50 protein-coding genes (1 of these 50 running past the window's edge) are annotated in these 49,471 nt (G+C 70.0%); 38 read left to right on the plus strand and 12 right to left on the minus strand.

All coding sequences use genetic code 11. The features are described from left to right. Nucleotides 1–288, plus strand: the 3' end of a protein-coding gene (gene dapF / locus ASG71_RS14870) for a diaminopimelate epimerase (protein ID WP_056740644.1). Its footprint begins 669 nt before the window's first position; 288 of the gene's 957 nt are visible here — the last part of the coding sequence; its start codon lies off the left edge, out of view; its stop codon occupies nucleotides 286–288. On the opposite strand, the gene ASG71_RS14875 is transcribed toward dapF, so the two are convergent. Further along, complete coding sequence (locus tag ASG71_RS14875; protein ID WP_056740646.1) at nucleotides 269–883, minus strand: class I SAM-dependent methyltransferase; 615 nt, start codon at nucleotides 881–883, stop codon at nucleotides 269–271. The two genes, dapF and ASG71_RS14875, sit on opposite strands and share 20 nt — an antisense overlap. A 562-nt stretch (nucleotides 884–1,445) precedes the next feature. Between ASG71_RS14875 and hflX the strand changes: the two genes are divergently transcribed. Then, complete coding sequence (hflX, locus tag ASG71_RS14880) at nucleotides 1,446–3,029, plus strand: GTPase HflX (RefSeq protein ID WP_056740648.1); 1,584 nt, start codon at nucleotides 1,446–1,448, stop codon at nucleotides 3,027–3,029. After that, nucleotides 3,022–5,112 carry an ATP-dependent DNA helicase gene (locus ASG71_RS14885; RefSeq protein WP_056740649.1) on the plus strand — a complete coding sequence of 697 codons (2,091 nt, stop codon included), beginning with the start codon at nucleotides 3,022–3,024 and terminating at the stop codon, nucleotides 5,110–5,112. The genes hflX and ASG71_RS14885 overlap by 8 nt, the downstream gene beginning before the upstream one ends. Nucleotides 5,113–5,210: 98 nt before the next feature. Here ASG71_RS14885 and lexA read toward each other — a convergent pair whose 3' ends face one another. Beyond that, the gene (lexA, locus tag ASG71_RS14890) at nucleotides 5,211–5,960 is read right to left on the minus strand and encodes a transcriptional repressor LexA (RefSeq protein ID WP_056740650.1); all 750 of its coding nucleotides are present in this window, start codon (nucleotides 5,958–5,960) and stop codon (nucleotides 5,211–5,213) included. A 429-nt stretch (nucleotides 5,961–6,389) separates the two neighbouring features. On the opposite strand from lexA, the gene ASG71_RS14895 reads away from it, so the two are divergent. From ASG71_RS14895 to ASG71_RS14925, 8 genes are all read left to right on the plus strand, one after another. Further along, nucleotides 6,390–6,779: a LysM peptidoglycan-binding domain-containing protein gene (locus ASG71_RS14895; protein WP_082575226.1), complete on the plus strand. Its 390-nt coding sequence runs from the start codon at nucleotides 6,390–6,392 to the stop codon at nucleotides 6,777–6,779. A 96-nt stretch (nucleotides 6,780–6,875) separates the two neighbouring features. Further along, entirely contained in the window at nucleotides 6,876–7,994 is a 1,119-nt protein-coding gene (locus tag ASG71_RS14900) for a histidinol-phosphate transaminase (RefSeq protein WP_056740651.1), read from the plus strand. Nucleotides 7,995–8,061: 67 nt separating this feature from the next. Further along, on the plus strand, nucleotides 8,062–8,700 hold the full coding sequence (gene hisB / locus ASG71_RS14905) for an imidazoleglycerol-phosphate dehydratase HisB (protein ID WP_056740652.1): 639 nt from the start codon (nucleotides 8,062–8,064) through the stop codon (nucleotides 8,698–8,700). Then, nucleotides 8,697–9,446, plus strand: a complete 750-nt coding sequence (gene hisH, locus ASG71_RS14910; protein ID WP_056740654.1) for an imidazole glycerol phosphate synthase subunit HisH — start codon at nucleotides 8,697–8,699, stop codon at nucleotides 9,444–9,446. Before hisB ends, hisH begins: the two co-directional genes overlap by 4 nt. Next, entirely contained in the window at nucleotides 9,447–9,605 is a 159-nt protein-coding gene (locus tag ASG71_RS16845; protein WP_200948008.1) for a hypothetical protein, read from the plus strand. Between the two features lie 49 nt (nucleotides 9,606–9,654). Then, entirely contained in the window at nucleotides 9,655–10,401 is a 747-nt protein-coding gene (priA, locus tag ASG71_RS14915) for a bifunctional 1-(5-phosphoribosyl)-5-((5-phosphoribosylamino)methylideneamino)imidazole-4-carboxamide isomerase/phosphoribosylanthranilate isomerase PriA (protein ID WP_056740656.1), read from the plus strand. 13 nt (nucleotides 10,402–10,414) lie between these two features. Beyond that, nucleotides 10,415–11,290, plus strand: coding sequence for an SseB family protein (locus ASG71_RS14920; protein ID WP_056740658.1), 876 nt, complete (start codon nucleotides 10,415–10,417; stop codon nucleotides 11,288–11,290). Nucleotides 11,291–11,352: 62 nt separating this feature from the next. Next, the gene (locus ASG71_RS14925) at nucleotides 11,353–12,675 is read left to right on the plus strand and encodes an MFS transporter (protein ID WP_056740660.1); all 1,323 of its coding nucleotides are present in this window, start codon (nucleotides 11,353–11,355) and stop codon (nucleotides 12,673–12,675) included. 149 nt (nucleotides 12,676–12,824) lie between these two features. Here the strand turns inward: ASG71_RS14925 and ASG71_RS14930 are convergent, their stop codons facing one another. Next, the gene (locus ASG71_RS14930; protein WP_056740663.1) at nucleotides 12,825–13,211 is read right to left on the minus strand and encodes a DUF1844 domain-containing protein; all 387 of its coding nucleotides are present in this window, start codon (nucleotides 13,209–13,211) and stop codon (nucleotides 12,825–12,827) included. Between the two features lie 393 nt (nucleotides 13,212–13,604). Here ASG71_RS14930 and infC point away from each other — a divergent pair, with 393 nt between their 5' ends. From infC to ASG71_RS14950, 4 genes are all read left to right on the plus strand, one after another. After that, complete coding sequence (gene infC / locus ASG71_RS14935; RefSeq protein WP_056740665.1) at nucleotides 13,605–14,663, plus strand: translation initiation factor IF-3; 1,059 nt, start codon at nucleotides 13,605–13,607, stop codon at nucleotides 14,661–14,663. Nucleotides 14,664–14,777: 114 nt separating this feature from the next. Then, nucleotides 14,778–14,972, plus strand: a complete 195-nt coding sequence (gene rpmI / locus ASG71_RS14940) for a 50S ribosomal protein L35 (protein WP_009358635.1) — start codon at nucleotides 14,778–14,780, stop codon at nucleotides 14,970–14,972. A gap of 119 nt (nucleotides 14,973–15,091) precedes the next feature. After that, entirely contained in the window at nucleotides 15,092–15,550 is a 459-nt protein-coding gene (gene rplT / locus ASG71_RS14945) for a 50S ribosomal protein L20 (protein WP_056740667.1), read from the plus strand. Between the two features lie 56 nt (nucleotides 15,551–15,606). Next, entirely contained in the window at nucleotides 15,607–16,506 is a 900-nt protein-coding gene (locus ASG71_RS14950; protein WP_056740669.1) for a TrmH family RNA methyltransferase, read from the plus strand. 136 nt (nucleotides 16,507–16,642) lie between these two features. Here ASG71_RS14950 and ASG71_RS14955 read toward each other — a convergent pair whose 3' ends face one another. Beyond that, nucleotides 16,643–16,909 carry a GlsB/YeaQ/YmgE family stress response membrane protein gene (locus tag ASG71_RS14955; protein WP_056740672.1) on the minus strand — a complete coding sequence of 89 codons (267 nt, stop codon included), beginning with the start codon at nucleotides 16,907–16,909 and terminating at the stop codon, nucleotides 16,643–16,645. A gap of 229 nt (nucleotides 16,910–17,138) precedes the next feature. On the opposite strand from ASG71_RS14955, the gene ASG71_RS14960 reads away from it, so the two are divergent. Beyond that, entirely contained in the window at nucleotides 17,139–18,059 is a 921-nt protein-coding gene (locus ASG71_RS14960; RefSeq protein ID WP_056740674.1) for a cation diffusion facilitator family transporter, read from the plus strand. Between the two features lie 47 nt (nucleotides 18,060–18,106). On the opposite strand, the gene ASG71_RS14965 is transcribed toward ASG71_RS14960, so the two are convergent. Continuing rightward, a complete protein-coding gene (locus ASG71_RS14965) occupies nucleotides 18,107–19,315 on the minus strand; it encodes an MFS transporter (RefSeq protein WP_056740676.1) in 1,209 nt (402 codons plus the stop codon). Between the two features lie 176 nt (nucleotides 19,316–19,491). Between ASG71_RS14965 and ASG71_RS14970 the strand changes: the two genes are divergently transcribed. From ASG71_RS14970 to ASG71_RS14985, 4 genes are read left to right on the plus strand one after another with little or no spacing between them, the layout of a single operon-like run. Next, entirely contained in the window at nucleotides 19,492–19,935 is a 444-nt protein-coding gene (locus ASG71_RS14970) for a (deoxy)nucleoside triphosphate pyrophosphohydrolase (RefSeq protein WP_056740817.1), read from the plus strand. Between the two features lie 42 nt (nucleotides 19,936–19,977). Further along, on the plus strand, nucleotides 19,978–21,120 hold the full coding sequence (locus ASG71_RS14975) for a Re/Si-specific NAD(P)(+) transhydrogenase subunit alpha (protein ID WP_056740678.1): 1,143 nt from the start codon (nucleotides 19,978–19,980) through the stop codon (nucleotides 21,118–21,120). After that, on the plus strand, nucleotides 21,120–21,497 hold the full coding sequence (locus ASG71_RS14980) for an NAD(P) transhydrogenase subunit alpha (RefSeq protein WP_056740680.1): 378 nt from the start codon (nucleotides 21,120–21,122) through the stop codon (nucleotides 21,495–21,497). The genes ASG71_RS14975 and ASG71_RS14980 overlap by 1 nt, the downstream gene beginning before the upstream one ends. Then, nucleotides 21,494–22,867 carry an NAD(P)(+) transhydrogenase (Re/Si-specific) subunit beta gene (locus tag ASG71_RS14985; RefSeq protein ID WP_056740682.1) on the plus strand — a complete coding sequence of 458 codons (1,374 nt, stop codon included), beginning with the start codon at nucleotides 21,494–21,496 and terminating at the stop codon, nucleotides 22,865–22,867. Before ASG71_RS14980 ends, ASG71_RS14985 begins: the two co-directional genes overlap by 4 nt. 48 nt (nucleotides 22,868–22,915) lie before the next feature. On the opposite strand, the gene ASG71_RS14990 is transcribed toward ASG71_RS14985, so the two are convergent. Next, nucleotides 22,916–24,085: an Rv2578c family radical SAM protein gene (locus tag ASG71_RS14990; protein ID WP_056740684.1), complete on the minus strand. Its 1,170-nt coding sequence runs from the start codon at nucleotides 24,083–24,085 to the stop codon at nucleotides 22,916–22,918. Between the two features lie 89 nt (nucleotides 24,086–24,174). Between ASG71_RS14990 and pcp the strand changes: the two genes are divergently transcribed. Beyond that, on the plus strand, nucleotides 24,175–24,816 hold the full coding sequence (gene pcp, locus ASG71_RS14995; protein ID WP_056740686.1) for a pyroglutamyl-peptidase I: 642 nt from the start codon (nucleotides 24,175–24,177) through the stop codon (nucleotides 24,814–24,816). A gap of 47 nt (nucleotides 24,817–24,863) precedes the next feature. On the opposite strand, the gene ASG71_RS15000 is transcribed toward pcp, so the two are convergent. Then, on the minus strand, nucleotides 24,864–25,502 hold the full coding sequence (locus ASG71_RS15000; RefSeq protein WP_056740688.1) for an SIMPL domain-containing protein: 639 nt from the start codon (nucleotides 25,500–25,502) through the stop codon (nucleotides 24,864–24,866). A gap of 1 nt (nucleotide 25,503) precedes the next feature. Further along, nucleotides 25,504–25,968 carry a hypothetical protein gene (locus tag ASG71_RS15005; protein WP_235564126.1) on the minus strand — a complete coding sequence of 155 codons (465 nt, stop codon included), beginning with the start codon at nucleotides 25,966–25,968 and terminating at the stop codon, nucleotides 25,504–25,506. Nucleotides 25,969–26,195: 227 nt separating this feature from the next. Here ASG71_RS15005 and pheS point away from each other — a divergent pair, with 227 nt between their 5' ends. Together pheS and pheT are read left to right on the plus strand one after the other, a co-directional pair. Beyond that, nucleotides 26,196–27,254, plus strand: a complete 1,059-nt coding sequence (pheS, locus tag ASG71_RS15010) for a phenylalanine--tRNA ligase subunit alpha (protein WP_056740690.1) — start codon at nucleotides 26,196–26,198, stop codon at nucleotides 27,252–27,254. A gap of 2 nt (nucleotides 27,255–27,256) precedes the next feature. Next, nucleotides 27,257–29,800 (plus strand): phenylalanine--tRNA ligase subunit beta, encoded by a 2,544-nt coding sequence (pheT, locus tag ASG71_RS15015; protein WP_056740693.1) that lies wholly within the window; start codon nucleotides 27,257–27,259, stop codon nucleotides 29,798–29,800. A gap of 95 nt (nucleotides 29,801–29,895) precedes the next feature. Here the strand turns inward: pheT and ASG71_RS15020 are convergent, their stop codons facing one another. Next, entirely contained in the window at nucleotides 29,896–30,861 is a 966-nt protein-coding gene (locus ASG71_RS15020) for a quinone oxidoreductase family protein (protein WP_056740698.1), read from the minus strand. A 180-nt stretch (nucleotides 30,862–31,041) separates the two neighbouring features. Between ASG71_RS15020 and argC the strand changes: the two genes are divergently transcribed. The 10 genes from argC (at nucleotide 31,042) to ASG71_RS15070 (ending at nucleotide 41,113) form a co-directional block, all read left to right on the plus strand. Beyond that, nucleotides 31,042–32,073, plus strand: coding sequence for an N-acetyl-gamma-glutamyl-phosphate reductase (argC, locus tag ASG71_RS15025; RefSeq protein WP_056740700.1), 1,032 nt, complete (start codon nucleotides 31,042–31,044; stop codon nucleotides 32,071–32,073). Beyond that, complete coding sequence (gene argJ / locus ASG71_RS15030; protein WP_056740702.1) at nucleotides 32,070–33,236, plus strand: bifunctional glutamate N-acetyltransferase/amino-acid acetyltransferase ArgJ; 1,167 nt, start codon at nucleotides 32,070–32,072, stop codon at nucleotides 33,234–33,236. The genes argC and argJ overlap by 4 nt, the downstream gene beginning before the upstream one ends. 21 nt (nucleotides 33,237–33,257) lie before the next feature. Next, nucleotides 33,258–34,187: an acetylglutamate kinase gene (gene argB, locus ASG71_RS15035; RefSeq protein WP_056740704.1), complete on the plus strand. Its 930-nt coding sequence runs from the start codon at nucleotides 33,258–33,260 to the stop codon at nucleotides 34,185–34,187. Next, complete coding sequence (locus tag ASG71_RS15040) at nucleotides 34,184–35,470, plus strand: acetylornithine transaminase (protein ID WP_056740706.1); 1,287 nt, start codon at nucleotides 34,184–34,186, stop codon at nucleotides 35,468–35,470. The genes argB and ASG71_RS15040 overlap by 4 nt, the downstream gene beginning before the upstream one ends. Then, nucleotides 35,467–36,456 (plus strand): ornithine carbamoyltransferase, encoded by a 990-nt coding sequence (gene argF, locus ASG71_RS15045; RefSeq protein WP_414826679.1) that lies wholly within the window; start codon nucleotides 35,467–35,469, stop codon nucleotides 36,454–36,456. Before ASG71_RS15040 ends, argF begins: the two co-directional genes overlap by 4 nt. Further along, nucleotides 36,456–36,986 (plus strand): arginine repressor, encoded by a 531-nt coding sequence (locus ASG71_RS15050; RefSeq protein WP_056740713.1) that lies wholly within the window; start codon nucleotides 36,456–36,458, stop codon nucleotides 36,984–36,986. Before argF ends, ASG71_RS15050 begins: the two co-directional genes overlap by 1 nt. A gap of 45 nt (nucleotides 36,987–37,031) precedes the next feature. Further along, nucleotides 37,032–38,237, plus strand: coding sequence for an argininosuccinate synthase (locus ASG71_RS15055; protein ID WP_056740715.1), 1,206 nt, complete (start codon nucleotides 37,032–37,034; stop codon nucleotides 38,235–38,237). A gap of 5 nt (nucleotides 38,238–38,242) precedes the next feature. Beyond that, nucleotides 38,243–39,679, plus strand: a complete 1,437-nt coding sequence (gene argH / locus ASG71_RS15060; RefSeq protein ID WP_056740717.1) for an argininosuccinate lyase — start codon at nucleotides 38,243–38,245, stop codon at nucleotides 39,677–39,679. Nucleotides 39,680–39,783: 104 nt separating this feature from the next. Continuing rightward, nucleotides 39,784–40,335: a pyridoxal 5'-phosphate synthase gene (locus tag ASG71_RS15065; protein ID WP_056740719.1), complete on the plus strand. Its 552-nt coding sequence runs from the start codon at nucleotides 39,784–39,786 to the stop codon at nucleotides 40,333–40,335. A 37-nt stretch (nucleotides 40,336–40,372) separates the two neighbouring features. Beyond that, nucleotides 40,373–41,113, plus strand: coding sequence for a maleylpyruvate isomerase family mycothiol-dependent enzyme (locus ASG71_RS15070; RefSeq protein WP_056740721.1), 741 nt, complete (start codon nucleotides 40,373–40,375; stop codon nucleotides 41,111–41,113). Nucleotides 41,114–41,167: 54 nt separating this feature from the next. Here the strand turns inward: ASG71_RS15070 and ASG71_RS15075 are convergent, their stop codons facing one another. Next, the gene (locus tag ASG71_RS15075; RefSeq protein ID WP_056740722.1) at nucleotides 41,168–41,683 is read right to left on the minus strand and encodes a methylated-DNA--[protein]-cysteine S-methyltransferase; all 516 of its coding nucleotides are present in this window, start codon (nucleotides 41,681–41,683) and stop codon (nucleotides 41,168–41,170) included. After that, on the minus strand, nucleotides 41,680–43,278 hold the full coding sequence (locus ASG71_RS15080) for a DNA-3-methyladenine glycosylase 2 family protein (protein WP_056740727.1): 1,599 nt from the start codon (nucleotides 43,276–43,278) through the stop codon (nucleotides 41,680–41,682). The genes ASG71_RS15075 and ASG71_RS15080 overlap by 4 nt, the downstream gene beginning before the upstream one ends. 101 nt (nucleotides 43,279–43,379) lie before the next feature. On the opposite strand from ASG71_RS15080, the gene ASG71_RS15085 reads away from it, so the two are divergent. From ASG71_RS15085 to tyrS, 5 genes are all read left to right on the plus strand, one after another. Beyond that, the gene (locus ASG71_RS15085; protein ID WP_056740729.1) at nucleotides 43,380–44,024 is read left to right on the plus strand and encodes a DNA-3-methyladenine glycosylase; all 645 of its coding nucleotides are present in this window, start codon (nucleotides 43,380–43,382) and stop codon (nucleotides 44,022–44,024) included. 26 nt (nucleotides 44,025–44,050) lie between these two features. Then, complete coding sequence (locus ASG71_RS15090; protein ID WP_056740732.1) at nucleotides 44,051–44,617, plus strand: hypothetical protein; 567 nt, start codon at nucleotides 44,051–44,053, stop codon at nucleotides 44,615–44,617. A 66-nt stretch (nucleotides 44,618–44,683) separates the two neighbouring features. Beyond that, nucleotides 44,684–45,247, plus strand: a complete 564-nt coding sequence (locus ASG71_RS15095) for an adenine phosphoribosyltransferase (protein ID WP_056740734.1) — start codon at nucleotides 44,684–44,686, stop codon at nucleotides 45,245–45,247. A 131-nt stretch (nucleotides 45,248–45,378) separates the two neighbouring features. Beyond that, entirely contained in the window at nucleotides 45,379–47,607 is a 2,229-nt protein-coding gene (locus tag ASG71_RS15100) for a HelD family protein (protein WP_056740736.1), read from the plus strand. A 93-nt stretch (nucleotides 47,608–47,700) separates the two neighbouring features. Then, complete coding sequence (gene tyrS / locus ASG71_RS15105; protein ID WP_056740738.1) at nucleotides 47,701–49,014, plus strand: tyrosine--tRNA ligase; 1,314 nt, start codon at nucleotides 47,701–47,703, stop codon at nucleotides 49,012–49,014. A gap of 222 nt (nucleotides 49,015–49,236) precedes the next feature. On the opposite strand, the gene ASG71_RS17035 is transcribed toward tyrS, so the two are convergent. Continuing rightward, nucleotides 49,237–49,471 (minus strand): hypothetical protein (locus ASG71_RS17035; protein WP_235564128.1); only part of this gene is annotated, 235 nt, incomplete at its 5' end.

A 49,471-nucleotide genomic window follows, 5' to 3' on the forward strand; every position in this document is an offset into this window, starting at 1 on the left:
AACGTCGAATTCGTCGTCCCTGCCGAACCGCTCGTCCACGACGGCGTCGGCGCCATCACCATGCGCGTGCACGAACGCGGCGTGGGGGAGACCCAGTCCTGCGGCACCGGTGCCTGCGCAGCCGCCGTCGCCATCCGGCACTGGGCCGGCCAAGGCTCCCCCGACAGCTGGAACGTCACGGTGCCCGGCGGCGTCGTCGGCGTGAAATTCTTTGTGGCTGCGGACGGCCACGAACACGTCGAGCTCAGCGGCCCCGCCGTCATCGTCGCTAGCGGGACGCTTTCCTGACCCGCAGAATCCGGAAGGACTTCGAGGTGCTCTCGCGGGTCACGGTGAAGCTGCCGTCCAGCTCGGCCGCCAGCCAGCGCTGAAGCGAGTCCGAGCCGAGATTCTTCTGCACGACGAGCCAGGCCGACCCGCCCGGCGACAGCCGCGGCAGCCAGTGCAGCAGCAGGGCATGGAGCTCATCCTTGCCGATTCGAATCGGCGGATTGGACCAGATCGTGTCAAAGCGCAGCTCCGGGTCAACCTCCCCCGGAGTGCTGGCCGTGACGTTCTCCAGCCCCAGCAGCGCCGCGTTCTCATTGGTCAGGGTCACGCAGCGCTCGTTGACGTCGACGGCGTACACCCGCGCGTGCGGTGCCTTCAGGGCCATGGTCAGGGCGATCGGTCCCCACCCGCAGCCGATATCCAGCAGGTTCCCCCGCGGCGCGGGGGACGGGACGTCGGCAAGCAGGACGGCGGTGCCCTTATCGATGCCCTCCGGGCTGAAGATCCCCGAGGAGGTCTGCAACTGCCGCTGGGCGCCGACCAGCTCCACGGTCAGGGGCTTGCGGGTGAACGGCCCGGCGGGCTGGGCGCTGAAATAATGTGCAGACTCCATAACTGGCCAGATTAGTTCGACGTCGGCGGCTAAGGGAAACCGGCCAGGACACGGGCCCGGCGCAGGGCCGCGGCGCCGGGCACGGGCCGCCCTCTGCTACGCTTAAAGGCATGATCTTGAACTTCAAGTAGCCGGCACGGGCCCCCCTCTATCAGGCCCGTCCCCGCAGCGACGCAGGTACCTACCTTCCGCTCAGTGCGCCCCCAACCGTGAACCGGACCGATGTGTCCGGACGTGAAGCGGCGCCCGATCCACTTGGAGACCATCCTTTGGAGCCCCGCCTCTTCGAATCCCGCCATGCCGGCTCCCTCCGGCCGGCCGGACCCGCGGCGGCATGGCCGGCACAGGCTGAACGGAACCACTTCTCCCGCCCCGGCGCACCCGACGCCGCCGGCGGACCCATTCACCGCTCCGCCACGGAGCGCCCGCCCTGCCCGCGGACACAACACCGCAGGCACGCCAGGAGGCACGGATGACCCCAAACCGTCAGCCCAGCGCGAATACCGCGCCACAGAACACCGAACAGCACTATCCTGAAAATGCCAACCCTTCAAAGGAGAACATGACCAGCCAGCCCAACACCGGATCCGACTCAGCCGCCCAGGACATGAGCCCTGCGGAAATCCAGGCAGTGATCGACCGGATCCTCTCCAAGGACGCCCCCGCCGCGCAGCCGGGGCCCCGTGACGGTGCCGGGGCCGCCGGCGAATCCAAGGCCGTGCTCGGCCGGGCCCAGGCCATTTCCCGGCTGGACGAGGAACACGGCAGCTACGACGGCGACCAGCAGGACCTCGCCGAACGCCACGCACTGCGGCGCACCGCGGGCTTGTCCACCGAACTCGAAGACGTCACCGAGGTCGAATACCGGCAGTTGCGGCTTGAACGGGTCGTCCTCGCCGGGCTCTGGACCGAAGGCACCCTGGCCGACGCCGAGAACTCGCTCCGCGAGCTCGCCGCCCTCGCCGAGACCGCCGGTTCCGAGGTCCTGGACGGCCTCGTCCAGCGCCGCGCCAAGCCGGACCCGGGAACCTTCCTGGGCTCGGGCAAGGCCCAGGAGCTCAAGGACATCGTGATGTCCACGGGCGCGGACACCGTGGTGGTCGACGCCGAACTGGCCCCGTCCCAGCGGCGCGCCCTGGAAGACATCGTCAAGGTCAAGGTGATCGACCGGACCGCCCTGATCCTGGACATTTTCGCCCAGCACGCCAAGAGCCGCGAGGGCAAGGCCCAGGTCGAACTGGCCCAGCTCGAATACCTCCTGCCGCGCCTGCGCGGCTGGGGCGAGTCGATGTCCCGCCAGGCCGGCGGCCAGGTCGGCGGAGCCGGCGCGGGCATGGGTTCGCGCGGCCCCGGTGAGACGAAGATCGAACTGGACCGCCGCCGCATCCGCACCCGGATGGCCAAGCTGCGGCGCGAAATCGCCGCCATGAAGCCCGCCCGCGAAACGAAGCGCGCCAACCGCCGCCGCAATGCGGTGCCGTCGGTAGCCATCGCCGGTTACACCAACGCCGGCAAGTCCTCCCTGCTGAACCGCCTGACCGACGCCGGTGTGCTGGTGGAGAACGCCCTGTTCGCCACCCTGGACCCGACGGTCCGCAAGGCCGAGACGCAGGATGGGCTGGGCTACACGCTCGCCGACACGGTCGGGTTTGTACGCTCACTGCCCACCCAGCTGGTCGAAGCCTTCCGCTCCACCCTGGAGGAGGTCGCGGACGCGGACCTGATCCTGCACGTCGTCGACGTCTCCCACCCCGACCCGGAAGGCCAGATCGCGGCCGTCCGGTCGGTGTTCAGCGAGGTCGACGCCCGAAAGGTGCCGGAGATCATCGTCCTGAACAAGGCGGACGCCGCGGATCCCTACGTGGTGGAACGGCTCAAGCAACGCGAACCCCGCCACGTCGTGGTCTCGGCCCGGACCGGGGAGGGCATCCCCGAGCTCCTGAAGGCCATCAGCGAGGGCATCCCGCGGCCCAGCGTCAAGCTCGAACTGATGATCCCGTACCAGCGCGGGGACCTGCTCAGCAAGCTCCACGAGACGGATGCGGAAATCATCAGCCTCGACCACGAGGAAGGCGGCACCCGCGCCGTCGTCATGGTCCGCGAAGGGCTCGCGGCCGAACTGGATTCCTTCGTCAGCAATGACTGATCCGGCTTCAACCGACGGGGACCCGGGCGAGCCCGGCAACGCACCGTCCGGCGAGCAGTTCGTTATCGACCTGCTCGACCGGGCGGTCGCCGGCATGGGCGGGCAAAGCCGTGAAGGCCAGCATGAGATGGCCCGGCAGGTGGCGCGCGCGATCGAATCCGGCGACCACCTGCTGGTCCAGGCCGGCACCGGAACGGGCAAGTCCCTGGCCTACCTGGTGCCGCTGATTGCCCACGCGCTGGGCAGCGACAAGCCCACCCTGGTCTCGACCGCGACCCTGGCCCTGCAGACCCAGATCGTTGGCCGGGACCTGCCGCGGCTGCTCAAGACCATCACCCCCGCCCTGGACCGCCCGGTCAAGGTTGCCCTGGTCAAGGGACGGTCAAACTACGTCTGCCGGCACAAACTCGAAGGCGGGTTCCCGTCCGAGGAGCCGTCCGAAGGACAGTTGTTCTCGCTCGGCGAGGACACCTCGGTGCCGCACTTCGCCGCCGCCATGGGCGGACCCTCCTCGCAGCTGGGCAAGGAAGTGGTCCGGCTCCGCGAGTGGGCCGAGGACACCGCCACGGGGGACCGCGACGAACTCCTGCCCGGGGTGACCGACCGGGCCTGGCGCCAGGTTTCGGTGACCTCCATGGAGTGCCTCGGCGCCCAGAAGTGTCCGCTCGCCGCCGAGTGCTTCAGCGAGCTCGCCCGGCAGAACGCCGCCGACGCTGACGTGGTGGTCACCAACCACGCCATGCTGGCGGTCAGCGCGTTCGAAGGCCTGGCCGTGCTGCCCGAGTACGACGTCGTCGTCGTGGACGAGGCGCACGAACTGCAGGACCGGGTCACCGGCGCCGTCTCCGGGCAGCTCTCCGTGGCCATGGTGCACGCCGCCGCCTCCGGGGCCCGCAAACACACCGGAATCACCGTCGATGCGCTCAACACCGCCGCGGCCAACCTCGAACTGGCCATCGCCGGCGTGCCCAGCGGGCTGATGCCCAACGGGCTGAACAGCGAACAGCTTGACTGCGTGGACCAGCTCCGGGACGCCTGCCGCGCAGCGCTCTCGGACTCCAAGGGGGACAGCTCCGCCACCGCCGACGGCGGACGGCAGCTCGCGCGCTCACGCCTGATGGTGATCCTCGAACTGTGCGAGCGGCTGCTCGCCGCCAAGGAAAACCGGGAAGTCGTCTGGTTCTCCCGCGCCAGCAGCTTCGACCCGCAGCAGGGCTACTCCCAGCCGGACGACTCCGCGCCGGCGCTGATCAACATCGCCCCGCTCAGCGTGGCGGGACGGCTGCGCGAGGGGCTTTTCGCCGACCACACCGTCGTGCTGACCTCGGCGACGCTGGCCATCGGTTCGGCGTTCGAGCCGGCGGCCGGGGGACTGGGCCTGGTCGGCCCGGGCGCTCCCAGCTGGACCGGCGTCGACGTCGGTTCCCCCTTCGCCTACCCGCAGCAGGGCATCCTCTATGTGGCCGGGCACCTGCCCAAACCGGGCCGGGGCACCTCCCCGGAAGCCCTGGACGAGCTGGAAAAGCTGATCCGGGCCTCCAATGGCGGGGCGCTGTGCCTGTTCTCCTCCCGGCGGGCCGCCGAGGAGGCCGCCGACGCCATGCGTTTGCGGCTGGACCTGAGCATCCTGTGCCAGGGCGAATCGACCATGACGGCGCTGGTCAAGCAGTTCGCCGACGAACCGGATACCTGCCTCTTCGGAACCATGTCGCTCTGGCAGGGCGTGGACGTGCCCGGGAACTCCTGCCGGCTGGTGGTCATCGACCGGATCCCGTTCCCGCGGCCGGACGACCCGCTGATGACCGCCCGTTCCCGCGCCGTGGCGCAGTCCGGCGGCAACGGCTTCATGAGCGTCTCGGCCACCCACGCGGCCATCCGCCTCGCCCAGGGCGCCGGGCGGCTGATCCGCTCGACGTCGGACAAGGGCGTAGTGGCGGTGCTGGACTCACGCCTGTCCACCGAACGCTACGGCGCCTTCCTGCGCGCGGCGCTGCCGCCGTTCTGGCCCACCACGGACCCGGCAGTGGCCCGGGCGGCCCTCGAACGCCTGGCCCGCACGCCGGCCGGGCAGGCCGCCGGCTAGGCCCCAGGCATCGGGCCCGAACACAGCAGGCCCCGTCCGATTCGATCGGACGGGGCCTGCTGGCTGTCTGGGGTGGGCGGGGAGGGGCCGGGTGCGGACTACAGGGAACGCAGCACGGACACGACCTTGCCCATGATGACGGCGTGGTCGCCGAGGATCGGCTCGTACTGCGTGTTCTGCGGCAACAGCCAGGTGTGGCCGTCGCGCTGCCGGAACGTCTTCACCGTCGCCTCGTCGTCGAGCAGGGCGGCCACGATGTCGCCGTTGGCGGCGTCATTCTGGCGCCGGACCACCACCCAGTCCCCGTCGCAGATGGCGGCGTCGATCATGGAATCACCGGCCACCTTGAGCATGAACAATTCGCCATGGCCCACCAGCTGGCGCGGCAGCGGCATGACGTCCTCGACCACCTGGTCCGCAAGGATCGGACCGCCGGCGGCGATCCGACCGACGAAGGGCACCATGGCGGTATCGGTAGCGCTGGCCAGCTCAGCCACCGCGAGGCCGCCGACCGCCCGCAGACCGCTGGACTTCTCCACGCCGGAAATCCGGTTGGCGCCTTCATCCAGAGTCAGCGGCATGAGCACCTCCATGGCGCGCGGACGCTTGGGGTCCCGGCGGAGGTAGCCCAGTTTTTCCAGCTGGGAGAGCTGGTGGGTGACGCTGGAGAGGCTGGCGAGCCCCACCGTGTCACCGATCTCGCGCATGGACGGCGGGTAGCCGTTATCCGTGACGGACCGCTGGATGGTCTCCAGGATCTTCTTTTGCCGGACGGTGAGGCTCTTCGGCGCCCGGACGGTCTGCGAACCGCGCGGTGCGGCCCTCCCGCCGGCGGCTTGTGCTGCCATGTTCGCCTTGCCTTTCCGTTGCGCCCGGCGTTTCTGACCGCCCGGACCGTGAGAGCTAAAAATGTCGGACCCCGCTGATGAACTGAACGCGTTCGAAAAGCCGGTGCTCCTGTGCTTCAAAAGTAGGGCAGCCACAGGGTTTTTTCAAACATTTGTTCTAGCGAGTCTCGACAAGGTTCGTTCATAGGTGCTAAAACAGAGAAAGCGGAGTTCGAAGATGTGTTCGAATAATCGCCAAAGAGGGTGGGAAGTACCTTCGGCTTTATGTTCGAGCGGCAGCGTCGGACGGTTTGGCTGGAACAAGGGCCCGGGCGTCAGTCCCGGTCCGGAGCAGTTGGTTCCAGAGTTTTGCGTAAGTAGGTTCGGCCGGTTGGCGGCGGGTAGTGGAGTACGCCGGGCGGCACAGACAAGTCCAGGAGGGCTCAGTTCATGTCAGCAGTAAGCGTTAGTGCAGAATCGCTGGTTTCCATCACCGCCGCCGGGGCGCCGGCCGCTGCCGGGCGTCCGGCCCCGCTCCGGCTGACCCGCCGGGGTCGGTTCGTCTTCCTCGGGCTGCCGCTGATCCTGCTGGCCGCCCTGCTGATGTCACTGGCGGGCTTCCTCAACGCTCCGGCCAAGGCGGCGGACTCCGCCGCGGACATCTCCCTCACCCCGGCGGTCACCGTCACGGTCCAGCCCGGCCAGTCACTATGGGCCATTGCCGGGGCAGTAGCCCCGGAGCGCGATCCCCGCGACGTGGTCGCCGACATCGTCCAGCTCAACAACCTCGACGCCGCCCGGGTGCTCCCCGGCCAGCAGCTCTTCGTGCCAACCAAGTAGCTGCCCCGTGCCGGCCGGCCGTCCTGCCAGGGCGCGGCGGGCCCCGCCAACGGTCACAGTTTCGGGGCCGGACGGTCCCTCACTTAAACTGGAGGGGTGACTGACCAGCTAGAGCGACTCGACCGACTGCCCCTCCGAACGAACCTGCGGGGGCTGCGGCCCTACGGCGCACCGCAGCTGGACGTCCCCATCCTGCTCAATGTCAACGAAAACACCCATGGCGTTCCGGCCGATGTCCGGGCGGCCATCGCCGAGGCAGTGACGGAAGCCGCCGCCGGACTGAACCGCTACCCGGACCGCGAGTTCACCGAACTGCGGACGGCGCTGGCCGAGTACCTGGGCCACGGCCTCAGCGCGGACAACATCTGGGCGGCCAACGGCTCCAACGAGGTGTTGCAGCAGATCCTCCAAGCCTTCGGCGGCCCGGGCCGCACGGCACTCGGCTTCCCTCCCACGTACTCCATGTACCCGCTTCTCGCCGCCGGCACCGACACCGGGTACATCACCGGAGAGCGGGCCTCAGACTACGGGCTCAGCGCCGCCTCGGCCGCCCGCCAGGTCCGTGACCTCGCGCCCAACATCGTCTTCCTGTGCTCGCCGAACAACCCCACCGGAACCGGACTGGGACTGGACGTGGTGGAGGCCGTCTACGAGGCCGGCGAGGCGAGCCAGACCGTGGTGATCGTCGATGAGGCCTACCACGAGTTCGCCCACGACGGCACGCCCAGCGCACTGACCCTGCTCCCGGGGCGGGAACGGCTGATCGTGTCCCGGACCATGAGCAAGGCCTTCGCCCTGGCCGGCGCCCGGGTGGGCTACATGGCCGCGGCGCCGGAGGTCACGGACGCGCTGCGGCTGGTCCGGCTGCCGTACCACCTCTCGGCCATCACCCAGGCGACCGCGCTGGCGGCCCTGCACCACCGCGTTGCCCTGATGGCCGACGTCGAGGACATCAAACGCCAGCGGGACCGCATCGTGACGGAACTGACGAGGATGGGCCTCAAGCCCGCGGCCTCGGACTCGAACTACGTCTTCTTCGGCGGCCTCGAAAACCCCCACCAGGTGTGGCAGGGACTGCTGGACGCCGGCGTCCTCATCCGCGACGTCGGGATCCCCGGCCACCTCCGCGTGACCGCCGGCACTGAGACGGAAACCACAGCCTTCCTCGAGGCCCTGGAACGGATCCTGACCGGCCCCGGGACCGCATCCGCCTAGACTTAACCCCAGGACCCATGCGCGGCGCCCGCCAGCCGGGCGCCCGCCCCATCCAAAGGACATCCCCATGAGCAACACCGCAACAGCCGCCGCCGCGAACCGGACCGTGGCCCGGACCGCCCGCCTGGAGCGGACCACCAGCGAATCTTCCGTCCTGGTCGAGATCGACCTCGACGGCACCGGCGTCTCGGACATCAGCACCTCGGTCCCGTTCTATGACCACATGCTGACGGCCCTGAGCAAGCACTCGCTGATCGACATGACCGTCAAGGCCACCGGCGACACCCACATCGACGTGCACCACACAGTGGAGGACGTCGCCATCACTTTCGGCGAGGTCCTGCGCACGGCCCTGGGCAACAAGGCCGGCATCCGCCGCTTCGGCGAAGCAACCGTCCCGCTTGACGAAGCCCTCGCGCACGCGGTCGTCGACGTCTCCGGCCGGCCCTACCTGGTGCACGCCGGCGAACCGGCCGGCCAGGAATACCACCTGATCGGCGGCCACTTCACCGGATCGCTGACCCGGCACGTCTTCGAGGCCATTACGCTCCACGCCGGCATCTGCCTGCACATGAACGTCACCGCCGGCCGCGACCCGCACCACATCGTGGAAGCGCAGTTCAAGGCCTTCGCCCGGGCGCTTCGCGCCGCCGTCGAACCCGACCCGCGGGTCGAGGGGATCCCGTCCACCAAGGGCGCACTGTGACCGGGAAAGTGCTGCGCGACGGCGCGATCATCGACCCCGACGCGCACCGGAAACCGGCATCGCCGGAGGGCAAACCCACGGTCACGGTCCTGGACTACGGTTCCGGAAACGTCCGCTCGGCCGTCCGGGCACTTGAACGTGCCGGCGCCGAGGTGATCCTCAGCTCCAAGCCCGAGGATGTGCTCAACGCCGACGGCCTCGTCGTACCCGGGGTCGGAGCCTTCGAGACGGTCATGAACGAACTGAAAGCCGTGGACGCGGTCCGCATGATCGGACGCCGCGTCGCCGGCGGCCGTCCCGTCCTCGCCATCTGCGTCGGGCTCCAGGTCCTCTTCGAGGCCGGCGTGGAACACGGCACCGTAGCCGAAGGCATGGGGGAGTGGCCGGGCAAGGTCGAACTCCTCCCCGCCGACGTCGTCCCGCACATGGGCTGGAACACCGTCACCGTCCCGGAGGGCTCCGCGCTCTTCGCCGGGGTCGAAAACGAGCGGTTCTACTTCGTGCACTCCTACGGCGTGCAGCGTTGGGACTTCGACGTGATCCAGCCGCGCATGGCCGCCCCGCTCGTAACCTGGTCGGAGCACGGCGCCCCCTTCGTCGCCGCAGTGGAGAACGGGCCGCTGTGCGCCACCCAGTTCCACCCGGAAAAGTCCGGCGACGCCGGCGCCCGCCTGCTCCGCAACTGGGTCGACGGCCTGCGCCGGGACGCCCCGGCCGCTACCACCGGCCCGGAAACGACCGCCTAGATGTGGTCCATCGTGCTGATGGGCCTCGCCGGCCTGCTCGTCGGCGGCGCACTGTCCTTCCGGCAGCAGAAAAGCCCGCTCTGGATCCAGGTCGTCTTCTACCTCCTGGCCGCCATGGCATTGCTGGCCGCCTATCTTTTGACCCTGCCGGGCAAGTAAGCGCCTCCGCGCCCGCCCCGGTCCGTCCCAACCCGTGAGGATCCCAACGATGACCACCGAAACCCCGCTGCCGGTCCTGGAACTGCTCCCCGCCGTCGACGTCGTCAACGGCCAGGCCGTGCGCCTGGTCCAGGGCGAAGCCGGAAGCGAGACCAGCTACGGCACGCCGCTGGAAGCGGCGCTCAACTGGCAGCAGCAGGGCGCGGAATGGGTCCACCTCGTGGACCTCGACGCCGCCTTCGGCCGGGGCTCCAACGCCGAACTGCTCCGCGAGGTCGTCGGCCGGCTGGACATCAAGGTCGAGCTCTCCGGCGGGCTGCGCGATGACGAGTCCCTGGAGCAGGCACTGGACCTCGGCGTCGCCCGCGTGAACCTGGGCACCGCCGCGCTGGAAAACCCCGAGTGGACGCAGCGGGTCATCGAGCGCTTCGGCGACAAGATCGCCGTCGGCCTCGACGTCCGCGGCACCACCCTCGCCGGCCGCGGCTGGACCAAGGAAGGCGGCGACCTCTGGGAGGTCCTCGGCCGCCTTGAGGAAGCCGGCTGCGCCCGCTACGTCGTTACCGACGTGACCAAGGACGGCACCCTGCAGGGACCGAACGTGGAACTGCTGCGCCAGATGGTGGAGAAGACCGGCAAGCCCGTCGTGGCCTCCGGCGGCATCTCCAGCCTCGAGGACCTCCGGGTCCTGCGCTCCCTGGTGCCGCTCGGCGTCGAGGGTGCGATCATCGGCAAGGCCCTCTACAACGGCAACTTCACGCTGCCCGAAGCCCTCGACGCCGCCGGCCGCCGCTAACCCGGCCGCGGTCATGGAGCACAGCACCCCGCCGGGCGGACGCGCGCTGCCCGGGCACATCGCCGCAGCCCTGGCCGGAGCCGGCGGGCCCGCGGACTCCGCCGGCCGGCCCTGGGCGGGACGCAGCCTGGCTGGTGACGACGCCAAGATCCACAACTTTGAGGACGACGACGGCGCCGCCGACGCCGGCTACCTCACCGCCCTGGCCCGGCTGGCCGAGGGGAGCGGGGATGAAGCCGACGTCGTCGCGGCGCTGGCCACCGCCCGGGTCTTCGTGCCGATCCTTGCCCAGCTCGCGGAGGAAGGCGAGGGCGCAGGCGGCCTGCACGCCGATAAGCAGGCCGACATGGCCCTCGTGACGCTGAAGGCGCCCGACGGCCGGACGGCCATGCCGGTGTTCACCTCGGCGGCGGCCCTGGAGGCATGGCATCCGGAGGCCCGCCCGGTGGCGGTCTACGCCGCACGGGCCGCCCTCTCCGCCGTGGCCGAAGGCGCCGAACTGCTCGTGCTCGACCCCGGCTCGGCGGCCACCTTCGTCGTGCGGCGCCCGGCCGTCTGGGCCCTGGCCCGGCAGCACGGGTGGACCCCGAGCTACCTTGACCCGGCGGTGGCCGAGGCGGTCGGCGAGGGTGCGGCCGGTGAGCCGGCGCTCCGCCGCGTCGAGGTCGGTCCCGGCGGCGGGGTCGCCTCGGCGCAGACCGACGGCGGGCAACTCCCCGGCGGGGGCGCCGGGCCGGAGCTCCGGCTGGTGCTGTACCTTGAAGACGGGCTCGACGCCGGCGCAGTGCAGGCCCTCGTGGCCCGGCTCAACAACACCTGGGCCCGGAACGAAACGTTTGCCGAACGGGTCGACTCGATCGAAATCAAGTTGCAGCGCGCAGCACCATAGCCGACGGCCGGCGCGGAGACGTCCCGGTGCTGCCAAGGCAGTACACAAAGGAATGCAGTCTCGTGAATTTTGCGCTCTACCGGGACCTGCTGGCCGTGAGGCCCATCAGGAACCTCCTGCTCGTCGGCATGGTCGCCCGCATCCCGCACTCCGCCGCCGGCGTTCTGCTGACCCTGCACATCGTGCTCACCCTGGGGCAGGGCTACGCCGCCGCCGGCGCCGCGGCCGCGGTGATGACCATCGGAATCGCCGTGGGTGCGCCCTGGCGCGGCCGCCGGGTGGACACGGTGGGCCTGCGCCGGGCGCTGATCCCGTCCGTCGTCTCCGAGACCGTCATCTGGTCGATCGTGCCGCACGCCAGCTACGAGCTGCTGCTGCCGCTGGTCTTCATCGGCGGCCTGCTGACCCTGCCGATCTTCAGCGTGGTGCGCCAGTCCCTGGGCATCCTCGCCGGCGGGGAGCAACGCAGGACCGCCTTCGCCCTGGACGCGATCAGCACCGAACTGGTCTTCATGATCGGCCCGGCCGCCGGCGCCCTTGTCGCGACGGCAGGGTATTCGGCGCTCGGCCTGACCGTCGTCGGGGTGGCAACCTCCCTGGCCGGCGCCTTCCTGATGTGGATCAACCCGCCCACCCGCAGCGCAGTGCTCGGTTCGGAGCCGGACGCAGCGTTCGACGCCGGCCAACAGGAGGGTGCCGAAGCGGCGCTCGTGGCCACGGCGCCGGCCCACGTCCAGGAGGCGGCGGCGGAGCTCGCCCCGCTGGCCGCCGCGGAACAGCGCCGGCGGGAGCGCTTCGGCCTCCGGCGCAGGGTCGTCCACAACTTCGCCTGGTTCACCGCCGCCGTCGCGGCCGTCTTTGCCGTCGCGGCGGGCGCGGGCATGGTGCTCAGCGGCACCGACGTCGGCATTGTCGCAGCCCTGGAAAGCGGCGGCCACGAGGCCGAGATCGGCATCGTTTTCCTGTTCTGGTGCGCCGCCTCGGTGCTGGGCGGGCTCGTCTACGGGGCCATGCACCGGCCCATCCCGCCGGTCGTGCTGCTGCTGGGCATGTCCGCCCTCACCCTGCCCATGGCGTTCGCCCGGGACACCTGGACACTCGCGCTGCTGTCCCTGCTGCCGGGTTTGCTCTGCGCGCCTGTGCTGTCCGCGGCCTCCGAAAAGGTCGCGGAGCTGGTCAGCGAAGACCGCCGCGGGGAGGCCATGGGCTGGTACGGCTCGGCCCTGACCGGCGGCGTGGCCCTCGGCGCCCCGCTGGCCGGCCTGTTCATCGACGGTGTCGGCGCGGGCGCGGGATTCATCTCCGTCGGCGCGGCCGGCGTGGCCCTCTGCCTGCTCGGGCTGGTGCTGCAGCACCGCCGCCGGCGGCGGTTCGCCACCGCCTGACCGGCGGCCCGTCCCGCACCCCCCGGTGGCGGCGCCCTCCGGCAGCGCCCGCAACGACGAAGGCGGCCCGGGTTGGCGGCGCCGGTTAACGACGACGGCGCGCGGACCGAGGTGGTCCGCCCGCCGTGCTGTGTGGAGTCGGCCGGGGCCTAGTTGACCGGGCCGGTGTACTTCTCGCCCGGACCCTTGCCCGGCGCGTCCTGGATGGTGGATTCCTCACGGAAGGCCAGCTGCAGGGAGCGCAGGCCGTCGCGCAACGGACCGGCGTGCTGGGAGCCGATTTCCGGGGCGGCAGCGGTCACCAGGCCGGCGAGGGCGGTGATCAGCTTACGGGCCTCGTCGAGGTCCTTGAGTTCCTCGGCGTTCTCCTCCGCCGCCAGGCCGAGCTTTACGGCCGCGGCGCTCATGAGGTGCACGGCGGCGGTAGTGATGACTTCGATCGCCGGGACCTCGGAGATGTCGCGGATCTGCTGGGAAACATCCTCGGCGGCGCCGGCCGGCTGGTAAACGTGGGAATTACTGTCTGCAGTGCTCATGCTGGTAAGCTTGTCACAGACCGACTGAATCCCGTTATTTTGCCGGCCAACGAAACCCAATGCTTGACGTTGCATGGACATGTGCGTAAGCGGGGGATCGTTCGGTAGAATCGGTTTTCAGTTTGCAAGCGGAGATCTCTCCCACCCGCGTCAGCCGCGAGAATTCCTTTTGGAATCAAGGTTGCCGGGTACCTGGTCGGGCATTCTCCCCGGGCTCCACGCCTGGCGGGAACGCATGCCGCCTCTCCGGAGGCCGGCAGTTCCGATCTTCGAGGCCTTCGATTGCTCCCGGCAATTGGAGGCCTTCTTCATTTGCCGGCGGAGTACCCCCACGAACACAGGAGCTTTAACATTAGCGAGCCAAGAATCAATGAGCGTATCCGCGTCCCCGAGGTGCGGCTGGTCGGCCCTGCAGGCGAACAGGTAGGAATTGTCCGTATTGAGGATGCCCTGCGTTTGGCTGCCGAGTCCGACCTTGATCTCGTTGAAGTTGCACCGCAGGCCAAGCCTCCGGTGTGCAAGCTGATGGACTTCGGCAAGTACAAGTACGAAGCCGCGGTCAAGGCACGCGAGGCCCGGAAGAACCAGACCAACACGGTCCTGAAGGAAATCCGCTTCCGGCTCAAGATCGACACCCACGACTACGAGACCAAGCGCGGCCACGCCCTGCGCTTCCTCGGCGCCGGGGACAAGGTCAAGGCCATGATCCAGTTCCGCGGCCGCGAGCAGCAGCGCCCCGAGATGGGTATCCGCCTGCTCCAGCGGTTCGCCGACGACGTCGCCGAAGTTGGTGTGGTGGAGTCCAGCCCGCGCATCGACGGCCGCAACATGGTCATGGTCGTGGGTCCGCTGAAGAACAAGGCAGAGGCCAAGGCTGAAGCCCGGCGGGCGACGCAGCGCGCCGAGGCCAAGGCGGAGAACGAAGCTAAGGCCGCGGGCCGCGTCGATACCTCCGGTGGCAACGCCCCGCTGACGCAGTCGCTCGCAGGCCTCCTGCCCGAGGGCTTCGGCACTCAGGCAGAGGCTCCGGCAACGGAAGCACCTGCTGCGGCGGAAGCCCCGGCAACCGAGGCGCCTGCCGCCGAAGCGCAGCCGAAGGAAGCCGCCAAGGCGCCCGAGGCCGAAGCTCCCAAGGCAGAGGCCCCGAAGACCGAAGCCCCCAAGGCAGAGGCTCCCAAGGCTGCGGCTCCGAAGGCAGAGGCTCCCAAAGCCGAAGCCCCCAAGGCAGAGGCTCCCAAGGCTCCGGCTGCGAAGGCAGCGGCGCCCAAGGCGGCTCCGAAGGCTGCGGCTCCGAAGGCCCCTGCTGCTCCGGCTGCCCCGGCGGCCGACAAGCCTGCACCGAAGCCGGCGGCGGCACCGAAGCCGGTAGCCCGGCCCGCGGCGCCGAAGCCTGCGGCACGGCCGGCGGCCCCCAAGGCCGCTCCGAAGCCTGGCAGCAAGAAGACCAACTAGTTCACGGCTGCGGGACAGCAATGTCCGGCAGCATGCAACCAGCACGCCGCCCGCAGGGGCGGCTGCACGAAAGACTGCAGACCCGTCTGCGGATACGTTAGGAGATCGGTTCCCATGCCGAAGATGAAGACCCACAGCGGTGCTAAGAAGCGCTTCAAGCTGACCGGCAGCGGCAAGCTGCGCCGCCAGCAGGCCAACCGCCGCCACTACCTCGAGCACAAGTCGAGCCGCCTGACCCGCCGCCTCGCCGGCGACAAGATCGTCTTCAAGGGCGACGCCAAGGTCATCCGGAAGATGCTCGGCATCTAAGTTCCAAGTTTCCGGACCGAACGCCGCCTGGTGTCGGTCCACTACCACAAAGGCTTCTCAGGCCAGCCGGACCTTCCGGCAGTAGATGCTTGGGATCAGATTTTCGAAGGAGTACGCACGTGGCACGTGTGAAGAGGGCGGTCAACGCCCACAAGAAGCGCCGGGTTGTTCTTGAACGCGCAAAGGGTTACCGGGGACAGCGTTCGCGCCTGTACCGCAAGGCCAAGGAACAGCTGCTGCACTCGTTTGTGTACAGCTACGGCGACCGCAAGAAGAAGAAGGGCGACTTCCGCCGCCTGTGGATCCAGCGCATCAACGCTGCATCCCGCGCCAACGGCCTGACCTACAACCGCCTGATCCAGGGCCTGAAGGCCGCTGAGGTCGAGGTTGACCGCCGCATGCTCGCCGAGCTGGCCGTTTCCGACGCCAACGCCTTCGCCGCGCTGGTCAAGGTCGCCAAGGACTCGCTGCCCGCCGACACGTCCGCTCCGGCCGTCCAGGCTGAGGCTGCCGCCGCCCCCAAGGCTGCGAAGAAGCCTGCTGCCAAGAAGCCGGCCGCCGAGGCTGCTGCCGAGTAACAGCGCACCAGCTGCTTCGTTCCGGAACCGCTCACCAGAGCAACTAAGGTTCTTATATGAACGAAACCGGGCGCCCGCAAGACTTTCCACTCTCCAACCCCCGAGCCGATCGGGTGAGGGAAGTGGCAAGGCTTGCCGGGCGCCCGGCGCGTTTAAAGCGCCGGCAGTTCCTGGCCGAGGGGCCGCAGGCGGTGCGAGAAGCACTGGCGCTGCACCAGCGCCGGCTGGCAGCGGGGGAGCCCGGCGTCGTGGACGAGGTGTACGCCAGCGAAGAGTGCCTGGACCGCTACCCGGAGTTCGAGGAGCTCGCCGAGGGAACCAGCGCGCGGCTGGCCAGTGACGAAGTCCTCGCCGCGATGGCGGACACGGTGAACCCCCAGGGCATCATCGCCGTCTGCCGCTTCCTCGATATCAGCCTCGACCAGGTCCTCGCCGCCGGTCCCCGGCTGGTCGCTGTCCTGTGCCAGGTCCGGGACCCCGGCAACGCCGGCACGGTGCTGCGGGCCGCGGACGCTGCCGGCGCCGATGCCGTCGTGCTCACCGCCTCCAGTGTCGACATCTACAACCCCAAGGCGGTCCGGTCCACCGCCGGTTCGCTGTTCCACCTGCCGGTCGTCCTGGGCGCCGACGCCGCAGAGTTCGCCGCCCGCTGCCGGGACCAGGGCATCGGTGTCCTGGCCGCCGACGGCTATGGCCAGCTGAACCTGGACCGGCTGCAGGACGAGAACGCCGCCCGACGCCTCGGCGCTTCCGCCGCGCCTTCCGCCTACCCGCTGGAGCAGCCGACGGCCTGGCTGTTCGGGAACGAAGCCCAGGGACTCTCCGCCGAGGAGCTGGCCCTGGCCGACCACCGGGTCGCGGTTCCGGTCTACGGCGCCGCCGAAAGCCTCAACCTCGGCACCGCGGCGACCGTCTGCCTGTACGCCAGCGCCCGCTCGCAGCAGCCTGCAAGCTGACCCGGACGCGGCCCGGACGTACGTCCTGCACAAACATTCAAACTTCAGCACAAACGACGGCGGGGGCCCACCGGTGTGGTGGGCCCCCGCCGTCGTTCTTCCACCGCGGCCGTGTGACGGGCGGTGGCCTGGAGAATTATGTGGTCCGGTTGCGTCCGGTGATGGCGCCGTAAATGCCGGCAACTACCAGGCCGCCGACGATGGCCAGGATCCAGGAGCCGAGGTTCCAGAATTCCATTTTGCCGCCGCCGAAGAGCAGGTCACCGATCCAGCCGCCGACGATGGCCCCCACCACGCCGAGCACGAGGCTGGTGACCCAGCCGCCGCCCACCCGGCCGGGCATGATGGCCTTAACGATGGCACCTACAATGAGTCCGAGAATGATCCAGCCTAGAAAGCCCATGTCTCCTCCTACATTTCGTCGGTGTTCGCCTTAGGAACGCCGATTATGGCTTCAAGCTAACACACGGCTAAACCCATGTCAGCAACATCACCCCCAATCGTTACCTGCCCTGCGGAGGGCCCTGCGCGGTGCGGCGGCGGGCGGTGAACGGGTACGGTGTTCCTTGCGGGCGCGGGCCCTGGCCCGGCGTCCGCCATTGCCCCGACCACCTTCCGAAGGAGACGCCCTCGTGGCTGCAAACGGCGGTACCAAGGCGATCATCGCGGCGCTGGCCGCCAACCTGACGATCGCCGTCCTGAAGTTCGTAGCGTTCCTCCTGACGTCGTCCTCGTCGATGCTCGCCGAAGCCATCCACTCGGTTGCGGACTCCGGGAACCAGCTGCTCCTGCTCATCGGCGGAAAGCGCGCCAAGAAGGCCGCCAGCCCCGAGCACCCCTTCGGCTACGGCCGGGAACGCTACATCTATGCGTTCATCGTCTCGATCGTGCTCTTCTCCCTTGGCGGGCTGTTTGCCCTCTACGAGGCGTGGGGGAAGCTGCAGGACCCGCACGGCATCGAGGGCGGCTACTGGTGGGTCCCGCTGTCGGTGCTGGTCGGCGCGATCATGGCCGAGTCGTACTCCTTCCGGACCGCCATCCGGGAATCCAACCAGCTGCGCGGCCAGCAGAGCTGGCCGCGCTTCATCCGCAACGCGAAGCAGCCCGAGCTGCCCGTCATCCTGCTGGAGGACTTCGGCGCCCTGCTGGGCCTGGTCTTCGCGCTTTTCGGCGTCGGCCTGACCCTGATTACCGGCAACGGCGTCTGGGACGCCCTCGGCACGGCCATGATCGGCCTGCTGCTGGTGGCCATTGCGGCGGTTCTTGCGGTGGAGACGAAATCCCTGCTGCTGGGCGAGTCCGCCACCAAAGCCGACGCCGCCAAGATCCGCGGCGCCATCGAGTCCGACGGCACCACCATCATCCACATCAAGACCATGCACCTCGGTCCGGAGGAACTGCTGGTCGCGGCGAAGATCAGCATCGGCGCGGCAGACACCGGCCGGGACATCGCGGATGCCATCGACGCCGCCGAGGCCAGGATCCGCGAGGCCGTGCCCACGGCCCGGGTCATCTATCTGGAACCGGACGTGCAGCGCGCCACCGCGGGCTAGCCCACGTGTTCCACCCGGGGCCGCCGGTCCGGTGCCGCACCATGCGGCTACCGGACCAGCGGCCTCCGGCGTTCCACAGCGCCGCTGAGGGCGGCGACTCCAAGACCCAGGATGGCCAGCAGCGCCCCGACCAGAGCCGGGGCCACATAGCCCCAGCCCCAGGCGATGACCAGCCCGCCGAGGAACGCGCCGAGGGCGTTCGCGACATTGAGGGCCGCATGGTTCAGCGAGGACGCCAGCGACGGCGCGTCGGGGGAGGCGTCGAGGAGCCGGGTCTGCAGGGCCGGGACGAGCATCGACCCGGCTCCGCCCACCACGAAGACCATCACGAAGGCGGACCAGGGCCAGTGCACCGCCACCGCATAGACGACCAGGGCGACGGCGACGCCGGGAAGCACCCAGTAAATCGTCCCCATCACCGACTTGTCCGCGATGCGGCCGCCGACGATGTTGCCGGCCACCATCCCCACGCCGTACAGCGCAACCACCAGCGGCAGCCACTCCGCGGCAATCCCGGCGACCGACGTCATGGTGTGCGCAATGTAGGTGTACGTGGCGAAGAACCCGCCAAAGCCGACGACGCCGATCAGCACGGCCAGCCAGACCTGCAGGCGCTTAAGCGCCGCGAGTTCGCGCCGGATGCTGGCGTCCGCGTGCGGCTTCTGGAACGGCACGAACCGGTAGATCATGACCATGGTGGCGAGGCCGATCAGGCCGACCAGCAGGAACAGCAGGCGCCAGCCGAAGGACTGGCCCAGCCAGGTCCCGAAGGGAACTCCGATCACATTGGCCACCGTGAGGCCGGCCATCACCATGGAGATGGCCCAGCCGCGGCGGGTCGGCGCCACCAGGGACGAGGCGATGACCGCGGCGACGCCGAAGAAAGCGCCGTGGGGGAGACCCGCGGCGAAACGGGAGACGAGCATGGTGCCGTAATCCGGGGCGATGAAGGAGCTGAGGTTCGCCAGGCTGAAGAACAGCATCAGCCCGAGGGCCAGGTGCTTGCGCGGCAGCTTGGCGCCGACGGCGGCCAGCACCGGGGCGCCCACCACGACGCCGAGGGCATAGGCGGAGATCAGGTGGCCCGCCTCCGGGGTGCCGATGCCGAGTCCGTGCTCGACCTCCTTGAGCAGGCCCATCATGGTGAACTCGGTGGTGCCGATGCCGAAGCCGCCCATCGCGAGGGCGAGGATGGCGAGGGCAAGGTGGCGGGTGCCGGTTTTCGGCGTGGCGGGGGCGTCTTTAGTGGTGGTCATCCGTCTGTTTCTCGGGAACGATGCCGGCCGGGGCCGGGAAGATGCGGCATGCTGGGGCCGCCTGGAATGCTGTTCAGGGAACGCCGGGCGCGCCCTGCGGTATTCCGGCGCCGGACGCCGGCCCCTCACCATTGTGCCCCGCCGGCGCGGGCCAGGCCGCCCCTAGACTGGTGGACGTGACTGAACTCATCAACGTCGTCGGCGGCGCCGTCGTCGATAACCTGACCAACCCGCGGACCCTGCTGGTGGCACGGCGGACTGCCCCGCCCCGGTACGCCGGCATGTGGGAGTTCCCCGGCGGCAAGGTCGACCCCGGCGAAGCGCCCGAGGCCGCCCTGCACCGCGAGCTGCGCGAGGAGCTGGGAGTGGAGATCCGGCTGGGGCCGGAACTGCCGGCAGCGGAACCGGCCGGCTGGCCGCTGAACGAGCGCGCCGTGATGCGGGTCTGGTTCGCGGAGCTGGCCGCCGGGACGCCGCGGCCGCTCGAGGACCACGACGAGCTGCGCTGGGTCGCACTGGACACCCCGGAGGAAGTCCTGGGCCTGCCCTGGATCCCGGCCGACCTGCCGATCGTCGAGGCGCTGCTCGGAGTTGTCGCCGCAGAACCCTCGCCAAAATAAGGGCGCTGTGGCTACGCTGGGGCGAACCGGGAGGAGCTGGGCGTGCAGGTCGGGGTCAGGCGGGAACAGCGTGCGGGGGAGCGCCGGGTCGCGGCCACCCCCGAGACAGTGCGGCAACTGACGGGCCTTGGCCTGTCCCTGGTGGTGGAGAGCGGCGCCGGCGACGCCGCCGGCTTCCCTGACAGCGAATACCGGGCGGCCGGCGCGGAGCTCGCCGCCGAACTGCCGCTGGCTTCCGTTGACGTCCTGCTGCATGTGCGCCCGCTGCCACCGGATACCGCGGCGGCGCTCCGGCCCGGCACCGTCACCATCGGCTTCGCTTCCCCGGCCTCGGAACTGCCGACCGTCGCCGCCCTGGCCGCCGGCGGGGTGACAGCCTTCGCGCTCGAACTCGTGCCCCGGATCTCCCGCGCCCAGTCCATGGACGCGTTGAGCTCGCAGTCCCTGGTCGCCGGCTACCGCGCCGTCCTTGAAGCGGCCCTGCGCTACCCCAGGTTCTTTCCCCTCTACATGACGGCGGCCGGCACCATCCCGCCGGCCCGGGTGCTGGTGCTGGGCGCCGGCGTCGCAGGGCTGCAGGCGATCGGAACGGCCAAGCGGCTCGGCGCCCGGGTGTCGGCGAACGACATCCGCGCCGCGTCCGCCGACGAGGTCGCGTCCATGGGCGGCACCTTTATCAACCTGGCGCTCGACGGGCCCGCCGAGGGCGCCGGCGGCTACGCCCGGGAGCTCGGCGAGGACCGCGCTGCCCGGCAGCGGGCCCTGCTGGCGCCGCACGTCGCCGCCGCGGACATCCTGATTACGACCGCGTCCATCCCCGGCCGGACGGCGCCGCTGCTGGTGACCGCCGACATGGTGGCCGGCATGCGGGCCGGCTCCGTCGTCGTCGACCTCGCCGCCGAGTCCGGCGGCAATGTCGAGGGCGTCGTCGCGGGCTGCGACGTCCCCGTCCCGGTCCCGGGCGGCACCGTGACCCTGGTGGGGCTGCAGGACGCCGCCTCCGCGGCGGCCTCCGACGCCTCCCGCCTGTACGCCAAGAACGTCGCCAACCTGCTGGCGTTGATGACCGTCGACGGCAAGGTGGTGCCGGACTTCGACGACGAGGTTGTCGCCGGCGCCTGCCTGACCCACGACGGCGCCGTCCGGCATCCGGGCACGGCCGCAACCATGGAGGCACGCAACTGATGGATACCGTCACCCTGCTAACGGTCGTGGTGCTCGCCGTCTTCGTCGGCTTCGAGGTCGTCTCGAAGGTCACCAGCAAACTGCACACCCCGTTGATGTCCGGTGCCAACGCGATCCACGGCATCATCCTGGTGGGTGCGGTCATCGTGGCGGGCCAGGCCGACGGGCCCTGGCTGCTGGCCGTGGCGCTGCTCGCGGTGGTGCTGGCGACGGCGAACCTGGTCGGCGGCTTCGTCGTCACCGACCGGATGCTGGAGATGTTCGGCCCCCGGCGGCCCGGCCCCAAGGACGCCGGACCGCCGGCCGCCGCTCCCGGCCCGGACAGCGCACCCGGCACTGAGACCGGCACCGCACCGGCGGGGGAGGTGCGCCCGTGAGCATCCTGGACCCGGTCTGGACGGCGCTGCTGTACCTGGTGGCGGCGGTCTGCTTCATCCTGGCGCTGAAGGGCCTCAGCTCGCCCAGGACCGCCCGGCGCGGCAACGCCATCGGGGCGGCCGGTGCCCTGGTGGCCGTGGTGACAGTGTTCCTGTCGGCGCGGCTGGAGAACATGGCCCTGATCCTGGCCGCGATCGCCGTCGGCGCCGCCCTGGCCGTCCCGGTGGCCCGGCGGGTCCAGATGACCCAGATGCCGCAGCTGGTCGCACTGTTCAACGGCGTCGGCGGCGGTGCGGCCGCCCTGGTCGCCGTCCTGGAACTGGGCCACAACGCAGACGCGTGGGTGCGCCTGGCCGTGGTGTTCACGATGCTGGTCGGCGCCGTGTCCTTCGCCGGCTCCGCCGTGACCGTGGCCAAGCTGCAGGAACTGATCAGCACCCGCCCGCTGCTCTTCCCCGGCATGCCCCTGGTGATGGTGGTAGCCCTGGCCGGCGCGCTCGGCGCCGGCGCCCTGGTCGTGGTCGACGGCAGCGCCGGCTGGGCCGCGGCGCTGCTGCTCCTGGGACTGGCCGCCGGCCTGCTGCTGGTGCTTCCGGTCGGGGGAGCGGACGTGCCGATCGTGATCTCGCTCCTGAACGCCTTCACCGGCCTGGCCGTCGCGGCGTCCGGGATCGTGCTGGGAAACGTCCTGCTGCTCGTCGCCGGAACGCTCGTGGGCGCCAGCGGCACCATCCTGACCAAGGTGATGGCCTCGGCGATGGGCCGCGGGGTGGCCGGCATCATGTTCGGGGCATTCAAGGGCGGCTCCACCGCCGGGTCGACGACGGCCAGCGACCGGCCCGTGCGCTCCTCCTCGGCGGAGGATGTCGCCGTCGAACTTGGCTACGCCCAACGGGTGGTGATCGTGCCCGGCTACGGCCTCGCCGTCGCCCAGGGCCAGCACACGGTGGCCGAGCTCGCCACCGTCCTCATCGCCCGGGGCGTCGAGGTGTCCTTCGCGATCCACCCCGTGGCCGGGCGGATGCCGGGGCACATGAACGTCCTGCTCGCCGAGGCCAACGTGCCCTATGACGCGCTGCGCGAACTCGAGGAAGTCAACCCCGAGTTCGCCACCACCGACGTCGCCCTCGTGGTGGGGGCCAACGACGTCGTGAACCCCGCCGCGAAATCCTCGCCGGGATCGCCGATCTACGGCATGCCGATCCTGGAAGTGATCCAGGCACGCCAAGTGGTGTTCCTCAAGCGGTCGATGCGGCCCGGGTTCGCCGGCATCGAAAACGAGCTCCTGCACGATCCCAAAACCACGCTGCTCTTCGGCGATGCCAAGGACTCGTTGTCCCGGGTCCTCGGCGCGGTCAAGACCCTGTAGGCCTCCTCCCGGACCTCACCGGAGGAGCGCTCCGCCGACCGGACGGGCTCAGAACAGCATCGGCTGCGCGGCGGCGTTTCCGGCGGGGGCCGCCGTTGAACCCTGCAGGGCCGGGCCGGGGATGCTGCCGGCCGGGTACTGGGCTTCCTCTTCCCTGGGGTCTCCGCTCAGGTCCCGATGGCTGAAGCCCGCGGAACCGAGGAAGCCGTGCCGGGCCTTGAAGAACCGGATCCGGCCCGCGAGCCAGCTCCGGTATTCCTGGGACGCGTACGAGCCGGTTCCGTAGAGACGGCGGTACCTGCCGGCCAGCTGCGGATGTTCCTTGGCGATCCACTGCATGAACCATTCCCGGGTGCCCGGTTTGAGGTAGAGCGCCCCTGCTGTGACCCCGGTGGCACCTGCCGCGGCAAGTGAGCCGAACAGCGAATCGAGGGCTTCGTCGGAGTCGGAGAGCCAGGGGAGGATCGGCATCGCCATGACGCCGCACGGCAGGCCGGCCTCGCGCAGCCGGGACACCAGCTTGAGCCGTGCCCGCGGTCCCGGGGTGCCCGGCTCCACTGCCTCGGAGAGCCGTTCATCGGTCATGGCGAGGGAGATGCCGATCCCCACCGGAACCTGTGCGGCAGCGTGCTTGAGCAGGGGAATGTCCCGGGCCAGCAGCGTGCCCTTGGTGAGGATGGACAACGGCGTGCCCGAGTCGGCCAGCGCACTGATGATGCCCGGCATCAGCCGGTAGCGGCCCTCGGCACGCTGGTACGGATCCGTGTTGGTGCCCAGGGCCACCTGGTGGCGCTGCCAGGAGGGTTTGGCCAGTTCCTTGCGCAGCACCTCGGCGGCGTTGACCTTCACCACGACCTGGCTGTCGAAGTCCAGCCCGGCGTCGAAGTCCAGATAAGTGTGGGTCTTCCGGGCGAAGCAATAAACGCACGCGTGGCTGCAACCGCGGTAAGGGTTGACCGTCCACTCGAACGGCATCCGCGAACCGGCCGCCACCTTGTTGAGCACCGATTTGGCGGTGACCTCGTGGAAGGTGACGCCGGCAAATTCGGGCGTGGAGACCGAGCGGACCAGTCCGGCTAGCGGCAGCAGTGCCGGGGCCGCGACGGTACCGCCGGGAGGAGCACCGGATGCCTCACCGGCTCGCCCGCCGGCGCCGGGGGAGGGTTCCATGCCGGGCTGGCCGGCGGCCGGCCGAAGTGCCTGCGCGTCCCATCTCATGGCTAACATTCGAATATATGTTCGATGTTTTGTCAAGACCCGGCGTAGACCCGCGTCGGCCCGCGGCACGCCGTTGTTAGGCTGGGCGCATGATTCTGCTGACCGGCTTTGAACCTTTCGGGGGAGAGACCACTAACCCCTCCTGGACCGCCGCCCGCGGCGCGGCCGCCCTGCTCGCAGCGGAAGGCCACGACGTCGCGTCGGTCGAACTACCCTGCGTCTTCGGCGACGCCATCGATGCCCTGCACGCCGCCCTGGCCGAGCACCGCCCCGACCTCGTGGTGTGCGCGGGACAGGCCGGCGGGAGGTCCGGCATCTCCCTGGAGCGGGTTGCCATCAACTGCGACGACGCGCGGATCCCGGACAATGCGGGCAACGCCCCGGTCGATGAGCCGGTGGTGCCCGGCGGCCCGGCGGCCTACTTCAGCACACTTCCCGTGAAGGCGGCCCTGGCGGCGCTGGTTGCGGAAGGGATTCCCGCCGAGGTGTCCCAGAGCGCCGGAACATACGTCTGCAACCACGTCTTCTACGGCCTGATGCACGCACTCGGGTCCACTCCGGCGGTACGCGGCGGGTTTGTCCACGTCCCGTACGGGCCGGACCAGGTGCCGGCGGGAAGCACCCTCGCCTCGCTGCCACTGGAACAGATGACGCAGGCGCTCGCCGTCGTCGTCCGCACCGCGCTGGGGACGACGGCGGACCTCAAGCTCGCCGCGGGCGCCACCCACTAGTGTCCCGACCCGGAACCAACGCCACCGCGGGCCCCGGGCACGCGGGATCAGTCCAGAAGTTCCCAGACCACATCCACGGCCGCGTTGACCCCCGCCGCGCCGGCCTCAACGGGCAGTGCCGCGGACGCGACGGTCCGCTGCATCCCGGCCAGCGGGACCGGCGCCCCGGGACCAGGGTGCATCGAAACCGAGGCGACCCGGCCCAGCCGGGCGCCGGCCAAGGCGGCGAAATGCTCGGCGTTAGTGCGCGCGTCCGCCCAGGCCGCCTCGCGGGCCCGGGCGTGGACCGCGGCAGGATCCGCGAAACCCAACTCCAGTCCGTTGAGGCGCACTTCGTCCCTGCCGGCCTCCACCGCGGCGGCGACCAGCGCGGAGGAAGCCGCCGGATCGTGCAACCGGACGCTGAAGGTGGTGGAGGCCAGGTAGCCGGAGACGACCTGACCCCGGCCCTCCTGCCAGCCGACCTCCGCCCGGACGTTCAACCCGGACGTGGTGATGTCCGCATCCGGAACTCCGTGGCCACGGAGCGCGGCCGTGACGGCGGAGGCAGCGCGGCCGGCGTCCTCGAACGCCTCCGCGACGCGGTCGCGCCGGCACTCCACGCCGATGGCGAGCGTCATGAGGTCCGGTGCGGCCTCCGCGCTGCCGGAGCCGGTAACCGAGATGGTCCTGGGATCGTCCGTCATGTCATGCCTCGTTCCGCCCGGGAACCGGGCTGTTGGTGTTCGTGCGGGTCTTCCGGGCAACGGGCCCGGGCAGCGGGTACCCGCCGGCCAGGAGTCCGGCGTGCCGTTCGAAGACATTGGCCGTGCCGGGGTTGCCCGTCCGCCAGAAGGACCAGGCGGCCGCCAGCAGGTACAGCGGCAGGAACGGCAGGCCAAGGCACCAGGCGTACTGGCTGCTGTGCCGCTCCTCGTGCCCCAGCAGGACCGGGTTGGCCAGCGCCTGCTCCGGGGCCGCCCGGTACAGGATCACGTTGCCGACCGTGAACGCCGCCGCGAACGGCAGGCGCCACCGGTAGCCGGTGGCAAGGATCAGCCCTCGCGGTCCGCGGCGGAGCCGGGTCCGGGCGGACACCGCCAGCAGCAAGCCAAGGGGGGTCGATGCATTGAGCAGGTTGGCAAGCTGCCGCAACCGCTGTCCCGGGGTCATGAGGCCATGGTAGCCGGGGACAGCTCCGCCCCGGCCGGGACGAACGAACGGCGGTAGACCTGGCGGGTTTAGCCACGGTTCAACCGGGCCGGGGGCGGTCAACTAGACTGAAGGGGAGTGCCCGCCGGTGCGAATGCGGCGTGCCCTGTCCTTTGCCAACGCGCTGGCCCGCTCCCGTGGACGTCCGGCGCCGTTGGCATGACCCGACTCGTAGCTAAGAACAGTAGATGACTGAAACTTTGCCGGGCGCCGCCCCGAACCCCTTGGACGAAGCCGCCATCACCGCCGCCGTAGACCAGGCCGTCGCCGCCATTGCCGCCGCCTCGACGCTCGATGAACTCAAGGCCGTGCGCCTGGCCCACACCGGGGAGAAATCCGCGCTGAGCCTGGCCAACCGTGAAATCGGCGCCCTGCCCAAGGACCAGAAGGCCGCCGCCGGCAAGCTCATGGGAGCCTCCCGCGGACGCGTCAACAAGGCGCTCGCGGACCGCACCGCCGAGCTTGAAGCCGAGAACGACGCCCGCATCCTGGTCGAGGAGACGGTCGACGTCACCGCCGCCCCGCGCCGCCGTCGTGCCGGTGCCCGCCACCCGCTGTCCACGCTGCAGGACCGCGTCGCGGACATCTTCGTCGGCATGGGCTGGGAGATCGCCGAAGGCCCCGAGGTCGAATCGGAATGGTTCAACTTCGACGCGCTGAACTTCAAGCCGGACCACCCGGCCCGGGAAATGCAGGACACCTTCTTCGTCGAGCCACCCGAGGCCCACCTGTTGATGCGCACGCACACCTCCCCGGTGCAGGTCCGTTCCATGCTCGAGCGCGAGGTCCCGATCTACGTGCTGTGCCCCGGCAAGGTCTTCCGCACCGACGAGCTGGACGCCACCCATACGCCCGTCTTCCACCAGTTCGAGGGCCTTGCCATCGACAAGAACCTGTCCATGGCTGACCTCCGCGGCACCCTGGAGCACTTCGCCCGCCAGATGTTCGGCGACGAGGCCCAGATCCGGCTGCGCCCGAACTACTTCCCGTTCACCGAGCCGTCGGCGGAGCTGGACATCTGGCACCCCGGCGCCAAGGGCGGCCCGCGCTGGATCGAGTGGGGCGGCTGCGGCATGGTCAACCCGAACGTGCTCCGCGCGGCCGGCATCGACCCGGACGTCTATTCAGGATTTGCCTTCGGCATGGGCATCGAGCGGACCCTCATGTTCCGCAACGAGGTCGGCGACATGCGCGACATGATCGAAGGCGATGTACGTTTCAGCGAGCACTTCGGGATGGAGATCTAACAGTGCGTATCCCCCTTTCCTGGCTGCGTGAATTCGCCGCCGTACCGGCCGGCGCCACGGCCGAAGACGTCATGGCGGACCTGGTCAAAGTCGGGTTCGAAGAAGAAGCGGTACACCGCCCGACCGAGGCCCTGCAGGGCCCGATCGTGGTCGGCCAGGTCCTGAGCCTGGTCAAGGAACCGCAGTCCAACGGCAAAACCATCAACTGGTGCCAGGTCCGGGTCGTTCCCGAAGGCCAGCAGCAGACCCTGGCCGGCGACGGCATCGACGCCTCCGGCGTGCAGGGCATCATCTGCGGCGCGCACAACTTCGTGGAGGGCGACAAGGTAGTGGTCACCCTTCCGGGTGCCGTTCTGCCCGGCGACTTCCGCATCTCGGCGCGCAAGACCTACGGCCACCTTTCCGCCGGCATGATCGCCTCCGTGCGTGAACTCGGCATTGGCGAGGACCACGACGGCATCCTCGTGCTCTCCCGCATCGGGCTGGACCCGGAGGTCGGCACCGACGCCATGGAGCTGCTGGGCCTGTATGACCAGGCCGCCGAAATCAACGTCACCCCGGACCGGGGCTACGCGTTCTCTATCCGCGGCGTGGCCCGCGAATACGCGCACGCCACCGGCACCGCCTTCACCGACCCGGCCTCGAAGGTGCAGGCTCCGGCCGCGCTCTCCGGCGGTTACCCGGTCAAGCTCAACGACGACGCCCCGATCTACGGCAAGCCCGGCTGTGACCGCTTCGTCGCCCGCACCGTCCGCGGCGTGGACGCCACGAAGCCCACCCCGCCGTGGATGGCCTCACGGCTCCGGCTCGCCGGCATCCGCTCCATCTCGCTGCCGGTCGACATCTCCAACTACGTCATGCTCGAGCTCGGCCAGCCGCTGCACTTCTACGACCAGGACAAGCTCTCCGGCGAGATCGTGGTCCGCCGCGCCGTCGCCGGCGAGAAGCTGAAGACCCTGGACGGCAAGGAACGCACGCTCGACGCCGAGGACCTGCTGATCACGGACGGTTCCGGCCCGATCGGCGTCGCCGGCGTGATGGGCGGCGCCGCGACCGAGGTCAGCGACGCGACGTCGACCATCCTGATCGAGGCAGCGCACTTCGAGGAAGTCTCGATCGCCCGCTCCCGCCGCCGCCACAAGCTCCCGTCCGAGGCCTCCAAGCGCTTCGAACGCGGCGTGGACTGGCACGTGGCCCACATCGCCGCCCAGCGCGCCGTGGACCTCCTGGTCGAACTCGCCGGAGGCACCGCAGCGGCGGAGGGCACCGACGTCGGCACGCCCGTGGAACCGGTCACCGTCCAGCTCCCGGCCGCCTTCGCCGCGGAACGGATCGGCATCGACTTCACCGAGGAGCAAATCCTCACCTCGCTGCAGGACCTGGGCGCCGAGGTGGTCCGGAACGAGGGCGGCTACGCCGTCACCGCGCCGAGCTGGCGCACCGACCTTGAAACCAAGGAAGACCTCTCCGAGGAAATCGCCCGGCTGGTCGGTTATGACAAGATCCCCGCCACCTTGCCGGTAGCGCCTCCGGGCCGCGGCCTGACCCGCGTCCAGCAGCAGCGCCGCCGGCTCGTGCAGGCCTTCGCGGACGCCGGCCTGACCGAGGTGCTGGCATATCCGTTCGTCTCCAAGGCCGCCAATGACACCTTCGGGGTGCCTGAGGCCGGCGCGGAGCGGAAGGCGCTGAAGCTGGCGAACCCGATCAGCGAAGAGCACGGCTACCTGCGGACGTCCATCCTGCCGGGCCTGATCGAGGTCGCCAAGCGCAACCATTCCCGGGGCTTCCGTGACCTGGCCCTGTTCGAGGCCGGCACGGTCTTCCTGCCCGGGGACACACTGGGTACCGGCTCCATCCCGCCGCTGGGCGCCCGGCCCGCCGACGAGGTGCTGGACGGACTCTACGACGGCGTCCCTCACCAGCCGCTGTACCTCGCCGCGGTCCTGACCGGACACGATTCCCCGGCCTCGCCGGCGCACACCCCGCGCTCCTGGGACTGGGCCGATGCGCTCGACGTCGCCCGGCTCGCCGGCGACGTCCTCGGCGTCGAGCTCGTGGTCAGTCAGGGCCAGCACCAGGCCTTCCACCCGGGCCGGGCCGCGCAGCTGTCCCTGCGCACCGGAGAGGTCGTGGGCTACGCCGGCGAACTGCACCCGAAGCTGCTCGCCGCGCACGACATGCCGGCCCGCTCGGTGGCGCTGGAGCTGAACGCGGAGGCGTTGTTCGAAGCCGCCGCCGATGTGATCGTCGCCCGGCCGATTTCCGGCTACCCGGTGGCGACCCAGGACGTCGCCCTTGTGGTTGCGGCCGAGGTTCCGGCCGACGAGGTACTGGCCGCGCTGCGCGAGGGCGCGGGCGAACTGCTCGAGGACGTCTCCCTGTTCGACGTGTACGCCGGCAAGGGCATCGAGGAGGGCAAGAAGTCGCTCGCCTTCAACCTGCGCTTCCGCGCCGCCGACCGGACGTTGACCGCTGACGAGGCCTCCGCCGCCCGCGACGCCGCGGTCGCCGCCGCCCACGAGCGGACCGGCGCCGTTCAGCGCTAAGGGCGCACTGCAAGGAGCACCTGAACAAAAAGCTCCCCGCAACCAACAGGTTGCGGGGAGCTTTTTGGTGCGCCGTGACGGCGCCGGCCGCGGACCTAGGGGACCAGGATGACCTTGCCGGTGGTGCGGCGCTGCTCCAGGTCGGTGTGGGCGGCCGCGGCATCGGCCAGGTCGTAGCGGGCGCCGATCCGGACCTTCAGCGACCCGTCCGCGACCGCGGCGAACAGTTCATCGGACCGCCAGCGGCGCTCCTGCGCGTCCCGCAGGAAGTGGTTGATGGTCGGCCGGGTCAGGTACAGCGAGCCGCCGGCGTTGAGCCGCTGCGGATCGAACGGCGGCACCGGGCCGGAGGCGGCGCCGAACAGCACCAGCGTGCCGCGGATCCGCAGGGCAGCCAGGGAATCGTCGAACGTGTCCTTCCCGACGCCGTCGTACACCACGTGGGCGCCGGCGCCGTCGGTGAGGTCACGCACCTTCGCCGCGAAGCCGCCGTACCGCAGCACGTGGTCGGCCCCGGCGCCGCGGGCCAGCTGTTCTTTCTCGTCGGTGGACACCGTCGTGATGACCCGGGCCCCCTTGGCTTTCAGCAGCTGGATCAGCAGCAGGCAAACCCCGCCGGCCCCGGCGTGCAGCAGCACCGTCTGGCCCGCCTCGACCTTGAACGAGGAGTTGATCAGGTAGTGGGCGGTGATGCCCTGCAGGGGCAGGGCCGCGGCAGTGAAATCATCGACGCCGCGGGGGACCGGCAGTGCCTTGTCCGCATCCACCAGGGCATACCCGGCGTAGCAGTTGATGCCCTCGGCCGTGGCCACCCGGTCCCCGACGGAGAAAGCGCTCACCCCGTCGCCGGTCTCCTCCACGGTTCCGGACGCCTCGGAGCCGGGGGTGAAAGGGTACTGCACCTTGTAGACGCCGCTGCGCTTGTAGGTGTCGATGAAGTTCACGCCGGTCGCGGCGACCTTGACCAGCAGTTGGCCGGGGCCGGGAACCGGCCGGTCAACCTCCGCGAGTTCGAGGACTTCCGGGCCGCCGGCCTGCCGGGCGAGGATTGCGTGGGACATGGATCTCCTTCTGACGTGCTCCGCTCCGGGGGAGGAGGTTTCCTCGGTCCGGCTCTCCAGACCATCCTAGGGACACGGCCGGCGCGGGCGCAGCACTGCAGGCACGGGACTAGACAGGCGCGGGGAGATGCATGCATAAATATCGGAATCTATGCATAGTCTTGCTGTACACTCGTTGTCATGACTATTTCTGTTGCCGTCTCCGGTGCAAGCGGCTACGCCGGCGGCGAGGTGCTGAGGCTGCTGGCCGGTCATCCCGACGTCACGATCGGCGCCATCACCGCGCACAGCAACGCCGGTTCCAGACTAGGGGAATTGCAGCCGCATCTCCACGGTTTGGCGGACCGGATCCTCGAGGACACCACGGTGGAGAACCTCGCCGGGCACGACGTCGTCTTCCTGGCCCTGCCGCACGGAGCCTCCGCGGAGATCGCCGCGCAGCTGCCCGCCGGCACCGTCGTGATCGACGCCGGCGCGGACCACCGGTTGGAGGACTCCGCCGCGTGGGAGAAGTTCTACGGCTCCCCGCACGCCGGCACCTGGCCCTACGGCCTGCCCGAACTGCCCGGCGGCCGCGAGGCCCTCCGCGGCGCCACCCGCATCGCCGTGCCCGGCTGCTACCCGACGTCGGCGCTACTGGCCCTCGCTCCGGGCTTCAGCAACCACCTGCTTGAGGCCGACGACGTCGTCATCGTCTCCGCGTCCGGCACCTCCGGGGCCGGCAAGGCGGCAAAGGTGAACCTGATCGGCGCCGAAGTCATGGGCTCGATGAGCCCCTACGGCGTCGGCGGCGGCCACCGCCACATCCCCGAAATCGAGCAGGGACTGTCCGGGGCGCTCAACGCACCGGTCACGGTGTCCTTCACCCCCACGCTCGCGCCGATGAGCCGCGGGATCCTCACCACGGCCACCGCGAAGGTCCGGCCCGGGGTGAGCGCTGACGAGCTGCGGCGCGCCTGGTCCGAGGCCTACGACGAGGAACCGTTCGTCCACCTGCTGCCCGAAGGCCAGTGGCCCGCCACCAAATCCGTGCAGGGCTCCAACCACGCCGTGATGCAGCTGGCCCTCGACAGCCACTCCGGCCGGGTCATCGTCACCTGCGCCATCGACAACCTCACCAAGGGGACCGCCGGCGGCGCCGTGCAGTCCATGAACATCGCCCTCGGCCTGGCGGAAACCGCCGGCCTCGACCTGCAGGGAGTCGCACCGTGAGCGTCACCGCCCCCAAGGGATTCCGCGCCGCCGGCGTCAAAGCCGGACTCAAGGCTTCCGGAAACCCGGACCTGGCCCTCGTGGTCAACGACGGCCCGGCCATGGCCGCCGCCGCCGTCTTCACCTCCAACCGGGTGGCTGCGGCGCCCGTGCACTGGTCCCGTGAAGTGGTCAAGGACGGCCGGGTGGACGCCGTGATCCTCAACTCCGGCGGCGCCAACGCCTGCACCGGACCCCAGGGTTTCCAGAACACCCACACCACCGCCGAAAAAACCGCCGAGGTTCTCGGCGTCTCCGCGACGGACGTCTTCGTCTGCTCCACCGGCCTGATCGGCGAGCAGCTCCCCATGGACAAGCTGGTCCCGGCGATCGGCGTCGCCGCCGCGGAATTGGACGCCGACGGCGGCCCGGCGGCAGCCACCGCGATCATGACCACCGACTCCGTGTCCAAGCAGGCGCTGTTCACCGGCACCGACGCCGAGGGCCGTGCCTTCACCATCGGCGGCATGGCCAAGGGCGCCGGCATGCTCGCCCCGGGCCTTGCCACCATGCTCGTGGTGCTCACCACGGACGCGGAGCTCCAGCCCGAGCTGCTCGACGTCGCGCTCCGCGACGCCACCCGGGTCACCTTCGACCGGGCCGACTCGGACGGCTGCATGTCCACCAACGACACCGTGGTCCTGCTCGCCTCCGGCGCCTCGGGCGCCGTGCCGTCCGCCGCCGACTTCGGCGCCGGCCTCACCCGCGTGTGCGCGGACCTGGCCCGCCAGCTGATCGGCGACGCCGAGGGCGCCAGCCACGACATCGCCATCCGCACCTTCAACGCCGCGAGCGAAAAAGACGCCGAAGTGGTCAGCCGGGCCGTCGCCCGCTCCAACCTCTTCAAGACCGCCATCTTCGGCAAGGACCCGAACTGGGGCCGCGTGCTGTCCGCCGTGGGCACCACCGACGCCGCCTTCGAACCCGACCAGCTGAACGTCTCGATGAACGGCGTGCAGATCTGCCGCAACGGCAGCATCGGCGACGACCGCAGCCTCGTGGACCTGGAACCGCGCGAGGTCCTCGTCGAGATCGACCTGCAGGCAGGCTCCGCCGAGGCGACCATCTGGACCAACGACCTAACGCACGAGTACGTCCACGAAAACAGCGCCTACTCCAGTTAGGCCGGTCCGGAAAGGACGACGATGAACACCCAGACGCGCGAGACCACCTCCATGTCCGACGCCCAGGACAAGGCCGGGACCCTGATCGAGGCGCTGCCGTGGATCCAGCGCTTCGCCGGAACCACCATGGTGATCAAGTACGGCGGCAACGCCATGGTCAACGACGAGCTGCGCCGCGCCTTCGCCGAGGACGTGGTCTTCCTGCACCACGTCGGCATCCACCCCGTCGTGGTGCACGGCGGCGGCCCGCAGATCAACGCCATGCTCGGCCGGCTTGGGATCGAATCCGAGTTCAAGGGCGGCCTGCGCGTCACCACGCCCGAGGCGATGGACGTGGTCCGGATGGTCCTCACCGGCCAGGTGGGCCGCGAACTCGTCGGCCTGATCAACTCCCACGGCCCCTACGCCGTCGGGATGTCCGGCGAAGACGGCGGCCTGCTGCGTGCCGTCCGCACCGGCACCGTCGTCGACGGCGAAGAAGTGGACCTGGGCCTCGTCGGCGAGGTCGTCGGCGTGAACCCCGAAGGCATCCTGGACATCGTTGCCGCCGGCCGGATCCCGGTGATCTCGACCGTCGCCCCGGAAATCGCCCCGGACGGATCCACCACCGGGCAGGTGCTGAACGTCAACGCGGACACGGCTGCCGCGGCGGTCGCCTCCGCCCTGGGCGCCTCCAAGCTGGTCATCCTGACCGACGTCGAGGGCCTCTACGCCAACTGGCCGGATAAGTCCTCGCTGATTTCCTCGCTCACCGCCTCGGAGCTGCGCGAGCTGCTGCCGCGGCTCGAATCCGGCATGATCCCGAAGATGGCGGCCTGCCTGAAGGCCATCGACGACGGCGTCGAACGCGCGCACATCGTCGACGGCCGGCTGGCGCACTCGATGCTGCTGGAAACCTTTACGACCGCCGGCATCGGCACCCAGGTCGTCCCCGATGAGGAAAGCAAATGAACCAGAGTGAAACTGCACAGTCCGCGGACCTCGATCACTCGGCAGTCGGCGAGCTCGTCGCTTCGCACGCCACCGGCGCGCAGTGGCTCTCCCGCTACTCCTCCTCGCTGCTGGGCGTCTTCGGCACCCCGCAGCGCGTCCTGGTCCGCGGCGCCGGCTGCCTCGTCTGGGACGCCGACGGCAAGGAATACCTGGACCTGCTCGGCGGCATCGCGGTCAACGCCCTGGGCCACGCGCACCCGTTCGTCACCTCGGTGATCGCCAGCCAGCTCGCCACCCTGGGCCACGTCTCCAACTTCTTCACGAGCCCCACCCAGATCGCCCTTGCCGAGAAGCTGCTGGAACTTGCCAAGGCTCCGGCCGGGTCCAAGGTGTTCTTCGCCAACTCCGGCACCGAGGCCGTCGAGGCCGCGTTCAAGCTGGCCCGGCGCAACACGGGAGCCGGCCAGGACAGCGCAGCCCAGCCGCGCACCAAGATCATCGCCCTCGAAGGCGCCTTCCACGGCCGCACCATGGGCGCCCTGGCGCTGACCTCGAAGGAGGCCTACCGGGCGCCGTTCGCGCCGCTGCCCGGCGGCGTCGTGCACGTCCCCTTCGGCGACATCGACGCGCTGCGCGCCGCAATCGACGACACCACCGCCGCCGTCTTCCTCGAACCGATCCAGGGCGAGGCCGGCGTCCGGCCGCTGCCCGCCGGCTACCTCAAAGCCGCCCGGGAGGCCACCAGCGCCGCCGGGGCGCTGCTGATCCTGGACGAGGTCCAGACCGGCATCGGCCGGACCGGCAAGTGGCTGGCCAGCGAGGACGCCGGAATCGTGCCCGACGCCGTGACCCTGGCCAAGGGCCTGGGCGGCGGTTTCCCGATCGGCGCGCTGCTCACCTTCGGCCCCGAGGTCTCCAACCTGCTCTCCGCCGGCCAGCACGGGACGACCTTTGGCGGCAACCCGGTGGCCACCGCCGCCGCCCTAGCCACCCTGCACGTGCTCGAGAACCAGCACGTGCTCGCCCACGTCCGCGAAGTGGGGGAGCACCTGCGCGCCGGCCTCGGACGGATCGACGGCGTGACCGAGGTCCGCGGCGAGGGCCTGCTGATCGGCTTCGACCTCGACGCCGACGTCGCCCCCGCCGTCGTCACCGCCGGCCTGGACGCCGGCTTTATCATCAACAGCCCCGGCCCGCGCACCATCCGGCTCGCCCCGCCGCTGATCCTGACGGCCGAGCAGGCCGACAGCTTCCTCGCCGCGCTGCCCGCCCTCCTCCAGACCGCAAAGGACGCCCAGTGACCATCCCTGAGACCACCGCAGTGACCACCCGCCACTTCCTCAAGGACACGGACCTCACGCCGGCCGAGCAGGCCGAGGTCCTGGACCTCGCCGTGCGGATGAAGGCCGCGCCGTACAGCGTCCAGCCGTTCGCCGCCGAGGCCAGCGGGCGCAAAACCGTGGCCGTGATTTTCGATAAAACCTCCACCCGCACCCGCGTATCCTTCGCCACCGGCATCGCGGACATGGGCGGGAACGCGCTCATCATCAACCCGGGCGAGGCCCAGATCGGCCACAAGGAATCGGTCGAGGACACCGCCAAGGTGCTCGAGCGTATGGTCTCCACCATCGTGTGGCGGACCGGCGCGCACGCCGGCCTCGTCGCGATGGCCGAGCACTCCCGTGTCCCGGTGATCAACGCCCTGTGCGATGACTACCACCCCTGCCAGCTTCTCGCGGACCTTCTGACCGTTAAGGAGCACAAAGGGGACCTGGCGGGCCTGACCATGAGCTACCTCGGCGACGCGGCCAACAACATGGCCAACTCCTACCTGCTCGCCGGGGTCACCGCCGGCATGCACGTGCGCATCGCCGGCCCGGAGGGCTACCTCCCGGCCGCGGACATCATCGCCGCTGCCGAGGAGCGCGCTGCCCAGACCGGCGGCTCGGTGCTCGTCACTGTCGACGCCGCCGAGGCGCTGCGCGGGGCCGACGTCGTCGCCACCGACACGTGGGTGTCGATGGGTCAGGAGGACGAGAAGGAAGCCCGGCTCCAGCTGTTCCGTGACTACTCCGTGGACGCGGACGCGATGGCCCTCGCCGCGCCGGACGCCGTCGTGCTGCACTGCCTGCCCGCCTACCGCGGCTACGAGATCTCCGCCGGTGTGATCGACGGCCCGCAGTCTGTGGTCTGGGACGAGGCCGAGAACCGGCTGCACGCCCAGAAAGCCCTGATGGCCTGGCTGATGCACCGCTCCGGCCTCGCCGTCGTGGACGGGCTGGACTGATGTCCGTCCAGCCGGCCGCCCAGGGGGCCAGCCCGGCCACCAAGACGGCGCGGCAGGCACGGATCACCGCGATCCTCACCGGCGAGTCCGTCCGCTCGCAGGCCGAACTCGCGGCCCTGCTCGCGGACGACGGCGTCCAGGTCACCCAGGCCACGCTCTCCCGGGACCTCGTGGAACTCGGCGCGGTCCGGGTCCGCGGCAAGGAGGGCGTGCTGGTCTACGCGGTTCCCGGGGAGGGCGGCGAACGCGGGGCCAAGAGCGGCGTGACGCAGGAAATCCTCGACGCCCGGCTCGCCAGGCTGTGCGGGGAACTGCTGGTCACCGCCGAGGCCTCCGCCAACCTCGTGGTGCTGCGCACCCCGCCGGGCGCGGCGAACTTCCTGGCCCTCGCGATCGACCACTCGGTGATGCCCTCGATCCTGGGCACCATCGCGGGGGACGACACCGTCCTGCTGGTCACCCGCGACCCGGCCGGCGGCGCCGCCGTCGCCGCCCGCTTCCTGCAGCTGGCAGAAGAAGCCGGCCAATAAATTTGCATCAGATGATTGAAGACCTACAACTAAGGAGCATGTGAAGTGACTGAGCGTATTGTGCTGGCCTACTCCGGTGGCCTCGATACTTCCGTAGCCATCGGCTGGATCGGCGAAGCAACCGGCGCCGAGGTCATCGCCGTGGCGGTCGACGTCGGACAGGGCGGCGAATCGCTGGAGACCATCCGGCAGCGCGCCCTGGGCTGCGGCGCCGTCGAAGCCTACGTGGCCGACGCCTCGGACGAGTTTGCCAACGAGTACTGCATGCCCACCCTGAAGGCCAACGCCCTCTACCAGGGCCACTACCCGCTGGTTTCCGCGATCTCCCGCCCGGTGATCGTCAAGCACCTGGTCAAGGCTGCCCGCGAATTCGGCGCCACCACGGTCGCCCACGGCTGCACCGGCAAGGGCAACGACCAGGTCCGCTTCGAGGTCGGCATCCAGACCCTCGGCCCGGACCTCAAGTGCATCGCCCCGGTCCGCGACCTCGCCCTGACCCGCGACAAGGCCATCGCCTTCGCCGAGGAAAAGGGACTGCCGATCGAGACCACCAAGAAGAACCCCTACTCGATCGACCAGAACGTCTGGGGCCGCGCCGTCGAGACCGGCTACCTCGAGGACATCTGGAACGCCCCCACCAAGGACATCTACGACTACACCGCCACCCCGGAGTTCCCGCCGGCCCCGGATGAAGTCACCATCTCCTTCGAAGCCGGCGTCCCGGTCGCGATCGACGGCGTCAAGGTCACCCCGCTGCAGGCCATCCAGGAGCTCAACCGCCGCGCCGGCGCCCAGGGCGTGGGCCGGATCGACGTCGTCGAGGACCGTCTGGTCGGCATCAAGTCCCGCGAGATCTACGAGGCACCCGGCGCGATGGCGCTGATCACCGCGCACAAGCACCTCGAAGACATCACCATCGAGCGCGAGCAGGCCCGGTTCAAGGCCACGGTCGGCCAGCGCTGGTCCGAGCTGGTCTACGACGGCCAGTGGTTCTCCCCGCTGAAGCGCTCCCTGGACGCCTTCATCGAAGACACCCAGAAGTACGTCTCCGGCGACATCCGCATGGTCCTGCACGGCGGCCAAGCGATCGTCAACGGCCGCCGCTCCGAGACCTCGCTCTACGACTTCGACCTCGCCACCTACGACACCGGCGACACGTTCGACCAGTCGATGGCGCGCGGCTTCATCGAGCTGTGGGGCATGTCCGCCAAGGTTGCCTCCGGCCGCGACATCCGCGTCGCAGGAAAGTAACCCGCGTGGCTGAGTCCGAAACCGCTAAGGCTGACGCAACGAATAAGGGTGCGCTGTGGGGCGGCCGGTTCGCCGGCGGCCCCGCGGACGCCCTCGCCGCGCTGAGCAAGTCCACGCATTTTGACTGGCGGCTGGCCCGCTACGACATTGCCGGGTCCAAGGCGCACGCCCGCGTGCTGCACCGGGCCGGGCTGCTGGACGACGCCGAGCTGGCGGGCATGCTGGACGCCCTGGACCGGCTGGATGGTGACGTCGCCTCCGGCGCCTACACCCCGGCCGAGTCCGACGAGGACGTGCACGGTTCGCTGGAGCGCGGCCTGATCGAACGAGCCGGCCCCCAGCTGGGCGGCAAGCTCCGCGCCGGCCGGTCCCGCAACGACCAGGTTGCCACCCTGGGCCGGATGTTCCTGCGCGACCACGCCCGGATCATCGCCCGCGGCGTGCTCGCCACGATCGACGCGTTGGTCGGGCAGGCGAAGGCACACCAGGGCATCGCCATGCCCGGCCGCACCCACTTGCAGCACGCCCAGCCGGTCCTGCTCAGCCACCACCTGCTGGCCCACGCCTGGGCGCTGCTGCGCGATGTGCAGCGGCTGGCCGACTGGGACAAGCGCGCCGGGGTCTCGCCCTACGGCTCCGGCGCCCTGGCCGGGTCTTCGCTCGGTCTGGACCCGGAAGCCGTCGCGGCGGACCTGGGGTTCTTCTCGGCCACGCACAACTCGATCGACGGCACCGCCTCCCGCGATGTCTTCGCCGAGTTCGCGTGGGTCTCGGCCATGATCGGCGTGGACCTGTCCCGCGTCTCGGAGGAGGTGATCCTGTGGGCCACCAAGGAGTTCTCCTTCGTGACGCTGCACGATTCCTACTCCACCGGATCCTCGATCATGCCGCAGAAGAAAAACCCGGACGTGGCCGAACTGGCCCGCGGCAAGGCCGGCCGGCTGATCGGCGACCTCACCGGGCTGCTGGCCACGCTCAAGGGCCTGCCGCTGGCGTACAACCGCGACCTGCAGGAGGACAAGGAACCGGTCTTCGACGCCGCCGACACCCTGGAGCTGCTGCTCCCGGCCGTGTCCGGCATGATCGCGACGCTGAAGTTCAACACTGAGCGGATGGAATCCCTGGCCCCGCAGGGCTTTGCGCTGGCCACGGACATCGCCGAATGGCTGGTCCGCCAGGGCGTGCCGTTCCGCGAGGCGCACGAGCTCTCCGGCGCCGCGGTGAAGCAGGCCGAAAGCCGCGACGTCGAAATCTGGGACCTGACCGACGAGGAATACGCGGCCATCTCGGAGCACCTGACCCCGGAGGTCCGCACCGTGCTCTCCACCGAAGGGTCGCTCAACAGCCGGAACTCGCAGGGCGGCACCGCACCGGCAGCCGTCGAGCGCCAGCTCGTTGCCCTCGAAGCGGAACTGGAAGGCGTACGATCTTACGCCGGCTAACCACCCGGACGCTTCCCTGCGCGCACGCGAGATGACACTTCGCGGCAGTGTTTTTCATTGACATTGCCGCGAAGTGTCATCTCGCGGCGGTTAAGGTGGGGGTCATGAGCGAATCGTTCCGGCGCATGCTGCGCGCCCTGCCCGATTTCCCGGCCGAGCTCCCGGACTTCGACCCGGAGACGGCGCCCAGGAACCCCGCCGAGCTCTTCCGGCAGTGGCTGAACGAGGCCCTCGCCGCCGGGGTGCCGCAGCCGAACGCCTGCAGCCTGGCCACGGCCGACGCGGAGGGCCGCCCGTCCGCCCGGATGCTGATCCTCAAGGACATCGACGGCGACGGCTGGCACTTCGCCACCTCCCGCGAATCGCGCAAGGGCCAGGAGCTCACCGCGAATCCGCACGCCGCGCTGAACTTCTTCTGGCAGCCGCTGGGCCGCCAGGTCCGCGTGGCCGGCGACGTCGTCGAGCTCTCCGCGGAGGCCTCCGCCGCCGACTGGCGCGACAGGCCGGGCGCCGACGGCAGCACCAATCCAGCCTGGCAGCTGTATGCCTTGCGGCCGCGCGAGCTTGAATTCTGGCAGGCCCGGCACGACCGACGGCACATCCGGCACCGTTACGGACCGCAGACGGACGGGGCCGGGGCGGCGCAGCCCAGTTAACCACGGTTAATCCAGCCGCTCGGTTAGGATGGGCGCCATGACTTCTATCACCCCCGAAGACCTGCTGGAGGAACTCCGCCGCGCCGCCGACGTCGTGACCGGAATCGCCGCCAAACTGAGCGACCAGGAGGTCGCGGCGGCGTCGGAACTGCCCGGCTGGACCCGCGGGCACGTCCTGGCCCACGTGTGCGGCATCGCCAACGCCATGGCCCGGCAGGTCGAGTACTCCGGACGCGGCGAAAGTATCGAGCTCTACGACGGCGGCTACGAAGGCCGCAACCGGGCCATCGAGCTGGCCGCCGGCCACGACGCCGACGAGCACCGGGCCGCCCTGGCCGACGCCCTCGGCCGTGCGCTGGCCGCGTTCGGTTCCCTCGATGAGGCAGGCTGGCAGGCGCGCATCACCTTCCGCGACGGCGTCGTGTACGACGGCGGCCTTGCGCTGTGGCGCGAGCTGACGATCCACGCGACCGACCTCGGCACCGGCCGCGGCCCGGAAACCTGGAGCCGGCCGTTCTGCGAAAACCTCTTCACGTTCCTGGCCGCCCGCGTGCCTGACGGGGAACGGTTCGTGCTGCAACCGCTCGGGCTGCCCTCCGTCGCGCTCGGTGCCACGGGCGGCCGCACCACCGTGGTCAACGGCATGCTCACCGACATTGCGGCGTGGCTGGCCGGACGCACACCCACCCTGGGAAGCCTCCGCGCCACCGCAGCGGCCGACGGCGTCGACCTCCCGGCGCTGCTGCCGTGGCCGGCCGGTGTGCCGGTGACGAACTAGCCGGCCAGCCCGCCGGAACGCTCGCCGAAAAACCGGCCGAAGGCTCAGGCCCGCTTAGGCCCGCGCCGCGGGAGCGAGCTGCCGTTCGCGTTCCAGCAGGCTCTGTTTGATCGGCAGGCCCCAGCGGAACCCTCCCAGGCTCCCGTCCGTGCGGATCACGCGGTGGCACGGCACGAACAGGGCCGCCGCATTGAACGCGCACGCACTGGCCGCGGCCCGGACTGCCCTGGCGTTGCCGGAGAGCGCGGCGTACTCGGTGTAGGTCACCGGGCTGCCGGCGGCCACGGTCCGGAGCATGTCCCACGCATGGCTGCGGAACGGGCCCGATTTCTGCAGCACCGGCACGGCCATCGCGGCGGCCGGGTTGCCGGCGTAGAACTCTTCGACGGCGGCCGAGATGCCGGGCAGCTCCGCCACGGTTTCGTACGCCCGGGGCAGCAGGTCGGGGTGGATCTGGCCGGTGAGCTCACCGGCGACGGCGGTCCAGCCCGAGGCCAGGACCGCGCCGTCGCGGGCGATGATGGTGAACGGGCCGTCCGGGGTGGACAGGGTCAAAAGCTGGGCCGTCATGTCGTTACTTTCTTTGTGGCTGGGATCCTGGAGCGGGCCGCGGCCTGAGTGGCCGCCGCCGCGCGCCAGAGGTGCATGGTGGCGTAGGAGCGCCAGGGGCTGACCTCCCGGAAATCGGGGGAGAACGGGCCGGGAGACAACGAACCGGGGGAGAGCGCAGCGGGTACTGCCTCGGGGGAGGCCGGTGCCGGGGGAGTGCCTGCGGCGTCCCGGAAGTTCACGGCGCCCGGGCCCGGGCCAAGGGCGCGGATGCCGTTCCGCACGGCCGCGTCGTTGGCCAGGAAGACATCCGGAGCGCCGATCACCCGCATCGCAAGGTATCCCACGGTCCAGGGGCCGACGCCGGCCAGCGGCAGGAGCTTCGCCTCCAGCCCGGCAAGGTCGTCGCCGTAGCCAAAGTCGAGGGTACCGCCGGCCATCGCTGCGGCGGCCCCGCGGATCGAGTCGATCCGCCGCCGCGGTCCGCGGAGCAACTGGTGGCCTGACTCCGCGATCTGGGCCGGCGTCGGGAAGAGCCGGTGCAGGCCGTCCGCGGGAACCATGTTGTCGCTGCCGCAGGCGGAGAGCTCGGTCAGGGCTGTGCGGGCCGCTGCCACGGTGATCTGCTGGCCGATCATGGCGCGGATCAGCAGCTCCTGCGGATCCACGGCCCCGGGCATCCGCATTCCGGGGACCGCCGCGACGCTGGCGGCAAGCCGCGGATCGCCGGCCAAGGCGGCGTCGATGGCCACCGGGTCGGCGTCCAGATCCAGCAGGCGGCGCACCCGGCTCAGCAGTGAGGCCAGGTCACGGAGGTCGACCGCCCCGATGCTGAGCCGCAGCGGGTGTCCAGGTGCGGCCGGGTCGTAGTCCACCCGGAAACGCGCGTCACCGTGGGCCAGCCTGAGGGTCCGGGCGTAGGAGGTGGAGGTTCCCTCCTCGATGCCCGGGATGGCGCGCACAGCCAGGAAGTCGAAGACGCCAGGGTCGAACGGCGCCCGGTATGGAAGGTTCAAGGCCAGTGCGGTGGAGGCCGCCGCGGTCCGGGGTGCCGGAGCGCGCCGGGCCGTGGCCCGCAGCTCCGACGGGGTCATGGCGAAGACCTCGGCGATTGTCTCGTTGAACTGGCGGACGCTGCTGAAACCCGCGGCGAAGGCGATGTCGGCGGCCTTCATCGGCGTGGACACCAGCAGGGTCCGGGCGGTCTGGGCGCGGCTGGCCCTCGCCAGCGACAGCGGCCCGGCCCCGAGTTCATGGCTGAGGATCCGGTTCAGCTGCCGCGCCGAATAGCCCAGCCGGGCCGCGAGCCCCGCGACCCCCTCGCGGTTGATGACGCCGTCGTTGATCAGCCGCATGGCCCGGCCGGCGATATCCGAGCGGACATTCCACGCCGGCGTGCCCGGCACCGCCTCGGGCAGGCAGCGCTTACACGCGCGGTACCCGGCGTCGTGCGCCGCAGCCGAGGTCTCGTAGAAGGTGACATTCCCGGCCTTGGGGGTACGCGCCGGGCAGGACGGACGGCAATAGATGCCGGTGGTGCGGACAGCGGTATAGAACTGCCCGTCGAACCGGGGATCCCGGGCATCGATCGCCCGGTAGCGCTGCCAAAAGTCCATGGGTCCATCCTGCCAGCCCCGCCCGGGCCGGGCTAGCGGAAATCGGACACGGCCGTGGCCGCTGGGAGGCCCGGCCCGGGCGGGTTTGTTAAAGTCGAACCATGGATTCCTCCGCGGCCCCCGAAGCGCTGCGCGCGCTGCTGTCCGGGGACCCCCGCACGGTCGCCCCGCGCCTGCTTGGGGCGGTGCTGACCCATGAGGGACGCGGCGGCCCGGTAGCGGTGCGGATCACGGAGGTGGAGGCCTACCTCGGTCCGGAGGATTCGCTGCACCCGGATCCCGGCTCGCACACCTTCCGCGGCCAGACCCGGCGGAACGCCCCGATGTTCGGCCCCGCCGGCCATCTTTATGTCTACTTCACCTACGGCATGCACCACTGCGCGAACATCGTGTGCGGTCCCGACGGCGTGGCGTCGGCCCTGCTGCTGCGCGCCGGGGAAGTCGTGGCCGGCGGCGACCTGGCCTCCTCGCGCCGGCCGACGTCGAAAGCGCCGAAGGACCTGGCCAGCGGTCCCGCGCGCCTGGCCACCGCGCTGGGACTGACGACGGCGGACAGCGGCCGCGACGTGCTGGCCGCGCCCTTCCGGCTGGAACTTCCGGCGCACCCGGCGCCGGCCGTCAGCTCCGGGCCGCGCGTGGGTGTCTCCGGGGCCGGCGGCAGCGACGACTACCCGTGGCGCTTCTGGCTCACCGGCGATCCCACCGTCTCCCGGTACAAGGCCGCAAAGACCCGGGCGCGGCAGTAGCCCGGAGGGTGCGCAGGAAGGATCCCATGGGCGAGGGCAAACGGGGCAAGCCGCGCGGCGAGCTTGAACGGCTGGAGATCTTCGAGCAGCTCGCCGGGGAGTACTTCCGGATGGCGGCGCTGTTCCCGCCCGCCGGCGCAGCGGGCGCGGACACGACCGCCGTCGACGACGAACAGCGCCACTGGGTGGACCTTTTCCGGGCCGCCCTGCTGCGCAAGTTCATCGTCCGCGACGAACATGTCTCGCTCAAGCTGGTCGTCCGGGCGCTGCGCCGCTGCAACGTCTCCTCGGACCGCCGGCTCGCCGACGGCGCGGACGAAATCGAGCGCCTCTTCACGCCGGAAATGGTGCAGGGCCGACAGCACGCCGCGTCGGAGCCCGTCGCCGCCGGCCCTGACCGCTTCGAGGACGTCCTCTACGGCCGGCTGCTGCATGGCGACGCCGACCGCTTCCACCGCTCCGGCTGGGCCGGCGACCGTGGCCGGCTCGAGGCCGCGCTGGCCGGCCGCTTTGAAGCCGAACGTGCACTGTCACGGGCGCTGGAGGTCGTCCGGGACGGCTTCGCCCGCGGGCTCCTGCGGCCTCCCGGCTGACCCCGGGACGGCTCCGGCCTCGCACCGCCAGGCCCCGGGCCCGTTACCAGCCGGTAAGATTGACGGGTGAAACAACGCGAGCAGGATCTTTCCCAGACACCCGGCACCCTCCCGGTCAGCGAGCTCATCGCCAGCCTGTGCGCCACCGTCCCGGACTACCCCAAACCGGGAATTGTGTTCAAGGACCTGACCCCGGTCTTTGCCGACGGCGCCGCGCTGAAGGCAATCGTGGACGCGCTCGTCGCCCCGTTCCTGGGCCAGTTCGACGCCGTCGCCGGCGTGGAGGCCCGCGGGTTCCTGCTGGCCGCCGCGGCCGCGTACGCCACGGACACCGGCGTCGTCACGGTACGGAAGGCCGGCAAGCTGCCGCGCGCCGTCGTGTCGGAGGACTACGCCCTTGAGTACGGCACCGCCACCCTCGAACTGCACACCTCGGACCTTGCCCCCGGCACCCGGGTGCTCATTCTCGACGACGTTCTCGCCACCGGCGGCACCCTGGACGCGGCCGCCCGGCTCTTCGAACGCTGCGGCGTCAAGGTCGCCGGGGTGGGCGTCGTGATGGAACTGGACGGACTGGGCGGCCGCGCGGCACTGTCCGGACACCACGTCCACTCCCTGCTCGGCGTGTAGGCGGGGCCCGGCGCGCGCATCGGTAGAATGCCTGAAAAATGCGGGGCCGCAAAAACCTGACATCTTTCGGGAGCGTTCGCCGAAATGGTTGTAGAATGGTTGGTCTGTCTTTTTCGATAGGGGAACGTTCGATGCACGACGCTGATTTGGCCCATGAACGCGACTATGTGGCCGGACTGTATGCCCGGCTGGATGAGCTGCGGGCGGAGAAGCGCGCCCAGCTGGCCCAGGTCCGCCGCGCGGGAGCGGTCGGCACCATGCAGAACGTCTCCGAACGGGACGCGTTCGCGGCCCTCTACGAGGACCGGCTCGCGCAGCTCGACGCCGTCGACGACCGCCTGGTCTTCGGCCGCCTCGACCTCGACTCCGGCGAGGCGCAGTACATCGGCCGCATCGGCCTGACCACCGAGGACCTGCAGCGGCTGATGGTCGACTGGCGCGCTCCCGAGGCCGGCCACTTCTACCAGGCCACCGCCTTCGACCGGCAGGGCGTCCGCCGCCGCCGGCACCTGATCCTGCAGGGCCGCGAGGTCAAAGCGATCGAGGACGACGTGCTCGACGCCGACATGCTCGCCGACGGTGATTCCCTGCAGGGCGAGGGTGCGCTGCTCGCGGCCCTGAACTCCAAGCGCACCGGCCGGATGTCCGACATCGTCGGCACCATCCAGTCCGAACAGGACCGGATCATCCGCTCCTCCATCTCCGGGGCCCTCGTGGTCCAGGGCGGCCCGGGCACCGGCAAGACCGCCGTCGCCCTGCACCGCGCCGCCTACCTGCTCTACACGCACCGCGACCGGCTCAAGACCGCCGGCGTGCTGCTGGTGGGACCGTCCTCGTCCTTCATGAACTACATCGAGCGCGTCCTGCCGTCCCTGGGCGAGACCGGCGTCGTGATGGCCAGCCTTGGCCGGCTGATGCCCGGCATCCACGCCGTCGCCGAGGACGACGCCGATGTCGCCGCCATCAAGGGCCGGCTCGACATGGCCGAGGTGGTGGCCAACGCCGTCGCCAACCGCCAGCGCATCCCGGCCGAGAACCGCATCCTTGAAGTCGACGGCCGCAAGCTGGTCCTGACCCCGCGGCAGGTACGCCGGGCACGGGAAAAGGCACGCGCGACCGGCAAGCCGCACAACGAGGCACGGGTCTCCTTCGTCAAGATCCTCCTGCGCGAACTCACCGAACAGATGACCGAGCTGGTCGTAGCCGGCAACATCGGCAACAACGCCGACCGCTCGTACCTCGCCGAGGACGTCCGCTCGGCACGGGACGTGCGCGTGGCCCTGAACCTGTGCTGGATGCCGATGACCCCGGAGAAGCTGGTGGGGGAGTTGCTGAGCAAGCCGGCCATCCTCGAGGCCTGTACCCCGCACCTCAGCGACGCCGAACGGGAGTTGCTGCTCCGGCCTGCCGGATCGCCCTGGACCGAAGCCGACGTGCCGCTGCTTGACGAGGCCGCCGAACTGCTCGGCGAACTGGACCCGGCCGCTGGCCGCGGGCTGGTCCAGCAGGAACAGGACCGCGCCCGGGACCTGGCCAACGCCAAGCAGACCCTGGTCAACATGGAAGCAGCCGGGGTTGACGCCCTGTTCACGGCCGAGGAACTCGCCGAGCACAACCAGGAACGCGAGGCGCGGCTGACCGCAGCCGAGCGCGCCACGAGCGACCGCACCTGGGCGTTCGGCCACATCGTGGTCGACGAGGCGCAGGAGCTTTCGCCGATGCAGTGGCGCCTGCTGGTCCGCCGCTGCCCGCTGAAGTCCTTCACAATCGTGGGCGACATCGCGCAGACCAGCTCCGTGGCCGGGGCCAAGTCCTGGCAGAGCGCCCTCGCCCCGATGTTCGGCGACCGCTGGCAGCTCGAAGAGCTCACGGTGAACTACCGCACCCCGTCGCAGATCGCCGAGGCCGCGGCCCGGATGGCCAACGCCGCGGGTCTGGTCGTCTCCGCTCCCAAGGCCGTCCGCGAGGGCCGCTGGTCGCCCGTGATCGACCGCGTCGAGTCCGGGGCCCTGGTGGAGCGGCTGCTCGAGGTGCTGCCGGAAGAGCTGGACGCGCTCGACGGCGGTCTCCTGGCCGTGATTGCCGACGGCGCGCTGCTGCCGGAAGCGACCACAGCGCTGCGCCGTGCCTATGGACACCGCGTGGGCACGGGCGCCGGCAGCTACGAGCAGGACATCGTCGTGATCAGCCCGCGCGAGGCCAAGGGGCTGGAGTTCGACGGCGTGGTGGTGCTCGAACCCGCCGCCATGCTCAACCACGAACACGGCCGGGTGGGAGACCTCTACGTGGCCATGACCCGCCCCACCCAGCGCCTGCGCCTGATCGCGTCGGCGCCGGTCCCGGCCGGCATCGAGGAGTAGGGCCCGGCCCCGCCCCACTGGCGGCGGCACGGGCTGCCGTCACGAGTTGGAGCGGGGCCGTGGGGCCCCGGCGATCCTGCTACCTTTGATTCCGTGTCCCAGCTAAATGATCTTCAGTCCCAGCAGAACGACCCCGGCTTCGCCAACATCTGGCAAGAGCTGAAATGGCGCGGCCTCGTCCACGTCTCGACGGATGAGGCGGAGCTGGAGAAGCTGCTCGCCGGCGACCCCATCACGTACTACTGCGGCTTTGATCCCACCGCTCCCAGCCTCCACCTGGGCAACCTGGTCCAGCTGCTGCTCATGCGCCGGATCCAGCTGGCAGGCCACAAGCCCCTTGGCCTGGTGGGCGGTTCAACCGGTCTTATCGGCGACCCCCGGCAGACCGCGGAGCGGGTACTGAACACCCCTGAAACCGTGGCCGAATGGGTCGGCCGCCTGCAGGGCCAGGTCCAGCGCTTCCTCAGCTTCGAGGGGGAGAACGCTGCCCGGATGGTGAATAACCTCGACTGGACGGCGCCGCTGAGCGCCATCGACTTCCTGCGTGGCATCGGCAAGCACTTCCGCGTCGGCACGATGATCAAGAAGGACATCGTCGCCACCCGGCTGAACTCCGACGAGGGCATCAGCTACACCGAGTTCAGCTACCAGATCCTGCAGGGCATGGACTACCTGCAGCTGTTCCGCGACTACGGCTGCGTGCTGCAGACCGGCGGCTCCGACCAGTGGGGCAACCTCACCAGCGGCACCGATCTGATCCGCAAGGTGGAGGGCAAGCATGTCCACGCCCTGGGCACCCCGCTGATCACGAATTCTGACGGAACCAAGTTTGGCAAGAGCGAGGGCAACGCAATCTGGCTGGATGCCGACATGTGCAGCCCCTACGCGTTCTACCAGTTCTGGCTCAACACCGCCGACGCCGACGTCGCCGCCCGGCTCAAGGTGTTCACCTTCCTCAGCCGCGCCGAGATCGAAGCGCTCGAGGCCTCCGTTGCCGAGCGTCCCTTTGCCCGCGAGGGACAGCGCAGGCTCGCCTACGAGGTGACCTCGCTGGTGCACGGGGTGGACGCGACCGAAAAAGTCATCGCTGCCTCGGCTGCAGTGTTTGGCGGCGGCGACCTGGCCGGCCTGGACATGGACAGCCTTCAGGCGGCGACGGCGGAGCTTCCCTCCGCAAAGGTCGACGCGTCCTCCCTCGGCATCATCGATCTGCTCGTTGCCACCGGCCTCTCGGACAGCAAGTCGGCGGCCCGGCGGACGGTGGGGGAGGGCGGTGCGTACGTCAACAACGTCAAGGTCGTTGATCCTGATGCTGTGATCGCTGCCGCCGACCTGCTGCACGGACGGTATCTGCTGCTGCGCCGCGGCAAGAAGAACCTCGCCACCGTCGAGGTCTCCGGGGCCTAGCCGCGCGGGCAAGATCTGGGCTTTGCCCGCGGCCTGGGCCGCGGGCAGAGGTCTTCCAGCACGCTCCTCTCCGCCCGATTTGCACGGCCGGAGGGGAGCGTGTAATGTTTTCTGAGTCGCCGCCGCTGAGTGGTGACAAACCCCCAACAAAGTCAAGCAATTCTTCCTGCGCCCAGCGCAGGGAAGCGAAATTGTTTGGATTTATGCTGGGCGGAATCGCTTCTACAAGGTGAATTCCTGGAGAAATTCCGGGTTTGCAAAGTGGAAATGAATAGAATACGATAAATACATCGCAGCGAAGAAATGCGAAACAAATAAATCCGGTTTTACGGATCGTTTCGGGAAGTATTCGAATGTGTCTGTTGTTTGAGAACTCAATAGTGTGCCAAGTTTGTTGATACCAATTGTTTTATTGATTGGTTGTTTTGGCTGTGTTGTCCACCCCGTGGATGGCATG

Origin of the sequence: Arthrobacter sp. Soil763, assembly GCF_001428365.1 — a bacterium.
Taxonomy (GTDB): domain Bacteria; phylum Actinomycetota; class Actinomycetes; order Actinomycetales; family Micrococcaceae; genus Arthrobacter.

Excerpts from the sequence above, each read along its gene's own strand:
- ASG71_RS14875 (WP_056740646.1), bottom strand. The coding sequence starts at position 883 with ATGGAGTCTGCACATTATTTCAGCGCCCAGCCCGCCGGGCCGTTCACC.
- hflX (WP_056740648.1), top strand. The coding sequence starts at position 1,446 with ATGACCAGCCAGCCCAACACCGGATCCGACTCAGCCGCCCAGGACATG.
- ASG71_RS14885 (WP_056740649.1), top strand. The coding sequence starts at position 3,022 with ATGACTGATCCGGCTTCAACCGACGGGGACCCGGGCGAGCCCGGCAAC.
- lexA (WP_056740650.1), bottom strand. The coding sequence starts at position 5,960 with ATGGCAGCACAAGCCGCCGGCGGGAGGGCCGCACCGCGCGGTTCGCAG.
- ASG71_RS14895 (WP_082575226.1), top strand. The coding sequence starts at position 6,390 with ATGTCAGCAGTAAGCGTTAGTGCAGAATCGCTGGTTTCCATCACCGCC.
- hisB (WP_056740652.1), top strand. The coding sequence starts at position 8,062 with ATGAGCAACACCGCAACAGCCGCCGCCGCGAACCGGACCGTGGCCCGG.
- ASG71_RS16845 (WP_200948008.1), top strand. The coding sequence starts at position 9,447 with ATGTGGTCCATCGTGCTGATGGGCCTCGCCGGCCTGCTCGTCGGCGGC.
- priA (WP_056740656.1), top strand. The coding sequence starts at position 9,655 with ATGACCACCGAAACCCCGCTGCCGGTCCTGGAACTGCTCCCCGCCGTC.
- ASG71_RS14920 (WP_056740658.1), top strand. The coding sequence starts at position 10,415 with ATGGAGCACAGCACCCCGCCGGGCGGACGCGCGCTGCCCGGGCACATC.
- ASG71_RS14930 (WP_056740663.1), bottom strand. The coding sequence starts at position 13,211 with ATGAGCACTGCAGACAGTAATTCCCACGTTTACCAGCCGGCCGGCGCC.
- rpmI (WP_009358635.1), top strand. The coding sequence starts at position 14,778 with ATGCCGAAGATGAAGACCCACAGCGGTGCTAAGAAGCGCTTCAAGCTG.
- ASG71_RS14950 (WP_056740669.1), top strand. The coding sequence starts at position 15,607 with ATGAACGAAACCGGGCGCCCGCAAGACTTTCCACTCTCCAACCCCCGA.
- ASG71_RS14955 (WP_056740672.1), bottom strand. The coding sequence starts at position 16,909 with ATGGGCTTTCTAGGCTGGATCATTCTCGGACTCATTGTAGGTGCCATC.
- ASG71_RS14965 (WP_056740676.1), bottom strand. The coding sequence starts at position 19,315 with ATGACCACCACTAAAGACGCCCCCGCCACGCCGAAAACCGGCACCCGC.
- ASG71_RS14980 (WP_056740680.1), top strand. The coding sequence starts at position 21,120 with ATGGATACCGTCACCCTGCTAACGGTCGTGGTGCTCGCCGTCTTCGTC.
- ASG71_RS14990 (WP_056740684.1), bottom strand. The coding sequence starts at position 24,085 with ATGAGATGGGACGCGCAGGCACTTCGGCCGGCCGCCGGCCAGCCCGGC.
- pcp (WP_056740686.1), top strand. The coding sequence starts at position 24,175 with ATGATTCTGCTGACCGGCTTTGAACCTTTCGGGGGAGAGACCACTAAC.
- ASG71_RS15000 (WP_056740688.1), bottom strand. The coding sequence starts at position 25,502 with ATGACGGACGATCCCAGGACCATCTCGGTTACCGGCTCCGGCAGCGCG.
- ASG71_RS15005 (WP_235564126.1), bottom strand. The coding sequence starts at position 25,968 with ATGACCCCGGGACAGCGGTTGCGGCAGCTTGCCAACCTGCTCAATGCA.
- pheS (WP_056740690.1), top strand. The coding sequence starts at position 26,196 with ATGACTGAAACTTTGCCGGGCGCCGCCCCGAACCCCTTGGACGAAGCC.
- ASG71_RS15020 (WP_056740698.1), bottom strand. The coding sequence starts at position 30,861 with ATGTCCCACGCAATCCTCGCCCGGCAGGCCGGCGGCCCGGAAGTCCTC.
- argC (WP_056740700.1), top strand. The coding sequence starts at position 31,042 with ATGACTATTTCTGTTGCCGTCTCCGGTGCAAGCGGCTACGCCGGCGGC.
- argB (WP_056740704.1), top strand. The coding sequence starts at position 33,258 with ATGAACACCCAGACGCGCGAGACCACCTCCATGTCCGACGCCCAGGAC.
- ASG71_RS15040 (WP_056740706.1), top strand. The coding sequence starts at position 34,184 with ATGAACCAGAGTGAAACTGCACAGTCCGCGGACCTCGATCACTCGGCA.
- ASG71_RS15050 (WP_056740713.1), top strand. The coding sequence starts at position 36,456 with ATGTCCGTCCAGCCGGCCGCCCAGGGGGCCAGCCCGGCCACCAAGACG.
- ASG71_RS15065 (WP_056740719.1), top strand. The coding sequence starts at position 39,784 with ATGAGCGAATCGTTCCGGCGCATGCTGCGCGCCCTGCCCGATTTCCCG.
- ASG71_RS15070 (WP_056740721.1), top strand. The coding sequence starts at position 40,373 with ATGACTTCTATCACCCCCGAAGACCTGCTGGAGGAACTCCGCCGCGCC.
- ASG71_RS15075 (WP_056740722.1), bottom strand. The coding sequence starts at position 41,683 with ATGACGGCCCAGCTTTTGACCCTGTCCACCCCGGACGGCCCGTTCACC.
- ASG71_RS15080 (WP_056740727.1), bottom strand. The coding sequence starts at position 43,278 with ATGGACTTTTGGCAGCGCTACCGGGCGATCGATGCCCGGGATCCCCGG.
- ASG71_RS15085 (WP_056740729.1), top strand. The coding sequence starts at position 43,380 with ATGGATTCCTCCGCGGCCCCCGAAGCGCTGCGCGCGCTGCTGTCCGGG.
- ASG71_RS15090 (WP_056740732.1), top strand. The coding sequence starts at position 44,051 with ATGGGCGAGGGCAAACGGGGCAAGCCGCGCGGCGAGCTTGAACGGCTG.
- ASG71_RS15100 (WP_056740736.1), top strand. The coding sequence starts at position 45,379 with ATGCACGACGCTGATTTGGCCCATGAACGCGACTATGTGGCCGGACTG.